At 35.8% G+C, this 57,671-nt stretch carries 63 protein-coding genes, 2 pseudogenes and 1 other annotated feature (2 of these 66 only partly in view); of the genes and pseudogenes, 13 read left to right on the top strand and 52 right to left on the bottom strand.

Features of this window, described 5'->3' with window-relative positions:
* The 12 genes from TY13_RS07925 to TY13_RS07980 all read right to left on the bottom strand — a co-directional run.
* A protein-coding gene (locus tag TY13_RS07925) for an acetate and sugar kinases/Hsc70/actin family protein (RefSeq protein ID WP_042473921.1) crosses the window boundary here: on the bottom strand, positions 1 to 2,051 show its 5' portion. The gene continues 595 nt to the left of window position 1, outside the view; only the first 2,051 of its 2,646 coding nucleotides appear in the window; its start codon is at positions 2,049 to 2,051; its stop codon lies off the left edge, out of view.
* 20 nt (positions 2,052 to 2,071) lie between these two features.
* On the bottom strand, positions 2,072 to 2,761 hold the full coding sequence (locus TY13_RS07930) for a hypothetical protein (RefSeq protein WP_042473922.1): 690 nt from the start codon (positions 2,759 to 2,761) through the stop codon (positions 2,072 to 2,074).
* Entirely contained in the window at positions 2,758 to 4,035 is a 1,278-nt protein-coding gene (locus TY13_RS07935; protein ID WP_052344268.1) for a hypothetical protein, read from the bottom strand. Before TY13_RS07935 ends, TY13_RS07930 begins: the two co-directional genes overlap by 4 nt.
* A 2-nt stretch (positions 4,036 to 4,037) precedes the next feature.
* A complete protein-coding gene (locus tag TY13_RS07940; protein ID WP_052344269.1) occupies positions 4,038 to 5,663 on the bottom strand; it encodes a serine/threonine protein phosphatase in 1,626 nt (541 codons plus the stop codon).
* 28 nt (positions 5,664 to 5,691) lie between these two features.
* Positions 5,692 to 6,531, bottom strand: coding sequence for a PP2C family protein-serine/threonine phosphatase (locus tag TY13_RS07945; protein ID WP_042473923.1), 840 nt, complete (start codon positions 6,529 to 6,531; stop codon positions 5,692 to 5,694).
* Positions 6,532 to 6,537: 6 nt separating this feature from the next.
* Positions 6,538 to 7,062 carry an FHA domain-containing protein gene (locus TY13_RS07950; protein WP_042473924.1) on the bottom strand — a complete coding sequence of 175 codons (525 nt, stop codon included), beginning with the start codon at positions 7,060 to 7,062 and terminating at the stop codon, positions 6,538 to 6,540.
* 24 nt (positions 7,063 to 7,086) lie between these two features.
* Positions 7,087 to 7,665 (bottom strand): FHA domain-containing protein, encoded by a 579-nt coding sequence (locus tag TY13_RS07955; RefSeq protein ID WP_042473925.1) that lies wholly within the window; start codon positions 7,663 to 7,665, stop codon positions 7,087 to 7,089.
* A 27-nt stretch (positions 7,666 to 7,692) separates the two neighbouring features.
* Positions 7,693 to 8,112, bottom strand: coding sequence for a DnaJ domain-containing protein (locus TY13_RS07960; RefSeq protein WP_042473927.1), 420 nt, complete (start codon positions 8,110 to 8,112; stop codon positions 7,693 to 7,695).
* A gap of 125 nt (positions 8,113 to 8,237) precedes the next feature.
* Positions 8,238 to 8,663, bottom strand: a complete 426-nt coding sequence (locus TY13_RS07965) for a hypothetical protein (protein WP_042473928.1) — start codon at positions 8,661 to 8,663, stop codon at positions 8,238 to 8,240.
* A 208-nt stretch (positions 8,664 to 8,871) separates the two neighbouring features.
* Positions 8,872 to 11,043, bottom strand: coding sequence for a transcriptional regulator (locus TY13_RS07970; RefSeq protein ID WP_042474297.1), 2,172 nt, complete (start codon positions 11,041 to 11,043; stop codon positions 8,872 to 8,874).
* 657 nt (positions 11,044 to 11,700) lie between these two features.
* The gene (locus TY13_RS07975; protein WP_042473931.1) at positions 11,701 to 12,216 is read right to left on the bottom strand and encodes a hypothetical protein; all 516 of its coding nucleotides are present in this window, start codon (positions 12,214 to 12,216) and stop codon (positions 11,701 to 11,703) included.
* 69 nt (positions 12,217 to 12,285) lie between these two features.
* Positions 12,286 to 13,164, bottom strand: coding sequence for a serine/threonine-protein kinase (locus TY13_RS07980; protein WP_042473933.1), 879 nt, complete (start codon positions 13,162 to 13,164; stop codon positions 12,286 to 12,288).
* Positions 13,165 to 13,322: 158 nt separating this feature from the next.
* On the opposite strand from TY13_RS07980, the gene TY13_RS07985 reads away from it, so the two are divergent.
* Positions 13,323 to 14,186 (top strand): helix-turn-helix domain-containing protein, encoded by an 864-nt coding sequence (locus tag TY13_RS07985; protein ID WP_042473938.1) that lies wholly within the window; start codon positions 13,323 to 13,325, stop codon positions 14,184 to 14,186.
* A gap of 83 nt (positions 14,187 to 14,269) precedes the next feature.
* Positions 14,270 to 14,443: a hypothetical protein gene (locus TY13_RS20655; protein ID WP_154661565.1), complete on the top strand. Its 174-nt coding sequence runs from the start codon at positions 14,270 to 14,272 to the stop codon at positions 14,441 to 14,443.
* A 171-nt stretch (positions 14,444 to 14,614) separates the two neighbouring features.
* Here the strand turns inward: TY13_RS20655 and TY13_RS07990 are convergent, their stop codons facing one another.
* From TY13_RS07990 to TY13_RS08005, 4 genes are all read right to left on the bottom strand, one after another.
* Positions 14,615 to 15,040 carry a universal stress protein gene (locus TY13_RS07990; RefSeq protein WP_042473941.1) on the bottom strand — a complete coding sequence of 142 codons (426 nt, stop codon included), beginning with the start codon at positions 15,038 to 15,040 and terminating at the stop codon, positions 14,615 to 14,617.
* A 222-nt stretch (positions 15,041 to 15,262) separates the two neighbouring features.
* Complete coding sequence (locus TY13_RS07995; protein ID WP_042473944.1) at positions 15,263 to 15,835, bottom strand: anthranilate synthase component II; 573 nt, start codon at positions 15,833 to 15,835, stop codon at positions 15,263 to 15,265.
* Positions 15,832 to 17,196, bottom strand: a complete 1,365-nt coding sequence (gene trpE, locus TY13_RS08000) for an anthranilate synthase component I (RefSeq protein WP_042473947.1) — start codon at positions 17,194 to 17,196, stop codon at positions 15,832 to 15,834. Before trpE ends, TY13_RS07995 begins: the two co-directional genes overlap by 4 nt.
* Positions 17,197 to 17,250: 54 nt before the next feature.
* Positions 17,251 to 17,454, bottom strand: a binding site (T-box leader).
* 41 nt (positions 17,455 to 17,495) lie between these two features.
* Positions 17,496 to 18,041, bottom strand: coding sequence for a biotin transporter BioY (locus TY13_RS08005; RefSeq protein WP_407637709.1), 546 nt, complete (start codon positions 18,039 to 18,041; stop codon positions 17,496 to 17,498).
* Between the two features lie 112 nt (positions 18,042 to 18,153).
* Between TY13_RS08005 and TY13_RS08010 the strand changes: the two genes are divergently transcribed.
* Positions 18,154 to 19,707 carry an amidohydrolase gene (locus TY13_RS08010; RefSeq protein ID WP_042473951.1) on the top strand — a complete coding sequence of 518 codons (1,554 nt, stop codon included), beginning with the start codon at positions 18,154 to 18,156 and terminating at the stop codon, positions 19,705 to 19,707.
* 65 nt (positions 19,708 to 19,772) lie between these two features.
* On the opposite strand, the gene phoU is transcribed toward TY13_RS08010, so the two are convergent.
* From phoU to TY13_RS08060, 10 genes are all read right to left on the bottom strand, one after another.
* Positions 19,773 to 20,432 (bottom strand): phosphate signaling complex protein PhoU, encoded by a 660-nt coding sequence (gene phoU / locus TY13_RS08015; protein WP_042474300.1) that lies wholly within the window; start codon positions 20,430 to 20,432, stop codon positions 19,773 to 19,775.
* A gap of 18 nt (positions 20,433 to 20,450) precedes the next feature.
* Complete coding sequence (pstB, locus tag TY13_RS08020) at positions 20,451 to 21,278, bottom strand: phosphate ABC transporter ATP-binding protein PstB (protein ID WP_042473954.1); 828 nt, start codon at positions 21,276 to 21,278, stop codon at positions 20,451 to 20,453.
* 12 nt (positions 21,279 to 21,290) lie between these two features.
* Positions 21,291 to 22,169, bottom strand: coding sequence for a phosphate ABC transporter permease PstA (pstA, locus tag TY13_RS08025; protein WP_042473956.1), 879 nt, complete (start codon positions 22,167 to 22,169; stop codon positions 21,291 to 21,293).
* Position 22,170: 1 nt separating this feature from the next.
* Entirely contained in the window at positions 22,171 to 23,112 is a 942-nt protein-coding gene (gene pstC / locus TY13_RS08030; RefSeq protein WP_042473959.1) for a phosphate ABC transporter permease subunit PstC, read from the bottom strand.
* A 93-nt stretch (positions 23,113 to 23,205) separates the two neighbouring features.
* Positions 23,206 to 24,180, bottom strand: a complete 975-nt coding sequence (locus TY13_RS08035; protein WP_042473962.1) for a PstS family phosphate ABC transporter substrate-binding protein — start codon at positions 24,178 to 24,180, stop codon at positions 23,206 to 23,208.
* 233 nt (positions 24,181 to 24,413) lie between these two features.
* Positions 24,414 to 25,376 (bottom strand): alpha/beta hydrolase, encoded by a 963-nt coding sequence (locus TY13_RS08040; protein ID WP_042473965.1) that lies wholly within the window; start codon positions 25,374 to 25,376, stop codon positions 24,414 to 24,416.
* Between the two features lie 13 nt (positions 25,377 to 25,389).
* Positions 25,390 to 25,803, bottom strand: a complete 414-nt coding sequence (locus TY13_RS08045) for a hypothetical protein (RefSeq protein ID WP_042473967.1) — start codon at positions 25,801 to 25,803, stop codon at positions 25,390 to 25,392.
* Positions 25,804 to 25,896: 93 nt separating this feature from the next.
* Positions 25,897 to 28,113 (bottom strand): peptidoglycan D,D-transpeptidase FtsI family protein, encoded by a 2,217-nt coding sequence (locus TY13_RS08050; RefSeq protein WP_042473968.1) that lies wholly within the window; start codon positions 28,111 to 28,113, stop codon positions 25,897 to 25,899.
* Positions 28,114 to 28,381: 268 nt separating this feature from the next.
* Entirely contained in the window at positions 28,382 to 28,777 is a 396-nt protein-coding gene (locus tag TY13_RS08055) for a VOC family protein (RefSeq protein ID WP_042473970.1), read from the bottom strand.
* Positions 28,778 to 28,878: 101 nt separating this feature from the next.
* Positions 28,879 to 30,150 carry an MFS transporter gene (locus TY13_RS08060; protein WP_042473972.1) on the bottom strand — a complete coding sequence of 424 codons (1,272 nt, stop codon included), beginning with the start codon at positions 30,148 to 30,150 and terminating at the stop codon, positions 28,879 to 28,881.
* Between the two features lie 93 nt (positions 30,151 to 30,243).
* Here TY13_RS08060 and TY13_RS08065 point away from each other — a divergent pair, with 93 nt between their 5' ends.
* Positions 30,244 to 30,852, top strand: a complete 609-nt coding sequence (locus tag TY13_RS08065; protein WP_042473974.1) for an FMN-binding negative transcriptional regulator — start codon at positions 30,244 to 30,246, stop codon at positions 30,850 to 30,852.
* A gap of 428 nt (positions 30,853 to 31,280) precedes the next feature.
* Here the strand turns inward: TY13_RS08065 and TY13_RS08070 are convergent, their stop codons facing one another.
* Together TY13_RS08070 and TY13_RS08075 are read right to left on the bottom strand one after the other, a co-directional pair.
* Complete coding sequence (locus TY13_RS08070; protein WP_042473976.1) at positions 31,281 to 31,886, bottom strand: superoxide dismutase; 606 nt, start codon at positions 31,884 to 31,886, stop codon at positions 31,281 to 31,283.
* 182 nt (positions 31,887 to 32,068) lie between these two features.
* Entirely contained in the window at positions 32,069 to 32,545 is a 477-nt protein-coding gene (locus tag TY13_RS08075) for a DUF456 domain-containing protein (protein ID WP_042473978.1), read from the bottom strand.
* A gap of 123 nt (positions 32,546 to 32,668) precedes the next feature.
* Between TY13_RS08075 and TY13_RS08080 the strand changes: the two genes are divergently transcribed.
* The gene (locus TY13_RS08080) at positions 32,669 to 33,181 is read left to right on the top strand and encodes a DUF1189 family protein (RefSeq protein WP_042473981.1); all 513 of its coding nucleotides are present in this window, start codon (positions 32,669 to 32,671) and stop codon (positions 33,179 to 33,181) included.
* 146 nt (positions 33,182 to 33,327) lie between these two features.
* Here TY13_RS08080 and TY13_RS08085 read toward each other — a convergent pair whose 3' ends face one another.
* Positions 33,328 to 34,044, bottom strand: a complete 717-nt coding sequence (locus TY13_RS08085) for a class I SAM-dependent methyltransferase (protein ID WP_042473984.1) — start codon at positions 34,042 to 34,044, stop codon at positions 33,328 to 33,330.
* 26 nt (positions 34,045 to 34,070) lie between these two features.
* Positions 34,071 to 35,006 (bottom strand): glutaminase A, encoded by a 936-nt coding sequence (glsA, locus tag TY13_RS08090; RefSeq protein ID WP_042473987.1) that lies wholly within the window; start codon positions 35,004 to 35,006, stop codon positions 34,071 to 34,073.
* Positions 35,007 to 35,108: 102 nt separating this feature from the next.
* Here glsA and TY13_RS08095 point away from each other — a divergent pair, with 102 nt between their 5' ends.
* The 3 genes from TY13_RS08095 (at position 35,109) to TY13_RS08105 (ending at position 37,336) form a co-directional block, all read left to right on the top strand.
* Positions 35,109 to 35,438, top strand: a complete 330-nt coding sequence (locus TY13_RS08095) for a hypothetical protein (protein ID WP_042473991.1) — start codon at positions 35,109 to 35,111, stop codon at positions 35,436 to 35,438.
* Between the two features lie 197 nt (positions 35,439 to 35,635).
* Positions 35,636 to 36,748, top strand: a complete 1,113-nt coding sequence (gene ispG, locus TY13_RS08100) for a flavodoxin-dependent (E)-4-hydroxy-3-methylbut-2-enyl-diphosphate synthase (RefSeq protein WP_195891682.1) — start codon at positions 35,636 to 35,638, stop codon at positions 36,746 to 36,748.
* A gap of 15 nt (positions 36,749 to 36,763) precedes the next feature.
* A complete protein-coding gene (locus tag TY13_RS08105; RefSeq protein WP_042474001.1) occupies positions 36,764 to 37,336 on the top strand; it encodes a 5' nucleotidase, NT5C type in 573 nt (190 codons plus the stop codon).
* A gap of 397 nt (positions 37,337 to 37,733) precedes the next feature.
* On the opposite strand, the gene TY13_RS08110 is transcribed toward TY13_RS08105, so the two are convergent.
* The 22 genes from TY13_RS08110 to TY13_RS08210 form a co-directional block, all read right to left on the bottom strand.
* Positions 37,734 to 38,156: an HIT family protein gene (locus TY13_RS08110; RefSeq protein WP_042474004.1), complete on the bottom strand. Its 423-nt coding sequence runs from the start codon at positions 38,154 to 38,156 to the stop codon at positions 37,734 to 37,736.
* A gap of 55 nt (positions 38,157 to 38,211) precedes the next feature.
* Positions 38,212 to 38,853: a hypothetical protein gene (locus tag TY13_RS08115; protein WP_042474007.1), complete on the bottom strand. Its 642-nt coding sequence runs from the start codon at positions 38,851 to 38,853 to the stop codon at positions 38,212 to 38,214.
* Positions 38,854 to 38,937: 84 nt separating this feature from the next.
* Positions 38,938 to 39,186 carry a DUF7660 family protein gene (locus TY13_RS08120; RefSeq protein ID WP_042474010.1) on the bottom strand — a complete coding sequence of 83 codons (249 nt, stop codon included), beginning with the start codon at positions 39,184 to 39,186 and terminating at the stop codon, positions 38,938 to 38,940.
* Positions 39,187 to 39,359: 173 nt separating this feature from the next.
* Positions 39,360 to 40,013, bottom strand: coding sequence for a hypothetical protein (locus TY13_RS08125; RefSeq protein ID WP_042474013.1), 654 nt, complete (start codon positions 40,011 to 40,013; stop codon positions 39,360 to 39,362).
* 78 nt (positions 40,014 to 40,091) lie between these two features.
* The gene (locus tag TY13_RS08130) at positions 40,092 to 40,733 is read right to left on the bottom strand and encodes a DUF1963 domain-containing protein (protein ID WP_042474302.1); all 642 of its coding nucleotides are present in this window, start codon (positions 40,731 to 40,733) and stop codon (positions 40,092 to 40,094) included.
* 250 nt (positions 40,734 to 40,983) lie between these two features.
* Positions 40,984 to 41,331, bottom strand: coding sequence for a hypothetical protein (locus TY13_RS08135; protein WP_042474015.1), 348 nt, complete (start codon positions 41,329 to 41,331; stop codon positions 40,984 to 40,986).
* Between the two features lie 468 nt (positions 41,332 to 41,799).
* Entirely contained in the window at positions 41,800 to 41,958 is a 159-nt protein-coding gene (locus TY13_RS20660) for a hypothetical protein (RefSeq protein WP_154661567.1), read from the bottom strand.
* Positions 41,959 to 42,076: 118 nt separating this feature from the next.
* The gene (locus TY13_RS08140; protein WP_042474018.1) at positions 42,077 to 42,502 is read right to left on the bottom strand and encodes a hypothetical protein; all 426 of its coding nucleotides are present in this window, start codon (positions 42,500 to 42,502) and stop codon (positions 42,077 to 42,079) included.
* Positions 42,503 to 43,023: 521 nt separating this feature from the next.
* Positions 43,024 to 43,929, bottom strand: coding sequence for a hypothetical protein (locus TY13_RS08145; protein WP_042474019.1), 906 nt, complete (start codon positions 43,927 to 43,929; stop codon positions 43,024 to 43,026).
* A 1-nt stretch (position 43,930) separates the two neighbouring features.
* Positions 43,931 to 44,374, bottom strand: a complete 444-nt coding sequence (locus TY13_RS08150; protein ID WP_042474023.1) for a hypothetical protein — start codon at positions 44,372 to 44,374, stop codon at positions 43,931 to 43,933.
* Positions 44,375 to 44,941: 567 nt separating this feature from the next.
* On the bottom strand, positions 44,942 to 45,808 hold the full coding sequence (locus tag TY13_RS08155; RefSeq protein WP_042474025.1) for a hypothetical protein: 867 nt from the start codon (positions 45,806 to 45,808) through the stop codon (positions 44,942 to 44,944).
* A 366-nt stretch (positions 45,809 to 46,174) separates the two neighbouring features.
* Entirely contained in the window at positions 46,175 to 46,462 is a 288-nt protein-coding gene (locus TY13_RS08160) for an RHS domain-containing protein (protein ID WP_052344270.1), read from the bottom strand.
* A 209-nt stretch (positions 46,463 to 46,671) separates the two neighbouring features.
* A complete protein-coding gene (locus tag TY13_RS08165) occupies positions 46,672 to 47,445 on the bottom strand; it encodes a macro domain-containing protein (protein ID WP_042474026.1) in 774 nt (257 codons plus the stop codon).
* 338 nt (positions 47,446 to 47,783) lie between these two features.
* On the bottom strand, positions 47,784 to 48,185 hold the full coding sequence (locus TY13_RS08170; protein ID WP_042474028.1) for an immunity 22 family protein: 402 nt from the start codon (positions 48,183 to 48,185) through the stop codon (positions 47,784 to 47,786).
* Positions 48,186 to 48,267: 82 nt separating this feature from the next.
* Positions 48,268 to 48,684 carry a hypothetical protein gene (locus tag TY13_RS08175; RefSeq protein ID WP_195891676.1) on the bottom strand — a complete coding sequence of 139 codons (417 nt, stop codon included), beginning with the start codon at positions 48,682 to 48,684 and terminating at the stop codon, positions 48,268 to 48,270.
* A gap of 38 nt (positions 48,685 to 48,722) precedes the next feature.
* Complete coding sequence (locus TY13_RS08180; RefSeq protein ID WP_154661568.1) at positions 48,723 to 49,583, bottom strand: hypothetical protein; 861 nt, start codon at positions 49,581 to 49,583, stop codon at positions 48,723 to 48,725.
* A 178-nt stretch (positions 49,584 to 49,761) separates the two neighbouring features.
* Positions 49,762 to 50,226, bottom strand: a complete 465-nt coding sequence (locus TY13_RS08185) for a hypothetical protein (RefSeq protein ID WP_042474033.1) — start codon at positions 50,224 to 50,226, stop codon at positions 49,762 to 49,764.
* Between the two features lie 186 nt (positions 50,227 to 50,412).
* Entirely contained in the window at positions 50,413 to 50,709 is a 297-nt protein-coding gene (locus TY13_RS21005; protein ID WP_230199408.1) for a hypothetical protein, read from the bottom strand.
* Positions 50,670 to 51,422, bottom strand: a complete 753-nt coding sequence (locus TY13_RS21130; RefSeq protein WP_052344271.1) for an RHS repeat domain-containing protein — start codon at positions 51,420 to 51,422, stop codon at positions 50,670 to 50,672. The genes TY13_RS21005 and TY13_RS21130 overlap by 40 nt, the downstream gene beginning before the upstream one ends.
* 226 nt (positions 51,423 to 51,648) lie before the next feature.
* Entirely contained in the window at positions 51,649 to 52,275 is a 627-nt protein-coding gene (locus TY13_RS08200) for an alpha/beta hydrolase (protein WP_042474035.1), read from the bottom strand.
* Positions 52,276 to 52,287: 12 nt separating this feature from the next.
* The gene (locus tag TY13_RS08205; protein ID WP_230199403.1) at positions 52,288 to 52,848 is read right to left on the bottom strand and encodes a DNA helicase; all 561 of its coding nucleotides are present in this window, start codon (positions 52,846 to 52,848) and stop codon (positions 52,288 to 52,290) included.
* A 19-nt stretch (positions 52,849 to 52,867) separates the two neighbouring features.
* Positions 52,868 to 53,554 carry a tetratricopeptide repeat protein gene (locus tag TY13_RS08210; RefSeq protein WP_042474038.1) on the bottom strand — a complete coding sequence of 229 codons (687 nt, stop codon included), beginning with the start codon at positions 53,552 to 53,554 and terminating at the stop codon, positions 52,868 to 52,870.
* 138 nt (positions 53,555 to 53,692) lie between these two features.
* Here TY13_RS08210 and TY13_RS08215 point away from each other — a divergent pair, with 138 nt between their 5' ends.
* From TY13_RS08215 to pgeF, 5 genes and pseudogenes are all read left to right on the top strand, one after another.
* Positions 53,693 to 55,084, top strand: a complete 1,392-nt coding sequence (locus TY13_RS08215; RefSeq protein ID WP_042474040.1) for an L-cystine transporter — start codon at positions 53,693 to 53,695, stop codon at positions 55,082 to 55,084.
* 356 nt (positions 55,085 to 55,440) lie between these two features.
* Positions 55,441 to 56,043, top strand: a complete 603-nt coding sequence (locus TY13_RS08220; protein WP_042474042.1) for a hypothetical protein — start codon at positions 55,441 to 55,443, stop codon at positions 56,041 to 56,043.
* Between the two features lie 218 nt (positions 56,044 to 56,261).
* Positions 56,262 to 56,636 (top strand): annotated as a pseudogene (locus TY13_RS21280) (PAS domain-containing protein); the annotation flags it as partial.
* Positions 56,637 to 56,840: 204 nt separating this feature from the next.
* A pseudogene (locus tag TY13_RS21285) lies at positions 56,841 to 57,173 on the top strand (methyl-accepting chemotaxis protein); the annotation flags it as partial.
* Positions 57,174 to 57,209: 36 nt separating this feature from the next.
* Positions 57,210 to 57,671, top strand: the 5' portion of a protein-coding gene (pgeF, locus tag TY13_RS08230) for a peptidoglycan editing factor PgeF (protein WP_042474046.1). Its footprint extends 288 nt past the window's final position; the window shows 462 of its 750 coding nt (coding positions 1-462); its start codon is at positions 57,210 to 57,212; the stop codon falls past the right edge of the window.

The raw sequence follows: 57,671 nt of genomic DNA on the forward strand, positions 1-57,671 counted from the left end.
GCCTCTCGGAAAGCATCAATTTTGCAGGATTGCCCTGTTAATTTAATAATGGAATATTCACTTAGCACGCCTGTTTCATAAAATTCCTCTAAAAACTTGCGTACAATATCATAAATATCTGCCTTAATTAAATGATTAATTTCCTTAATATTGAAATAAACGTTCGGGTAGTCGTATATATCTTGGAATTGTTCGTTTTCCTTTATTGATAAGCACCAGCGATCAACCGCCGTTACATTCAGGTCGCTATCCTGCTCTACATCTATCGTTGAGTGGAAGCGGCTTCTTAAAATACCTGTTCTGCGGAAAAATTCTTTTTTCATTTCTTCTGCCATTTCCCACAGGAAATAATAATTATTGCGTACACGTAAGTATTCATCACGCGTCCGATTTTCATATTCTTTAAAGCGAGTTGGAATAATGCGCTCCGCCTCTGTAAAGGCTTGCTCGAATTGGGTGTATACCGCTTCAACGCCTAATTCATCAACATAGCGATAAATATCCTTGCCAGGAATATCAATTAACGTATCAATATCGTAAGCTTGCTTGCCGCGATTATAATAATTGGCAAAAACGATTTTCATAAATTGGAAAATGCGGTAGGTAATATTGTTACCACCAAAATTGGTGTCACCATTTTCATAGGTTGTATGAATATCAATTTTGTAAGAGATACGCCCATCTATTATGCGAAACTGACAGGAGGAAAGGTCCGTTGTGCCACCACCGCAGTCAATCACTAATGCTTTATAGGTTTTGCCATCTAAAAAGCTGTTGTTTTCTATTTGATTAGCGATCGTGTTATAAAGAACGGCCATCCCTTCATCAAGCGCGTGGCTTGTTTCGATATGATACTCAGGTAAAATAGTTTGAAACATATCTAAAAATTGCGTTTTCAGCTTTACAGGACTGGAAATATGCAAGTGCTGAAAGCGGCATTTAAATTGATGCTCTGCCGTTCGTATTACATACAGAAGAAACTCTCTAAGCATTTGACTGCGTGGAACAACCGCTGTATTGCCGTTGACATCCATAATCTCTTCCGTTTTGTTATAATGATTGACCCAGCGCTTCATGCCTTGGAATTTGGACGCGAGCGTTGTGTAATTATTTTTTTTCATTACCTGTAAGGCATCATAGCCAAAACGATAATGAATATGCTCTGCCTCCGCGCAATCAGCTACGCTAATAATTGTCGGAACAACCGCTGTCCACTCTTGGTGCATTGTATCTGGGAAGGTGACAAAATTAATTTGATTCAATTGGATACGATTGTTCAATAAATCCTGCGAGCATGGTGATGTCACATAGTCATGCGCTAAATAAGCACCTGCTGTGGTATTCGTTGTGCCAAAATCAATCGCTAATATTGCATTTGTTGTTTCAAGTGGCTTTATTTCTAAATCTAGAACAGGCACTTTGTAGTAATGTAAATTTGTCGGTGGAAGAGGTGCCTCTTGGTAATAGGTTTTGTATAAATAATCCGAATCTTGCTTACGCAAAAAAATAAAGCTGTAGTTTTTATTTTTTGTATCCTGCATATTCATTGCTGCATCTGTTACGAAATAGTAGCGATTTGGGTGCTGCTTGTCCTTTTGTAGCGTTAAAATCGCACATAGCGCTAGCTGCTCATTCACTAACAGCACATTCGATTCCTCAACTAGTCCTCTTGTTTCCACAATGTATTGGTCTGTTGCATCAATTTTCATATCTTGATAAATGCTCATTTTGGCAGGAACTTTTATGTTGCCATTGTCAGCAAGCGGGGTTTTTAAATATGTTTGCATGGCAGCTTCAACCCGTTTAAAGCCTCCTTCTGCGTATTCCTCAATTAACAAATGCTCCTCAGCGCCACGATAGCGTAAAATCATTTGTACAAGCTGGTCTCTTGTTAATGTGTTGACAAGTCCTTTTACCAGCTTTTCCTTGTAGCAAATATTGCGTAGCTGAAAAGTCGTCATTTCCATTAATTCGGCACGGGTATAGGTCACTGTATAATGTTCTGTATAGCGACGGTTTATATGTAATTTATAGGAATAATTAGCGCTCATTTTGCCATCCTCCTTTGTATTTAATACAGCGCGATTTGATCAATTTTCATCGTTTCCTCAACGTCCACAATGCCAAAATGATGTGCCCAATAAATATCGAGCGTAAAGCCAATAGGCATAAATAAAGTTCGTATAAGCTTAATTTTTATTTCACGCTGCTGTGTTCGTTGCTGCCCAATATAAAGCAGCACCTCATCCCTTCCCTCTGACTTGATATATACTGCGCAATTGGGAAATAGCTTTTTCAATGTCTCCTTGAAGTTGTAAAGGATATCCCCCGTTTGATACATGTGAATCATATGGAATGCTACTATTTCCTGCTCCGCCTTCGTCAATTCTTGAATCTCCTGCTGGGCGGCTAGTCCAAATGTATTGGCAGTGAATTCCTGCAATAGGAAGCGAATAAAATATTCCTTGCGATTCATCCCTTGCATACGGTCAATATCCGCTAGAAAATGAATGACAATGTCTAGCAAATATTCTCTTATCTCCACATCCGCTTCATTATCAGGCTGAAATAGATAGTTAAAAATTTCGGCATAGCGATAATAAGGATTGATTTCCACTTTTGGCTCAATCATTGTCGTATTCAACACTTGCGGGCTAAGCTCCATATAAGGGGAGAAGCTCGTCGCTAATTTGAAATGAATATCACTTGGCTCAAGACCACGATTCTCAGCTTGAATAAGTAAATCCCAAATATAATTCATTGCCACACCCCTACACAGTTGTATTCAAAAAAATGGCGCTGCACTTCTGATACAACAAAGCTTAATAAATCATTCGCAATAAAATCCTGCTCCTTCAGTGCCTTAAATTGTAGTACCATCGTTTTTTTATGCTGAGGATTGCTAATGATTTCTGTTAGAAAGGGATTTACAGTATAGCTGTAGCTTCTTGCTGTCTCGTCCTCTACAATTTTAAAGTCGATGAAGGCTAGTCTATCCGTTAAATCAAAGGAATGAATTAATCGCATTAATTCTCCTGCTGTATAAACGGCTATAGGATAATTTGTTGTTAGTCTATGCATAAAGTTATCTTTAGGGCGATTGGAGAAGAGCTCATAAGGAAGCGCTCCAACTTTGTCCAGTTGTACATTTGTCACTTTAATAAGCTGCCAAATACCTGATACATCCTGCGGCGAGACCACAGTTATATCGTTTGCGGAGCGCTTTACATAACGAATACTCGTTTCATTGCCCTCTACTAAATAACCATGCTCAACTCCTAGCTTTCTTACTGAAAGGCTATGCTCAAAATTGATTTTATCGATTGCTGGAACTGGGAAACCTGCATTTTTCACCTCATGTCTCTCAATATTCCAGAGCGGTAGCATATTCAATTGTTTATATGGCTCGTATTCCTCTAAATCGATTGTGATATCAATAATTTCTGTGCCATCCTGTGGCAACGCTTGATTAATCATCCGAACGTCTAGAAATTTATGAATATAAGGATGATTGATTGTTTTCCAAGGAATGCCATTTATTTGGAATGTATTGTACAGCTTTTCAATCTCCTCTATATATGTTTGGTGCTTTGTTAAGTACAGCTTGACATTGATATCTCCCGCTGTCGTATGAAGCATGCCATGAAACTGCCTATTTTCTGATAGCAATTGCTGTATTTGTAAGGTGTCACATTGCAAAAATAGTGTAGACAATACGGCAGATTGCTGATTTTGCAACGCTTGCCCTAATTCCTCCATGGAAATGACTTGATGCTCAAGGTCTGCCGGAATTATTGGGAATAAATATTCATGAATTGGATCGAATTGTTCTTTAGTTGTAATCGTTCCATAAATATCAAGCTGCTGCTCAGATAGATTCAACTCATCCAATAAACGCCGCTCTAATTTATCATTCATTTGTTGTTGATAATCTATTAAATTAGCAAAAACACCGCTCATAATATCCTTTAACAATTGGCGTTGCTCCAAGTTTTCTATCTTTTTCAGACGTTCCAACATAAGCTCTTTCATCAACGTTATTTTCCTTCCTTAAACTTTTCACTTTCGAGACTTTGCTCTGAATTGTCTGTTTCATTATTTGGCGTTTCGACATCAGCAACAGGTGGTATTACTGGCAGCAATTTATCATTGGCATTCATAATTTTCCGCTCCAATCCTAGTACCTTTGCAATTAAGCCCGTTTCTTGATAAATCTCCTGTGCCACTGTATAGGATTCGATTGCCTTCGTGTACTCTTGCGTAGCATAGTGCCTATCTCCATTTTTCTCTAAACCCTCTGCACGTAGTTCTTGCTGTGCTTTCGTTAGCTCTGCTATTTTGCTTTCTGTTTCATCTATTTTTGTCTTAATTTGTGGCTCGCCTGTAAATGCAATGGCACGCGCTTTTGTTCTAGCCTTTTGGTAAATATCCAGTGCCCCATTGTAATCCTCCTCATTAAAAAGAGCGTCCCCCTCTTTGATTGACTCCACAATGTCCACAATCGAATCCATATTGGCTATGCGCGTTTCAATATCTTCTTTGCCAAAGTTTTGTAGCAGCTTCCCTTCTTTATTAGCTTTTTCATAGTGCTCCATTGCTTTGGAAAAATCACCAGCTTCTGCTGCCTCATCTCCTTGTATGATTAGCTGTGTAATACGTAGCTTCGTTGCCAGTAGATTTCTATGTATAGGGTCTTTCAATTTTTTGGCTACATTTCTTCCTTGGCTATATTCCATAACAGCCTCACTGTAATTGCCATCCTGAAAATAAAGGTTGCCGTTTTTCTCATACTCCTTCATATCAACTGTCAATTCTGCTATTTTTTTCACTTGCTTTGCTTGATAGAAGGCTGCACCTCCTCCAACTAATAGCAGTGTGATAAGCGATGCAACAAGCCATTTTATATATTTCATTTTTTTCTTATTAGATTCTTGATACACTTTATTAATAAAGACCGCAGCAATTGTGTAATTGTCTACAACCTTCCTTTGTCTGCTTAGCAATACTTCTTCCAGTACATCAACGTATTGTGTTGGTTCCTTCGCTAACTCCAGCGCATCAATCATTTCAACATCCTCTACATGCTTCCAAAAGCCTGCTGTACTTAACAGGAGGACGTCCCCCTCATGCAACTTCATTTTAGGTGAGATGTAGGGACTGAAGTTTGAGGGCTGCCCAAGATATGTTAATAAATTATCGCGTTCCTCATGCTGTCGTGTATCCACTACGCGTTGCTGCCTATCGAAAATTTCCTGTGCCAAGCTTTGGTCATGGCTTTTAAATATTGAAACGCCATTTCTAAAATGATACAGTCGGGCATTGCCTGCTACAGCACATCTAACTCTTCTATAATCTGAAACGACTACAACGATACTTGCCTTTAGCCGCACGCGTAGACTTTGTTTTTGCAATACTTTATGTGCCTGATTGATGTAGCTTTTTATACTGCGCTTTGATAGCGCAGGCTTTGCAATAAAGCTTTCTAATACCGCCTGTACGGCGATTTTGGCACTATCCACCTCCTGATCTGAATCAAGTCCTTTTACAGCTACCCAACAAGAAAAATCATCTAACGTTGTGTAGGCAAAATAATCTCTATTTTGCAAAAAGGAGCCTGCTTCAGATAAGAAGCTCGTCTGGAAATCGCTATTTTCCTTCCTCATATGCACCCTCCTTCTACAGCGTGATCTCTTACCATGTCTTTTCTAAAATAACGATTGTTGCATTATCCTGATTTTTCAAACGTTTTTTCTCAATTGCGTTTATCATATTTTGTGCAATATAATGTGGTGGGATTTTTTCCGATAGAAACTTTTCCATTTCTATTTCTGTCAACGAATCATATACCCCGTCGCTTAATAGACATACTTTATCTCCTCTAAGCAAAGGAATGGGGCTTTGTCCTATATCTATTTTTTTAAAGCCTTCATAGCCTAAGTAGTTTACTAACCTCTTTTTAAATGGATTTTCTTGTATTTCTAGCTGAGAAATCTTACCGTTCAAATACTGCTCTGTTAAAACTGTTTCAAAAATATGTTTTTCATTCACTTCTATAAATTCACCGTTGCGGTAAATAGTGACAATGCTATCGCCAACAGCACTCCAATGCAGCAAGCCGTGCTCATCAATAACTGCAGTTACAAGTGTTGTGCCACCATTTGAGCCGTTTAGGTTTTCCACGATAATTTGATTACTTTTTGTTGCAGCAGCAGTGAAATAATCATTTATTTGCTGGATATTTGTTAATTTTTTGAATTCCTCTATAAATGTCGTTACAGCTACAGTGCTTGCCATCCGTCCATTGGCCAATCCACTTATACCATCCGCTAATACCGCAATCGTTCCATAAGCCGTTTCCACTGTAGCAAAATAATCATCCTGCTCATCACGCATCCCTATCGTTTGACCATTGCCAAGCTCAATACGTTTATCAGCTATTTTATGTACTATTTGCCTTCTTATAGCAATAAGAATTACAAGCACCGCTAAAAACAGCATCGTTATTATGTATGGATGTAATAATATAGCCATTTGTTATCATTCCTCACTTTGATTATTTTCCCATTCAAAGTGCACACCACACAGAGGTAGGAACAAAAACATGCTTCTCCCTAATTGAATTACGTCGTATGCCGTTAATTCTGTTGGCGTATATACAGCCTCATTATTCAAATAAGCTAAACCTGAAGCATCTCCTGGAAGAAGAAAGAAATTTCTCTTTTTCGGATCATAAACAATTACTGCATGATTACGTTTGGCAATCGTATTATCTCCAATAATTCGAATATGCATATCCTCATCTCTACCGATAAAGTTTTTCTCAGATAATATGCGATAATCTCTTCCCATTTGCGGACCTTCAATACAAACTAACCATCCTGTTACTGGATCAATCCCATCCATTTCGCCAAGATACGGCATTGTTTTATCATCTACATCTGTTTGCGCTACTGGCGTTACTGTACGATGCTCCTGTTCTACTAGTACGTGGCAATACGGGCAAACATTTTTATGTCTTCTCGAACTAAACATATGACCGTTTGTGCATCTAATTAAACTCATTTGTCTATCTCCTATTCGCTGTTATTATTTCGCTATTATTTTTGTATTTGCTATATAAATAATGTCTCCATACCCAATAGCACATGGATTGTCCTGCTGTAATTTTTGAGTGATATGGCGATAAGGCTTGCGTATCCCAACACCATTAACAGAATCAACATCCTCGACATACCAGATGCCATCCACATAATTTAGTAAGGCATGCTCTGTATTAATTAGGGAAGCATACTCCGCAAAGCTTAAATCAATTTCCGGCTGATAATCGATTGTCTTTTTCCCAATAAGTAAGGATGTTTGGTTCATTAATGACCATTCCTGTATTTCTGTCCCTCGCTCATCTATTAACACAAGCTTTTCTATAGCTGTCTCTTGAGCTAGTGCTTGCTTTTTAGTAGATATATAGTTATAAGTAAGAAAAACTGCCCCACCTGCTACAATTACGATTATTGATACAATTTGCAAAGAGGGGTCGCGGCTTAAAGCGAATATATATAATAGTAAAAATGCACTAATACTTAGTAATAGGATGTCAATAATTTTTATCATGACATAGGCGTGCTGTCGTTTCTTATATGTATTTGTTAAATTCGTCCATTCATCCATTGCTAAGCTCCTTTCTCCATACATGTATTATTTCCGGAAAAACCGCTCAAATAACTCTGTTGTATCGAGTGGATTTTTTTTGTTTTGTAGGCTTTCTGAAACTTCTTTTGTTTTAGGATTGAAGCCAAAAAATTGCTCAAAGTTTTTTTGAATGTTGCCCATATTCAAATCGCTTTGTTGCCATTGCGTTTTTTGCGTAGTCGATTCGTTTGCTTGCTTGGAAAAGCCTTGATTGCCTTTTGTTAGCTTTGCATCGTACGCTTCCTTTAACGCTGGGTCTTTCAGTACTTTATAAGCCTCTTGAACTTCTAAAAATATTTTTTCTGATTCCTTGCTGCCTCCATTAACATCTGGATGGTGCTTTTTAGATAGTTTTCGATAAGCGAGCTTAATTTGTTCAGCTGTTGCATTTTTATCTAAACCTAATGTTTCGTAATGTGTAGCCATCTGTTCCTCCTCATTTTCATCACCGTTTATGCACATATGAAAAAGCTAGCATGCTAGAAAAATTTCTAACATGCTATCTTTTTTGGTTACAGCCTTAAGCGATAGAATGGAGCTTCAACTGTATGTTAGACAGCGTAGCCACCTTCGATTTTTGCCAAGTCTGTTTTGTCTTTTTTCTGCTTGATGAACAGGAAGAATTCACCAACACCTTCTGTATCACCATAGCGCTCTTGATAATCTACTACGAATGCATTCGGGAAGTGGATTTTTCGTACTACTTGATCAGCAGAAATAACTTCTAATGTCACTTTGCGGTAGCAATCAGCTTTTTCAGCAGGTACTAATGACCAAAGAGCTAGTTTCATCGTGTCATCTGCATTGTCACCATCTGTAGCCGTTAAAATTTTCCCTTTAATTTTTAATACTGAACCTACATCTGTAGAGCGTGCATTTGAATCGTTTGGTGTATCTGTTTCATATTCCACCGTCATAATGCTGTCTAAACCTAATTCAATTGCCTCTGATCCTTCAACCTTTAATACAAAACCCATTCTTTATTCCTCCTAAATATGTTTTTGTGGGCGTTTCTATCTTATGGCTCGGTATGTATAATCGAAATTATGTAGTAATTTCATCTTTATACTAGGTAATAAATCTTAATATTAGCTACTACCAATTCTCCATTTCAACGGATAGAAGCGCCCTTATATATGTTAAAAGATTTATGAAAAATAAATCTTCAACACCCAATTCACTTAATTATGCTTTGACAGCACTTGTTCCTTTTGTAATCGTAACTTCAAGATTTTTCACGTTACCGTTAAAGACAAGATCGATTTGACATAGACTTGTTTTCTCATCAATCACATAGCCTATATCATCCCCCTCTTGAATAATAGAGTTTACATAGCCTTTGTCATTAACCCATCTACTCTTCTGACTATTTGGATTATTACTAAAGAACTTAACGATATTGTCATGTTTGAAATCACCGGATTGGAATCGTAAAATTCGCTCGATATATGTGCTCACCTGCGTTTTATAAATAGAATCAAATCCATTATCATCCATCGCAAGACTTCTTGCTTTGTATACCGTAATCCGTCTAATATCTTTATTTTGAAGCTGCGCATTTTCTGAAGAAAACACAAAGCCAAAGCTTCTGCTGTTGATTGCATCTTTAATATTATTTGTAAATCCTGAAATTTCCTTCGCCATTGTTGTCACAGCTCGGAGTGCATGGTCACCAGCTTCAATATCAAATCGAACACCTGGGTAATTTCTTTGCACCAGCTTGAAGGATGCTTCTTTTAAATATTCTGGACATTGGTAAGCCGATACAATACCAGCCGCGACATAGCTTGCGCCTACATATACGCCCTCAATCCAAAGCTTCAAAATATCCTCTTTTTCCTTCGATAGCTGTGCACCATTTTCTGTCGCATACATGCGTGTATCAATAACGACACCCGATTTATCCTTAGGAATAATCGTGAAATTCGGCAAACACGGAATTGCAAATTCGCTATATTCTTTTCTTGTTAAAACTGTACATTTATCGATTAAGCGATCAATACCTGTTGTTGCAATCCCATTAAATGTTGTTTCAGGCTCCGCCATAAAGTTGAAGAAAACTTGAACTTTATGATCCTTTATTGTGTCTAGTAGCATAGACAGCGATTCCATCGTATTGCCCTCTTGCTTCGCCGTCTTTTCATTTCCTTTAAAGCGTGCTCTGCTTACTTTCGTGCTACCTGTTTCTTCAAGCTCAATACCTGGTACAATTCCATACCAAATCGTATCTGTGAAATCATTTTTTCCATTTACTGTATTCAAATAAGCACTTAGCCTTGGAACATTGTTACTTTTCACAAGCATATCTAGCTTCGTATTTGTAACAAGCAAAGATGGCTGCATTCCTCTATTTTTCGTTGTATATTGATCGAAGTACATCTTAACTCCAAGCAATTTCTCTACTAAAGGTTTAACTGTTTTTACAAACTCATCTTTTGCATCTTTATAAAACTCTAAATATGTGTTGTAGTTTTGCACTTCTGTTTCAATATCAAAGTCTGTTTTTATTGCTGGTAACGGCGCAAATGTGCGAACAACAAGATTCTTAACATAAGCAGATGGTGAATCAGTAATTGCTTGATAGTCTTCCTCAAACACTGTGCTTAGCCCGTACTCACCATTATCTTCAAGCAACATAACATCTGTGCCTGATGTTTGCGGAGCTTCAATGATTTTTAACTCTCCTGCCTCGCCAATTGTTAACGTACCAATTTGTAGCTTTTCTGCTTCGCCATTATCTTGACTGTTACCTAATAGCAATCTTGTTTTAATATCCTCAATTGCTAGCGGAAGCATCGCCATCACGTTGTTGTAATTTTTACTAGCGACTTCAAACAATATGTTTAGCTTGTCCCCTGTGTCTAGCTTTTTCGGGTCACCCTCGTCTAACTTGTCGTATTCATCATAAAGATAATGAATTTCCTTACGAACTTGTCGAATATCATCCATTACTTTTTTAGGGGAAATCATGTCTAATAAATTTTCAAACTTGAAATCCACATTCGTAATACCTTGGCTACGCTTCGTATCAATTAAGGTAAATAGCATTTTTAAAAAATCATTATTTTGATCAATCGCTATTTCAGAAATACAGTCCTCCTGAATGCCTTCTGGTTTTTTCAATGTGTACATGACCTTTTGATTAGCTGCATTGTAGAAAGAATAAACAGTAGGCGAGAATTTATCTAAAAATTCATCAAAGCTTTTTACAAGTAACTTTTGATTAATTTCTTTGATTTTCTCGTCACTTAAACTATCAATTCCTTTTACGTCTCCAACTAATGTAAGCAAATCAAGCTTTTCAGGGTTAATTTCTTCAAAAAGCATTGTCCGATTTGTTTGATTAATAATCTCCATTAGATTCGGCTGCTTCAATCGCAGCCTTCCCTCCTTTTATGTATCAACTAGCAACTCAACATAATTGTTGGTGCAATAAATATATCTATTACAATATATTTATATATAAATCCCAATAATTTGTATATACCAAAATAATATAACTAATTGCACATTTGTATACATATAATATAACTTTTACGTAATAAAATTATTTTTTCATCATTTTAATTATACGATTAAGGTTAATTCCCCTTAAAAAATATTTTATTTTTATCAATTAACCGAAATATATTTATTTAAAAATAAAGACAAGGGTTATCCAATTTTAAACATCTCTTTAGATGACTAGAAAATACTTGTTGTATAGCAGATTTAATTAGGCTTATAGGCCAAAATTATTATATTTATAAGAGATATGTTTATAATATTGTTAATTAAAATATATAAAATAATAAAAAATGGCAGTTAGGGGTTACTGATCAATGAGGGAAAAGTAGCATGAGGCAAACACTAAAAATAAGCTGAAGGATGATAGATAGAGCTTGAGGCAGAACAGATAAATCAGATGCTGCTATATGTTTGGCAAAATTCAAATAATCTTTCTACGTGAGGTATAAAAAAATTACAGCCATTCCATTGAAGAATGGCTGTAATTTTTATTTCGTGTAAATAGAATTAGTTAGATTCGAGATTATCGTATATCATTCTTTTTAAGAAATCTATTTTTCCAATATCCTTATTATTATTGTTATCTGCGCGATAACTATCCTTGGATGAAGACTCGTAAACACTTAAATACTGCTCTAGATTCAGTAAATAATACCTTACCTCGCCTAGTTGATGCATTTCTAAATTCTCTAACTGTACTCCTGCGAAACTTGGTAAAGTATCAATAATACCAAACTCAACTGATAATCCCTCTTTAGAGAATTCGTGTTCATGCAAATCAATCAAGCTATATTCCATTGACTTCATAATATTCACTATAGCATCCCAGTTATGTATATTTAATTCGGGTGGCACTTCCCATCCTCTTTTATCGCCAGGTATATGAATATCCAAGTCTTGTGCATCCCAACTCTTTCCTGTAGCAACCTCTAAACCAACTGACCCCATTAGCAATGGGATAATTTCAATATCATTTAATTTTTTTGCGATTTTTATAAATTCATTAAACTTTTGATTATCCATATAACCCTCCGATTTTTGTCAATCAACCATTTAGCTGAACAACTTCTTTTTTATACAATATTATAAATGTTAAATTTCACTTCTCCTTTTCAAGAGTCTTATTTTTTCATATAATAGAGCGATTTTTATAAATTTTAGTGAAAAACATCGCTTTTTTTGCTCTAATGCAAGTGCCCACATAATCATTCGACTAAGCAAATAATTAATATTAGAATTATAATCTCTTATATCTAATAGCCTATCATCTAATAAGCGTTCTGATATATCGTGAGGGGGATTTTTTGTGATGGCATAATAAATTGTCGCGCTAAGGCTGTATATATCTGTTTTAACATTTTGATTCGATTTATTTGAATAAAGCTCTAAAGGAGAATAGTTTTTGCTTGTTAAAATGGGTGTATCCTTAGTTACACGATAATCGATAGCCGAGCCAAAATCTATTAAACATGGCGTACCATCATTAGCGATTAATATATTGCTTGGCTTAATATCTCGATGGATTATCCCCTTTTGATGAACATTATTTAGTGTATTAATCAAAGTTAAAAAAATGGATACATATGTGGGATTCGTATTTTCTATTACATATTGATCTAAAGGTACGCCCTCAAAATACTCCATTGTGATATAAATTGTCCCATTCTCCTCAAAGTGTTCAATATATTTCGCCACATGCTGGCAATTTAAATTTTGCAAAATCGTTGCTTCCTGTATAAAGAGTTCCTTCAATTGATTAAATTTCGCTTTGTTGGAAGGAAGACGGCTTAATACCGTTTGATTATCTGTATCACGTATCGCTATTTCACTTGGATAAAATTCCTTTATAATAAAGAGCTCTTTCGTTATCATATTTTTTGCAAAATATACAACTGATAAATTACCTTTTTTTACAATATTTTTAATCTCGTATACTCCTTTTAGTAAAGTACATTCTTGTAAAGTAGGCATATATACCCTCAACCTCCCTTTATAATTACATATTTACATTAGTTTTACATAATAATCAATTATAATGAATAACTTATAATGAGCATTTTAACTACTAGACTCAACCATCATAAGTTATAATAATACATATGTATACTGAGGATAGGAGCAAATATATTATGAACCATATGATTTCACAAAAAATAAAGGAATTACGGAAAAAAAAGGGGTTTACACAAAAAGAGCTAGCAGAAGGTATCTGTACACAAGCGATGGTAAGTAACTTTGAAAAAGGAGAAATGATTCCTTCAAGCCCTACATTGTTTGCAATCGCCCAACGACTTGGGGTTGATATGAATTATTTCTTTAATATGTCTAGTACTGATAGCACTTCTTTTAAAACAACGGATGCACAAAATATTATTCGTAAACTTATTCACCAAAACGATTATGAATCTGCTTATTATATCGTGCAAAATGAGCTTGTACAGGAATCCTTACTCACAACTGAGCACCGCCAATTTTTATTATGGCATAAAGGGATTTGCCAATGGTTTTTACACCAACAACTCGATACAGCAATTCAAACATTAGAAGAAGCTTTACACGCTGACGACAAGCAAAGCACTGAGCGTGAAGTCGCGATTATGAATAGTATTGCGGTTGTTTATCTTGGGGCAGGTCAATTCGAGAAATCATTATCTTATTATGAAAAATGTTTATTGTTGCTTAAGAAACAATCATCCATTTCCTTTACAATACAAATTAGAGTATATCTAGGTGCCTCACGTGCGTTTCAACATTCTCACAAATTTAACGAAGCGCTTTTACTAGCTAAACAGGGCATTCAATTATGTACAGAAAATGAAACATTATATTTATTGGGAGATTTACTTTTCCAAGCATCACACTGTTTAATATCTTTGGAAGATAAACTTAACGCATCAATTTATTTAGAAAACGCAAAAACAATATATACTTTACAGAACAAATTTGATTACTTAAAAATAGTAGAAGATTTAAGAACAAATTATCTTAATTAGAAATTAAACTAATTGATATTTTTCACAACAAATGGTAAATTTAAATGAGTTATTACTTAATTTTCTAATAAAGGGTGATATTTATGAAGAAGAAATTAACTAATCTATTAATGGCACTTTGTTTGGTATTCCCTATAGGCATTAGTTTCACATCCACTAATGTAGCTGCTGAAGCACAAGATTTAACATCAGATAATCATTTAGTATTCTACGCTTCTGGTGAAGTTCCATCTATAAATATTCCACTTCGTCCATAATAAATAGGGGTAGTGCAAAATGACTTACAATTTTAAAAGCGCAAGAAATGCATTTTAAAAATGCTGATTTCTTACGCTTTTTCTATTTAATCTTACTTTCTTTTAAACCTATGGACAAATTGGAGGACAAATTCTAATTAATTATGCCCTTTTCCACACGTAATTGTTATATTAACCCCTTACAACAAGCACATCACATTTTGCGCTTCGTACGATACGTTCTGCATTTGAGCCGATAATCATTTTTTCAAATCGGTTTAAGCCTGTTGCGCTAATAATAACTAAGTCGATATCCTTTAGGTTTGTTAGAATCACCTTTGGAGATCCAAGCTCAACTACAGCATGAACAGTTGTTACTCCTGCTGCTATCGCTTCATCTTTTAACTGCTCCATTTGTTTTTCTCGTTCCTCTTTTACTTGCTCTGCATACGTTATATCGTACGCTTGTACTGAGCCAAAAGAGTACGTGTCGACTACACTTACAATATGTAAAATAGCCTCATTTTGTTTTGCTACCTTTATTGCGCGTTGTAGCGCTTGTAAAGATTGCTCAGAAAAATCAACGCCGACAGCGATTTGTTTATAGTAATTAGTCATGTTCAATTCCTCCTGTTTTCTTCTATTATAGCAAAGCATGGAACTGAATGAAAACGCATGAAATCAAAGTTTCATGCGTCTATTCATCTATCTTACGGGCAAATTCAAGCTGTTTGCGAGCGGATTTCAGTTACTTGCGAGCGAAAAGTGCGTTTTAACGAGCGAATTTCTCCTTCTTGTGAGCGAATCGTGACTTTTCACCTATAAAATCCAGCAACAGCTTCATTCCACTACATTCAAAAATGCCTCAATCATTGAGTTTCCAGCCTTTGTTCCGATAGATTCTGGGTGAAATTGCAAACCATAGAGCGGATAATGCTTATGTTGAATCGCCATAATTTCGCCATCATCTGCTGCGCTCGCTGTCACAATGAAATCATCGGGTAGTGTGTCATGTTCAATTACTAATGAGTGATAGCGCATCACTTCTTCATCGTTGGCCACATTTTGTAATAATCCTTGTTGCTGATGTGTTAGAGGGCTCATTTTGCCGTGAATAATGTTTGTTGCTCGCACGATATTCGCTCCAAATGCCTCGCCAATTGCTTGATGCCCTAAGCAAATTCCTAGTATCGGTACTTCTTGATAAAAGCTTTGAATAATTTCTATAATATTACCAGCCTCGCTCGGTACACCTGGCCCAGGCGAAATAATAATGGCTTTTGGCTGCAGTGCGCGAATTTCTTCGATTGATATTTTATCATTTCGCACAACTTGTACTTCCTGCCCAAATGCCGCAATTTGATGGTATAAATTATAAGTAAACGAATCGTAATTATCGATTAATAAAATCATTTTCGCACCTCCAATAACGCACGCGCTTTATTTAACGTTTCTTCATACTCCATGCGTGGAATGGAATCATATACAATGCCAGCCCCCGCTTGAACATAAGCCTTGCCATCTTTCACAATCATTGTGCGGATAGCTAACGTTAAATCCATGTTGCCAGAAGCGGAAATATAGCCCACTGCTCCTGCATAGATGCCACGCTTTTTTTGCTCAAGTGCATGAATAATTTGCATCGCGCGTATTTTTGGTGCGCCAGATACTGTACCTGCTGGTAGGCTTGATGCAAGTACATCTACAACATGTGCTCCTTGCTTTAGCTGCCCTGTTACTTCTGAGACGATATGCATAACATATTTATATTTTTCAATATGCATATAGCGATTAACTTTTACTGAGCCTACTTCACATACGCGTCCAATATCATTACGTCCTAAATCGACAAGCATGCGATGCTCAGCTAGCTCTTTCTCGTCATTCAGTAGCATTTGTGCTAGTCGCTCATCTTCCTCCACTGTAGCCCCGCGTGGTTTCGTGCCAGCTATTGGATTTGTTGTAACAACACCTGCCTGCACCTTGACTAAGCTTTCTGGCGAAGTGCCAAGCACAATGGCATCCCCAAAATTCATATAAAACATATATGGCGAAGGGTTTGTTGCACGTAGCTTGCGATATAATGCAAACGCGTCTCCCTCGAAATTGGCTTCAAATGTTTGTGACAGCACCACTTGAAAAATATCTCCACGCTGAATATGTTGCTGCGCGGTTTCCACCATATTTGTAAATTGCTCCTCGCTAATTGTCGCTGAAAAATGAATATCCACATCTGTATTGATTGTTTGTGTTACCTGTTGCTCGATTTGCTGCTCAAGCTGTGCAATTGCTTGCTGCATTTGCTCCTCAGTGCGCCCACCGAATAAATCGACAGCAACTAATGCCACTTTTTGCTCAATATGATCGATAACGATAAATGTGTCATAAAAATAAAGATGAACGTCAGGCATATGATAGACATCGTTCACGATTTGCCCAATATTTTCAAAATGAAAGGCTGTTTCATAGCTAAAATAACCGATTGCTCCACCAAAAAATGCAAATGGGTATGGCCCTTCATTTATTGGTAGCACCTCTTTTATACGCTCAGTCACAGCTATGCTTTTCGTTTCGCCATTAAAAGTTGAGAACTTGTCATCACCCATCAGCTCTCCTATTGGGTCAACAGCAATAAATGAATAACGCCCGCTTTCAGCATATTTGGCATTTGATTCAAACAGCATTTTATGTTGCCCTTGTAGGCATGAATAAATGCTGATTGGGGTATAAGTATCCCCCTGCAACGTTTTCATTACATAACTCATCTCTGTCATACTCTGCTCTCCTATCTCTGCTCTTCTTTTGTACACAAAAAGGCCCTCCGCACTGTAAAGGACGGAGAGCCGTGGTACCACCTTCATTGGCTAATTGCTTAGCCCACTCGAACTGCTTGTAACGTCAGCAACTACGGCAAGGCATTTCCTCCTCGCAGCTAGAAAATCCATTCACCTATGCTGAATGCTAGCTTGCACCAACCGCTAGCTCTCTTGTCAAACAAACATAGACTACTATTTTTTCATTATCGCTTTATGCTGTAATTGTAACGTGATTTTTCTTATAATTCAAACATTTTTTAATTTGTTAGTGCTATTAATTTCGCCTGCATTAAACGGTTGCGCACAAAAATACCTAGCCATGTAGCCAGTGCTGCTTTTATTAAACCCGGAATAATAAATGGTATCATTCCGCCTGCAAGTGCCGCTTCCCATGATAAATCTCCTGCAATTTTCAGCCAAATTGTTCCGAAAATAAGTGTTACAAACATGCCAATCACATTTGCAACTGCTGCTTGCACATACGTATATGAAGTTTTTTCTAAATATAAGCCCATTAAATACGCGGCTGGTAAAAATCCTACTAAATAGCCTCCTGTTGGGCCAATTAATTTTGCAACTCCCCCTGTAAATCCTGCAAAAACTGGCAAACCGGCTGCTCCTAATAATAAGTAAACTGTAACAGCTAATGTGCCAAGCCTTGGACCTAAAATTGTTGCAATAAGCCCTACCGCTAATGTTTGTCCTGTAAATGGTACGGGTGGTACAGGAAGCATTACTTGTGCAAGTACCGCAATAATTGCCGCACCGAATGCTGCTAATACATAATTTTTAACATTCATCATCTTTCCCCCAAGCTTTAGTAAACCTAATACAAATATAAGTTAACATAAAACATTATGCATATTCAATCATTTTTGTTATTATTTTTTTAGAATATGAGAGTGGGGGATGGCTATGAATTTATGGTATGGCGGAACGATTTATACGATGCAGCAGGAAGGACATGTTGTAGAAGCGATTTTAGAGCGTGATGGAATGATTATAGCTACTGGTGCATTTGCCGATTTACATGGGCAAGCACAGCACTTTATCGACCTTAAAGGAAATGTTTTATATCCAGGCTTTGTCGATAGTCATTTACATATTATCGGCTATGGGGAAAAGCTAAAAAATTTAGATGCAAGTAATATAGTATCTAAAGATGAATTGATGGCCGCACTGCAACAGCGAGCTACTGCATTGAAAGAGGATGATTGGCTTGTTGCGATTGGCTATAACGAAGGGGCAAGTGAACTACTAACCTTTCCTACTATTGAAGAATTAGATGCGTTAAACTGCCATGTTGTCATTAAACGTAGCTGCCACCATTTAATCATGGTCAATCATCTTGCGCTTGCCTATGCAAAAATTGATGAAACAACTGTAAGCCCAGCAGGTGGAGTGATTGAACACAAGGATAGGCAGCTAACAGGTATTTTAAAAGATAGCGCTTTATATTTAGTCATTAACCATATGCCAACAACTACGCAGGGCTATGTCGATGATGCACTACAAAAATCCGTTGCCTCGTTGCATTCTTTTGGCATTGTCGGTGGACATTCAGAGGATTTAAGTTATTATGGACACCCTTCTGTACCATTGCAAAGCTATGAGTATATTATTAAAAATAAAAATTTCAAGGCACATTTATTGCAGCATCATCAAGCGTGGGATGAGGTTCAGCAAATCGATTTTGCCCCATCTACTTGGCTGGAGCTTGGTGCGATGAAAATTTTTATCGATGGCGCATTTGGTGGTCGTACAGCAGCACTTTCTGCTCCATATGCGGATGACCCTAGCAATAGCGGCTTATTTATTCATTCTCATGAAGAGTTGGAACAGCTAGTTCGCAAAGCGCGTGCTGCGAAGGCAACAATTGCTGTTCATGTTATCGGTGATGCAGCAATCGCTACTATCGCCCGGTTACTTGAGCAGTATCCGCCATTAAAGGGGCAAAAGGACCGCATTATCCATTGCAGTTTAATTACTGCTGAGTTGCTTGAAAAACTAGCAAAACTACCGATTATTGTGGATGTACAGCCGCAATTTATTCAGTCAGATATGGGTATTTTAGAGGCGCGATTAGGCAAAGAACGCTTAGATTATGCACATCCAATTAAATCCTTGTTAACGCGTGGTATCGTATGTGCGGGAGGCTCTGATGCACCAATTGAGCATCCAAATCCACTGTATGGCATTTATGCTGCTATTACACGCAAAAGAATGGATGGAATGCAGGTTTTAAACGCGGCTGAGTGCATCTCACGCTATGAGGCTGTTGGTCTTTACACGACAGCACCAGCTAAAGTCATTGATAAAGCACATATTCGCGGACAAATCGCAGCAGGCTTTGAGGCCGACTTTACAATACTAGATGGTGATATATTCACACTAGATGTTGAGCAAATCCCCCATTTACAAGTGGTAGAAACCGTCGTACATGGAAAAACTGTTTACCAACAAAAATAGTGCAATTGGTTGGGCGAATGGGGACTTTAGATGCACAAAAAAGCGGGGAAACTGTCCCCGCTTTTTTAATTATTCAATTCATAATGCTGGCCTTTAACTAAATAGAATAAATGCTCTGCAATATTTGTTGCATGGTCTGCTGAGCGCTCTAAATAGCGGCTGATAAAGGATAAATACATAATTTGTGAAATGTTTTCAGGCTGCTTGCTTGATAATTGCATAAAGTTCGTGATTGCTTGACCGTACAAGCCATCAATTTGATCATCTAACTCAGCTATTTCCTTTGCCTGTGAGGCATTTTCATGAATGAATGCATCAACAATTTGGCGTAACATTGAAACTGTTTTCGCAGACATTTCTTGTAGTATTTCAATGTTTGTAATGAAGTCGTCTTTGCCAATGCGAATTGTATCTTTTGCGATATTCACTGCATAGTCACCTACGCGCTCCATATCGCTTGCCGCTTTAACAATTGTCATTAGGCGACGTAAATCTGTTGCAACAGGCTGCTGCTTAGCAATTAATAAAATAACACGGTCATTAATCATTTCCTCTAAACGATTAATATGAATGTCGTTATCGATCACTGACAATGCAGTATCAATATCTTTATTAACAAATGCTTTAAATGAAACTTCTAAAGCTACAATACTTCTATTACATAAATCTAATAGATCCTCTTGTACTGTTTTCATATCATGCTCAAAACGTTCACGTACTGCCATCATAATGTAAGCTCCCCCTTATCCGAAACGACCAGAAATATAATCTTCTGTGCGTCCATCTGCTGGTGTTGAGAAAATTTTATCCGTTTGATCAAATTCAATCACTTCACCATTTAGGAAAAATGCTGTTTTATCAGAAATACGTGCTGCTTGCTGCATATTATGTGTCACGATGATGATAGAATATTGTGCTTTTAACTCTTGTACAAGCTCCTCTACTTTTAACGTAGAAATTGGGTCAAGTGCTGATGTTGGCTCATCCATTAAAATTACATCAGGCTCAACAGCTAAACAACGAGCGATACAAATACGTTGCTGCTGACCACCAGATAAACCATAGGCATTTTGGTGAAGGCGATCCTTTACATCATCCCAAATCGCGGCGCCACGCAATGATTTTTCCACAATCTCGTCTAGTATTTTTTTATTTTTAATACCATGAACACGTGGTCCGTAGGCGATATTATCATAGATTGATTTCGGGAATGGGTTTGGCTTTTGGAACACCATACCAACTTGCGTACGTAATTCCTCTACTTCATAACCCGAGCCAAAAATATTGCGACCACGATAATTGATTTCACCAGAAGTTTTCACGATTGGCACAAGCTCAATCATACGATTCAATGTTTTCACATATGTCGATTTACCACAGCCAGAAGGTCCGATAATCGCCGTTACTTCATTCTCTTTTATATCAAGGTTAATATTTTTTAACGCATGGTGCTGACCATACCATAAATCGAAATTTTTTGTTTCAAATACTGTATTTTTACTATTTGCTTGCGCAGCTTGTACAGTTTCGTTGCTTTGTATCTTTTGCGCTTGCTCTTGAACTTGTATCATTATTTCCCTCCGTTAATAACGTTTTTGGAATTTATTACGAATATAAATGGCGATGGAATTCATAAATACTAGCAATGCCATTAACACGATAATTCCTGCTGCTGCAACATACTGGAATGCTTCTTGTGGACGTTTTGCCCAATCAAAAATTTGCATTGGCAACGCTGTAAATGTACTTAATAAATTCTCAGGCAAGAATTGTAGAATAACTGGAATACCAATAACTACTAATGGAGCAGTTTCACCAATTGCACGTGACAAGGCTAAAATACTCCCTGTTAAAATCCCCGGAATTGCTGCTGGTAAAACAACTTTCACAATCGTTTGCCATTTAGTAGCCCCCATACCGTATGAAGCTTCGCGTTGCTCCTGTGGTACAGCACGAATTGCTTCCTGTGCAGAAACAATTATAATCGGTAAAATTAATAAACTCATTGTAAAGCCTGCTGCTAAAATACTTTTCCCTAAATCTAATAAACGAACGAAAATTGTTAGCCCTAGCAAACCAAAAACGATTGAAGGTACACCTGCTAAGTTAGAAATATTAATACGAATAAAATCATTAAAGCGATTTTTTTTCGCATATTCCTCTAAATAAATGGCTGTACTTACACCTAAAATAATCGAAACTGGCGCTACAACAGCCATCAACCATAATGAACCGATTAAGGCAGCCTTAATCCCTGCTTTTTCAGGCATACGTGAGGCGAAATTCGTTAGGAAACCGAGGTTTAAATGACTTAAGCCTTGCGAAAAAATACGTACTAATAAAATTAATAATGTAACTAAGGCGAAAGCTGTTGCTAGAATAAAAATGGCTTTCCATATTTTATTCATTTTCAGACGTATATTCATACGTTTCATAACAGCAGTATCATTTAAATATTTCATTTTAATACTCCTCTCTGAAACGTTTTGAAATATATTGTGCTAGTAAGTTCATAATAAGTGTGAAAATAAATAATGTGAAACCGACTGCATAAATAGAATAATAAATTGTTGAGCCATATCCAGCATCACCTGTTGATACTTGTACGATATAGGCTGTCATCGTTTGAATAGAATCCGTTACAGCAAAATCAAATTTCGGTGTTGATCCACCCGCTAGAGAAACAATCATCGTTTCGCCGATTGCACGTGATATCGCCAAAACAACCGATGCAATAATACCTGATAACGCAGCAGGTAATACAACTTTAATTGCGACTTCAAATTTTGTCGCACCAAGTCCAAGTGCTCCTTCACGGATAGAATTTGGCACAGAGCTCATCGCATCCTCTGACAGCGATGCAATCATCGGCAAGACCATAATACCTACAACAATCCCTGGGCTAAGCGCATTGAATATTTTCAGCGACGGTATCAATTGCTGTAAAATCGGTGTAACAAATGTTAATGCAAAGAATCCATATACAATTGTTGGAACACCGGCAAGTACTTCTAAAATTGGCTTGACAATACGGCGCGTTCTATCAGATGCGTATTCACTTAAATAAATTGCCGCACCAAGTCCAAATGGTACTGCTACTAATACAGCGATGCCAGTAACTTTTAACGTTCCAAAAATGAGCGGTAATACACCATATAAAGGCTCTTTACCTGAGAATGGTAACCATTCTGTACCGAATAAATAATCTGTTATTGATACTCTCTGAAAAAACTCAAACGTTTCAAAAATAAGTGTGAAAACAATTCCAAAAGTTGTTAGTACTGATAATGTTGCTGCTACCAAAAGTAACTTTGGCATTGCTTTTTCTACTATTTTCTTACCCTTTCTTTCACGGGATTTCGCAATCATCTGTTGTACTGATTGCTCACTTGCTTTTCCGGTCATTTGTCGATAAACTCCTTTCCGTTTAAGGAAAGAATGTGTGCTTTACGCACACATTCTAAATGATTGCACCTAAATTTTGCAGTTAGTGCATTCTTATTTTAATGCTTCTAATGCAGCTAAACCTTTTGTATATTCTTCTGCTGGTAAACGTACATAGCCTGTTGCTTCAGCCATATCACCAGCATTTTCTAATGTGTAGCGTAGGAAATCGTAAGCTGCTTCGTTATTTTTCATTGCTTCGTTTTTCACGTAAACATATAGTGGACGTGATAATGGTGCATATTCACCAGATTCAATTGTTTCGCTATTTGGCTCTACGCCATTAATCGCTGCCGCTTGTAATTTACCTTCATTTGCTAAGTAGTATGCATAACCGAAGAATGCAATTGCATTTTTATCAGCTACTACACCTTGTACTAATACGTTGTCATCTTCAGATAATGTAGCAGATTTTACTAAATCTTCACCATCTAAAATAACTTCATCAAAGTAATCATAAGTACCTGAATCTGTACCTGGTGCGTAGAATACTACTTCTTCATCTGGCCAAGATGGGTCAATATCAGACCATTTTTTTGTTGTGCCATCTTCAACCCATAATTTTTTTAATTGATCTACTGTTAAGTCTTTTGCCCAAGTGTTTTCTGGGTGAATAACAACAGATAAACCGTCATATGCTAAAGCAAGCTCTGTATATTCAATACCTGCTGCTGCTAATTTCTCTACTTCTGTATCTTTAATTGGACGTGAAGCGTTTGAAAAGTCTGTCTCACCATTAATGAATTTTTCAAAACCTCCACCAGTACCAGAAACCCCTACAGATACTTGAACTTTTCCTTGTACTGCAGCGTACTCCTCTACAAGTGCCTCAGTAATTGGTGCAACTGTTGATGAACCGTCACCTACAACAGCTCCAGTTAATTGTGCTTCACCAGTTTCTGCCTTGTCCGTCTGGTTTGTGTTTGGTGTAGATTCTTTTGCGTTTTCTCCTTCTCCACCACCACAAGCTGCTAATAATAATGCTGCACTTAATACTGCTGCCTTGCTTACGTACTTCCATTTACTCATTTGTTTAGTCCTCCAATAACTTTCTTAGTCAGTAGTTGTTGTTGTTACAATCATTACTATAAAGGCTATTTGTTGAGTCAATTTAAATAGAATGTTAAGCATGTGTAAAGTAGTGTAGATGTTTTGTAAATGAAAAAGGCTTCACTATCCTAGACAATTTGGATAGTGGAGCCTTTTAGTTAGCTAACAGCGTTTCATATTAAATTTACAAAATTGTTTGAAAAAAACTAGGGTTATTGAACATATTTCCCAATAAATCCCCAAACTGTTTGCCAGTATATATCTGGTGCTACCTTTACAGCATCACCATGAGCAGCATTTTCAATAACTAACATTTCTTTTTCCACAGGTGCAGCATCATATACTTCTTGCAGCATTTCGAATGGTACAAATGTATCTGCATCCCCGTGAATAAATAGCGTTGGCGTTGTGCTTTTCTTAACCTGTTCTACTGCTGAAGCTTCATAAATACTGTAGCCAGCTCGTATTTTTGCCACCGTATTCGCTGCATATAATACAGGAAATTCCGGCAAGCCAAATAAATCATCTAGCTGATAAATAAAAACACCACTAACAGAGCTGTAGCCGCAATCCTCAACGATTACTTTAACATTGCTAGGTAAACTTTCACCTGATGTCATCATCGCTGTTGCGCCTCCCATTGAAACACCGAACACAACAATTTCAGCCTCAGGGTCCTTTGCGATTATTTCATCAATCCATTGCAGAACGTCCAATCGATCATGCCAGCCCATTCCAATATATTTCCCTTCACTTTCACCATGTCCGCGTAAATCTGGCGCTAACACATTATAATCTTGCTCGTAAAAATTGCGAATCCATCTTGTCATATTGGCTGATTGGCTCGTATAGCCATGTAATATGATGGCCCATTTATGATTATCAGACTGCGTATATGCATTTGCTTGCAATTTTAAACGCAGCTTATCATTTGATTCAATCATCCATTTGTCAGATTGAACACTAGCTTTAAAAGCATCATCTAGTCGAATTGACTCAGCCTCAGCATCTGCATCAATAAAAGGACTATCTTCTAAGTTCGGATTATCATCCATAAATTCCTTTTCGTCCTGTGCACTTAATGCATAATTATAAAAATAGTTCCCTACTGCAAAATAGGCGATAATCAGTAGTAAGATGACAATGACACTACTATATAGAAGTTTTCTCTTCAATATGAAATTCCCCCTATAATACTTTTTTTACACCTTTAATATGTATTAGTAATATATCACGCGTTTCTACCTTTGATGTTTGCTTTTTTGTTTTAGGCTGCGTAATATCCAGCTTAATTTTGGAAGCGTCTTTTGGGCTACTATAGCCATTAAATGAAGCATTATAAATAATTTCGCCAGTTGTTAATGTAACCGTCGCCTTTTTTGCCTCGATTAATTCTTTTAAAAATGGATATGTTGTTAAATTACGTTTGCGTGTAGCGATAGCTAAGCGTGGCTCTAAAAATAAAAATAGCCCCTCAAGTATGACAACGTATAATACTGTTGTCCCAATTAATAGAATAGGTGATACATTTAATCGATTCATCATAAATGCATTGCTAATAGCCCCTAAAAATACAATGATATGATATAAAGTTTTTCTCATAGTAAATTCCTTTCCTGCTTATTTATAAAGAAGCTGTCCAGAAAATAGTGCACTACTTTCCAGACAGCTAACAGTTACTCTTTTGTCACAGTATTATTCAGTTGCCGTTGTATGCTCCTCATCTTCATCAAGGCGCTCCTCAGAAAACGGCGGAAGAATTTTCTGTGTTGTTAAGTTTTCTTTCATTCCTTTTTCTTCATACTTTTTTTGCAATTCGAAGTAGTAATCAACCATTTCACGGGCAATTTCATTGTTTTGTGCTAAAGGCAAACTAAAATCTGTCGTCACCCATGGAATAACTACTGCATAGGCAATCTGTGGATTTTCAAACGGAGCAAAGCCAACATGTGTTAATGTAGTTGTATTTGTTCCGAATTTCTCACGCAACGGTCCGTAATAAACTACCTCCGCTGTTCCCGTCTTCCCAGCAGCAGTGTATGGTGCATCTTGGAATTGCCAACGAGCCGTACCATAGGAGCCAACGTAAACTTGGCGCATACCTTTCTTTACTTGCTCAATTTCAGCATCTGTATTTGAGATGCGATTTAAAATTTTCGGCTCAACCTCTTGCACAAGTGCACCTAAAGTTTCACCATCAGAAGAAGGCTTACGAATTTCCTTTAGCATACGAGGCTGTACACGGTAACCGCCATTTGCTATCGTTGAAATATATTGTGCTAGCTGTAATGGTGTGTACGTATCAAATTGTCCAATTGCTAAGTCCAAAATTTTACCTGGTGTATCCATTACACCTTGATAACCTGCAAATTCTCCTGGTAAATCAATGCCAGTTGGTACACCTAAGCCAAATTGCGAGTAACCATTGCGCATTCTTTGTAGTGTATCTTCTTTTATGCCGAATCCCATGTTATACGAATAGCTTCTTCCACCAATAGCCATTGCAATTTTAAACATATAAGAGTTCGACGAGCGTTCTAATGCCATTAGCTCATTCATTGAAATACGCCCTGTTCGGTTAAAAATAGAGCTTTTCGGATCTGTACCTGCTAGCTTAATTGGTTCATCTATCATTGTTGTATTTAAAGAAATAACATTTTCTGAGTAACCAGTTAAGACAGTGGCCCCTTTCACACTAGAGCCTGCCTCATACGCAGTTGTAAATGCACCATATGAATAATCAATAATATAGCTTTCTCCTGTTTCAGGATCTTTTTCGATTTTTTTACCAACAACGGATAAAAGCTCACCTGTATTTGGGTCCATTATGACAAGAAATGCACGATCTAATAGGCTTGAAGCACCCATCGCTTTTAATTCTAGCAATTTCTTTTCAACAACGCGCTCCCCCTCAGCTTGTAGCTCCATATCAAGTGTTGTAACTAAATCTTTACCTGGTTCACCTGGATATGTCGTCTGCATTTCAACGACTTGCCCTTTTTTATTCGTAATATTTTTAACAACTGATTTTTCACCTTGCAATATTTCTTCATATTGCGCTTCGAAATAACTTTCACCAACGCGATCATTACGTGAATAATCACGAGCTAAATAAAAATTAAGTTTATTTTTTGGTATCCCTTTGCTCGGTACAGTTGTACGACCTAAAAGCGCAAGCGGTGATAGTCTGACGCGCTTCCAATCCGTCGTTGTATTAACACCTGGTAAATCAGCTAAACGCTCTGAAACACGGGCAAATTCATCGTCCGTTACGCCTTCACTTTTAATAATTTGTGGTGATAAACTGTAGCCTGATACCATTTCTCTATAAATTGCTAATACTTCTAAATCAAAATCTGTCAGCTGCGCTAATTCTTCATCTGTTATACGCTCACGGATACGACGATCCATTTCAGCATTAACCTGCTTTTCATCAAGCGTCTCGTCGGAAGCACGATAAGCTGCTCTTTCTTTCTCTGTTACTTTCGCCAGCGCTTCTTCATTTTTTAATAAAATCCAAAAATCAAGTTTATCGCGATATGTCACACGGTTTGTTGGCTGTTCAATTAATTTAGCTAACTCAATTGCAATAGACAGCATTTCTTTTTGGGTCGTCGTTTGCATCTTTGTATATGTAATCGCATTTTCTGGCTGATTGTCTACTAAAATCCGCCCATATCGATCATAGATTCGCCCACGCGGTACACTCGTATTTACACGTACTTCCTCTGTTCTTTCAATTTCAAGTACGTAATCTTCCCCTTTGACAATTTGTAAATAGCCTAAGCGGAAAATAAGCGCTGAGAATAAAATGAAAATTGAAAAGAAAAGGACATTCATCCGAAATGTAAGATTCGCTCGCTGCTTTGCTTTGGGATTTTGATTATTCTTTGTTTTTTGTACTTTTCGCATATGAAACGCCTCCTTCCCTTTTACTCCATAACATCCAGTATACCATCTGTATGCGCTAGAAAAAAGATAAATACCGCTATTTTGTGACGATAACAACAGGAAAAAGTTGCAAGGGTAAGTTCATCCAAGCATGCTCTTTGGGCATTAACATATGAACGCAGTATAAAGTGGTGATTCACCAGTTTCATAGTAGGGTTTGCAATATAATAGCATAGCAAAAAACGCAAGAAACCAACTTGATGTTGACTTCTTGCGTTTTATTCACAACCTATTTAGCATTTTCATCAGGCTGATGTATACCAAATATATTGCCCTCTGTATCTATATAATATCCTTGCCATGCCATACCTGGCAGTGCGTGCTTCGCCTTCGCCACTTTACCGCCATTTGCTAAAATTTTTGATTCAGTCGCATTATAATCTGCCACACCCATTGTGCAAACATAGCCATTTACTGGCTGATTTACTTCAGGTTCAGCTCCTTGACGTTGCATCAATGCTCCGTTTATCCCAGGCTCATCCTCACTACCAGTCACTGCTCCGAAATAAGGCATCCCCGCATAATCGCTCCAATCCTGAAACGACCAGCCAAACACCTCACCATAAAACTTTTTCGCTCTTTCCATATCGCTAACGTGTATTTCAAAATGAATTAATCGCCCCATATTCCATTCCTCTTTTCAGATAAGTTTTATCTTGCATTAACAGACTAGATAATTTCACTTTATAGTATTTTGTACTTTAGTGCTATATTTTTATACAGCTTTTACAATGCTTTATTTGCTTTATATCCCCAAAGTACGATTGGTATTACTAGAAGTGCAAAGGACATCCCAATAAAGCCAAGTGTTGCATAGCTTGAAAAGGCAACGACAACACCTGAAACAACACTACCAAATGATCCACCTAAAGCTACCGCAACATCGACAGAGCCTTGTACCTTCGCGCGATTATGTATTGTTGTTGAGTCTATAATAATAGCTGTACCACTAATTAATCCAAAATTCCAGCCAAGACCTAGTAGCATAAGTGCAACCACTAGCCAAAATAATGAATCCCCTGGCGCAAAAGCAGCACATATTCCAGCTATAGCTAATGTAACACTAGCAGCTAGCGCCACAAAAACCCTTCCTACTTTATCTACTAATATACCTGTACCTAAAGAAGGTAAATACATAGCCGCTACGTGTAAGCCTATAACAATACCAACCGCATTTAAATGACTACCATGACCTTGCATATGTACTGGCGTCATCGTCATAATGGATGTCATAATTATTTGTGTTAATACTAAGACAATCGCTCCTACTATAATCCCAATTCGCATTAATTGCTGTTTATCTATCGTCGCTTCTAATTTTACTGTTCCGTTTGTCGTATTTTGCATAGCAATTGCCTTCGCTACAAGCAATGGATCTGGTCGTAAAAAAACGAATAGTACTGTACCAGCTAAAGCATAGGCAACTGCCGCTAAAATAAATGGTCCTACTAACGTAGGTAATGTAAAGGCTTCAGCCACTTTGCCCATCGTTGTCGCTAAGTTTGGCCCTGCTACTGCACCGAATGTCGTAGCAACAAGTGCAATGCTTGTCGCAGTTGCACGCTGCTTGTCAGTCGCTAAATCTGTTCCAGCATAGCGCGCTTGTAAATTTGTCGCTGTACCTGCACCATAAAGGAAGAGTGCAATAAACAATAGCGCAATATTATGTGTTGCTCCAGCTATTATGACGCCTAGCGCACCAATACTCCCTACAAAAAAACCAGAGGCTAAACCGTAACGCCTTCCATATTTTTGCGAAACTCGCCCCACTATATAAGCTGCAAATGCCGAGCCCAATGTAAATAGCGCCGCTGGTAAGCCTGTAACGCTATCTGTTCCTAGCATATCCTTGGCAAGTAATGCACCTACTGTAATACCTGCTGCTAATCCTGCACCCCCAAAAATTTGCGAGCATAAAATGACGATTAATGTTCGCTTATAAAGCTTTTGTTGCGCTGTCTTTGAATGAATATAAAGAGCTAATTTATCATCCGACATGAAACCACTCCCTTCCGGCACACTAAGTTAGTACTAATCTACATGTTGTGAGGGCGATTGTAAACACTTACAATGAAGTTAAGGAGGGATACAATGTACATTCCAAAATATTTTAAAGTAACGGATATACAGGAAATTAAGCAATTTATTCAGCAAAATGCCTTTGCAACAGTTGTGTCGACACACAAAAATAGACCAATTGCCGTACACATACCTTTACAGCTTATATCAAAGGATGATGGTGATTATTTAACTGGCCATGTTGCTTATGGCAATCCAATTTGGCGCACACTGCAAAATAATGACGAGATACTTGTTATGTTCCAAGGCCCACATGCTTATATTTCATCATCGTGGTACGAAAAAGAAAATGTACCAACATGGAATTATCAGGCGGTTCATATTTATGGACATGCTACAACTTTTGATGGCGAGGCATTGCAGCAAGATTTAACAAGCTTACTTGAAAAATACGAAGGGCACCGTGAGCGTCCCGTACTATGGGATACATTGTCCCCTGAATTATTGGAACAAGAGCTTAAGGGTATTGTCGGCATTCAAATTAAAATTGGAGAAATCCAAGCAGCCTATAAATTAAGCCAAAATCGCCATGCACATGATTACGAAGAAATTATCAAAAGGCTACAAGAAGAACCAGATACCAACTCACACGCAATCGCAGAAGTGATGAAAAATAAATAAGATTTACCTACAATCTCTGGGCGATATGATGGATTGCAGTGCTTGGAAAATAAAATTAGATAGAATAAACATTCGATAAAAATAGAGATTTTTGGGCGGGCGTGTCTCAAAATGAAATCTCAGGCACGCTTGTCATGGTTATTTAATAGGTTTCTTCGAGGTATGTAATTTATGTGTTTATCTGCGGTTTTTTCAAGTTATCTGCGCTTTTCTATGACTTATCTGCGCTTTCCCCGAGTTATCTGCGGTTTTCCATGATTTATCTGCGCTTTCTCCGAGTTATCTGCGATTTTCCATGATTTATCTGCGCTTTCTCCGAGTTATCTGCGCTTTTCTATGACTTTTTTGCAGTTCTCCTCTAAATGCAAAGGGCTACAAGAAAATGCAGATAAAAATCTGTTTTTCTTGTAGCCCTTTTGAAAATGCTATTATTTTGCAGCTTGGAATTTAGCTTCTACTACATCCCAGTTTACAACGTTCCAGAATGCACCGATGTAGTCTGGACGACGGTTTTGGTAGTTTAAGTAGTAAGCATGCTCCCAAACGTCTAAGCCTAAAACAGGAGTTTTGCCTTCCATTACAGGTGAATCTTGGTTTGGAGTAGATGTTACAGCAACGCCGTCTCCATCAACGATTAACCAAGCCCAGCCTGAGCCAAAGCGAGTTGTAGCTGCTTTTGCGAATTCTTCTTTGAATGCGTCAAAAGAACCGAATTTTGCATCGATTGCAGCTGCTACTTCACCAACTGGTGTATTTGAACCGCCTGGAGCGATTACTTCCCAGAATAATGTGTGGTTAGCATGTCCACCACCGTTGTTGCGTACAGCCGTTTGTTTGTCAGCTGGAAGTGCGTCTAAGTTTGCGATTAACTCATTTACATCTTTACCAGCAAATTCAGTGCCTTCTAGTGCAGCGTTTACATTTGTAATGTAAGTTTGGTGGTGTTTTGAATGGTGGATTTCCATTGTGCGTGCATCGATATGTGGTTCTAATGCATCATAAGCGTAAGATAATTTCGGTAATTCGTAAGCCATTATAAATTCCTCCTCAAAGTTGAAAAAATCATTCTTCATGTATTAGGTTATCAAAATTGGTACAGACCTTCAATGAAAAAAACTCCAGAACAAATATTTCGGTCTTTTGACGGAAATTTGTTCCACCCTAACAGGTAATAATTATTTCTACGACAAGTAACCGCAGAAGTAATTTCCCCACATTAAATAGCAAGAACAAAAATAATAATCATAATCGCTTGAACTACGCCCTTTGCAGCTACGGATGTTAAAAACCCTACAACTGAGCCTACTCCTGTACGAACAGCTTGCTTAAATGTCGTTTTTTCAACAAGTAATTCTCCAATGACCGCCCCTAAAAACGGACCAATTAATATACCTGCAAACGGAATTACAAACGGTCCAACAAGTAGCCCAATTGTGCTTCCCCACATACCTGCCTTTGAGCCTCCAAATTTTTTAACGCCAACCAGATTAGCCAGTGTATCAACAACAAACAATAGAACAACGAATAATACTTCAATTACCCAGAACCACCAAGGCAAGGCAAATGTGTAAAATAAGCCGTAGACGATAAAGCCCGCTGCAATAAATAATACAGACGGAATAATTGGATAAACTAGCCCAACGAAACTAATAACAAAACACGCAATAATTAATACCCATGCGACAATATCCATAAATTCCACTCCTTTTCTTAATTATTACGTACGTTCATAATCATCAAAAGTTTCAAAGTGGCACTTTCTATTTTTCGGAACATGCTTTTCGTGATACACTGACTGTTGGAGGAGAGAATACATATGAAATTAAAACATTCACAGCTTTTTCTTGATAGTTTGTATCAACCTAAAAAGCTTGCTGCATATAGAATTATGCCCATTGGAAAAGTGATTCAATACGTATTTTTGCTTATTACGGCGATGACTGTTTTTTCACTGGGGAAGTTTTTCAATACGGAAGTAAATCAAATTTTTGCTTATAAGGAAATAGAGGAATTTGCCAGCGATTTGAAATGGCTTGTATACATTATTTCTATCGTCTTTTTATTCGTCATGAACACACTTATTTTATTTGCTAAAATTAGCATTTATGCTTATGCTGGGCATCTATTCTTGAAGCCATTGAAGCGGCGCGGGGAATATCGACAAGTATGGCGCACCACTGCCTTCGCTATTACATGGGAAGTGATTTTATCTATTATTTTAAGCTTCTTTGCTATTCCGTCAACTGTTTCCATTTTACTATTTATCGTTGTCACAATGACTATGCTGTTAATAGCTTTAACAAAATACCCTAAAATGCCGCAAGCATAACCTAGAAAGGGATATCAGGAAAATTTTTATTTCCCTGATATCCCTTGGTGATTTCTTGTGAAGGCGTAAAAAGTATCATTTTAGAGCAAATAAAAAAGAAATCGTTTTAAGCTCGAAATGAATTCATTTGATAGAAAAAAACCAATTTACTTTACACTGTGAAAAATAAAAGATTTTGTTTCTGCAGTGGCTTGCTTAAACTTCCAATCTCCATAAGCTTGAATTTGTGAAAAACCTACTTGTTGTAATGATTCATGAATTACTTCTTGTGAGCGAAATTTTAATTGCATTTTTTCATGAACAAGTATTTCATTTGTACGTGCATTTTTCACAGTTTCATAAAACGTAAAAACATCTTCTATGAAGCCCTCATAGTCTGTCCAAATTTCAAGTGGCTCACCACTCACCTGATCCGTTGCAAAATCAGGTGTTAGATCTTTTTTCCACTGCTCCCACGCTTTTGCTAATGGATTACGGGTATCAAAAATAAAGTGTCCCCCAGATTTTAATGCTCTATGTGCATCTGAAATAACTTTATGCCAACTTTCCTCTGTAAGAAACACCTGTGCAACATTCGCTGTCATAATAACAGCTTCATACGCATTTGTTTCTAAATTTGTGCTATCCCCAACAGTCCAAGTCACTTCTCCTGAAACCTCTTTACTTCTCGCATATTCAATCGCTTCTTCGTTTGGATCAATAGCTGTAATATGATAGCCTGCTTTTGCAAAATGAGTTGTCAATCTCCCTGTTCCGCAACCTAAATCAGCAATTTTTTTAGCATTGATTTTCTTCAATAATTCTAAAAAAAACTCATCGTCTTTGCCCCAGCTATTAATTTGATCATACACTAGCGGAATCATTTATTTACCTACTTCCTAACTCGTTTTTAAAAAATACTTAAATTATAGCGCTGTGATAATGCCTCTAAAAACTTCATACCAGCTACACTATTTCCAACGGCATCAATGGCCGGGCCAAAAATTCCGATGCCTATCGTGCCTTGTAATTGTTCAATTTGTACATCCCTTGCCACACATAAAATGCCACCTGAAACACCGCTTTTCGCTGGTAAGCCAACAAATGCGGCAAATTTCCCAGATGCATTATACATACCGCAAGTAAGCATAAGCGCTTTAGCTATTTTCGCTATTTTAGCATCGAATATTTGCTGCTTTAATAATGGATGGTAGCCATCGTTTGCAATGACTAAGGCAATTGTTGCGAGTTGCTTGACATTAATTAATAAAGCGCACTGCTTTAAATATGCTTCTAAAGCGATTTCTACATCACCCTGCAAATAGCCATTTGCTTTTAAATAATAGGCAATCGCTCTATTACGATAAGCCGTTTCCCATTCAGAAGTAAATACTTCCTCACTAATTTCACATTGTTCGCCAGTAATTTTTTCAATAAAGTTCTGCAAATTGCTAACTTTTTCATCCACTTGATCACCAGGAAGCATTGATGAAATCGTAATAGCTCCTGCGTTAATCATTGGGTTAAAAGGTTTGCCTGGCTGATGACTTTCCAAACGAATAATCGAGTTGAAAGGATCACCCGTCGGCTCCACATCAACATATTGAAGCACGTGCTCGGTGCCGTATGTTTCACAAACAAAAATAAAACTAATGACCTTTGAAATACTTTGTAATGTGAAAAATTGTTGATAATCCCCTTCTTGAAATGTCGTACCATTGCCGTCAATTAATGATACTGCTAACAGTTTTGGGTCAACACTACTTAACGCTGGTATATATGTAGCAACATGCCCTTCTTTATAAAACGGCTGTGCCTCACGAATGAGCTGTTGTAATTGTTGCATCGTATATTTCCCTCCAAAAATTAATAAATAACTACTATCAAGAATAGAATACACCAATTAGACATTAAATAGTATCGCGACTCTATTTTTAGGAGGATTGTTATGCGTTACATTATTTTTACAATACTATTTTTTATTGTTGCTACAGTTGTCAAAATAGATTTACAGGAAGGAACGCTTCCTCTTGCTTCATTTTATGCTGAAGAAATTTGTGAGGAGCAAATTGAGTATGAGTGGCATAATGTCGTTGTTCGTGTGCAGCAAAGCGATACGATTTATAGCTTATTTGCTGCAAGTCCTACAAGCGCTCCATTTCCTGAACGCCTTGCCGAATTTTATAAGGCAAACCCGCATTTACAGCAGCAATCACTTGTACCAGGCGAATTAATCAAATTACCAATCCGCAAAGAAAAGGAAAATATGTGTCTTTAAAGCCCTCAGTTTCTAAAGTGCTGTAGTTAATTCTTGTCCTTGCTTATTTTCACTGCTAAAATAGTGACAGTGAGAGCATTTTTCTGAGCAATAATTTGAGAGCGCAACAACAAATCGGTGTGCTGCGTCATATTATAAAAGCTCGGAGGCAATTGTATGATTGTACAATTGATTTTTGTAAGCCCAAAAAGGAGAGAATTTACATGAGTGAAATCGTTCACCGTTCCAATACACGCCCTGTACGCGTAGGAAATTTAACAATTGGTGGTAGCAATGAATTATTCATCCAAAGTATGTGTACAACAAAAACACATGATGTGGAAGCAACAGTAGCAGAAATTTTGCGTTTAGAGGAAGCAGGCTGTCAACTTGTGCGTGTCGCTGTACCAGATGAGCGCGCGGCAGATGCCATCGCAGAAATCAAAAAGCGCATCCATATTCCACTTGTTGCAGATATTCATTTCGACTATAAGCTTGCATTGAAAGCAATTGAAAATGGTATTGATAAAGTTCGTATTAATCCAGGTAATATCGGTCGTCGAGAAAAAGTAGAGGCGGTCGTAAATGCAGCAAAGGCAAAAAATATTCCTATTCGTATCGGTGTAAATGCTGGTTCATTAGAGCGCCATATTTTAGAAAAATATGGCTATCCTACAGCAGATGGTATGGTTGAATCCGCACTACATCATATTAAAATATTAGAAGACTTAGATTTCCACGATATTATCGTCTCAATGAAGGCTTCTGACGTAAACTTGGCAATTGAAGCGTATGAAAAAGCATCGAAAGCCTTCGATTACCCATTACACCTTGGTATTACTGAGTCTGGTACATTGTTTGCAGGTACTGTAAAATCAGCGGCTGGTCTTGGCGCTATTTTATCTAAAGGCATCGGGAATACATTGCGTATTTCTCTTTCCGCTGACCCTGTGGAAGAAATTAAGGTTGCGCGTGAGCTATTAAAATCATTCGGCCTTGCTTCAAATATGGCAACACTTATTTCATGTCCAACATGCGGACGTATTGAAATTGACTTAATTTCGATTGCGAATGAAGTGGAAGAATATATTTCTAAGTTAAATGTTCCGTTAAAGGTTGCAGTGCTTGGCTGTGCGGTAAACGGTCCAGGTGAAGCGCGTGAGGCTGATATCGGCATTGCAGGCGCACGTGGCGAAGGTTTATTGTTCATGAAAGGCAAAACTGTACGTAAAGTACCTGAGGAAACAATGGTTGAGGAATTGAAAAAAGAAATCGATAAGCTTGCTGCTGAAATGGAAGAAAAGCGAGCTGCTGAAGAAGCTCGAGCTTAATAGGGTGTGATAGCAATGACGAAAAAACCTCGATTCGGCATCGATATTGACGGTACTGTTACTAGCCCGGCAACGCTAATACCGCATATAAATAAACAATACAACGTCAATATTACGCTTGACGATGTCGTAGAATATGACTTTTTAAGTGCATTTCCACATCCCGTTGACCGCGATGAATTTGCACATTGGTTTACAACGAATGAGCCACAGCTCTATGCAGCAAGCGAGCTAGCAGACAATGCAAAATCAATTTTAAGCGATTGGAAAAATCGCTATGAGTTATTTTATATTTCTGCACGTGGTGAAAACGTACTTGATATAACGAAAAATTGGTTCCATACACATGCCATTCCGTATGACCATATCGAATTAATCGGTAGCCATGATAAGCTGTCTACAGCAAAATATCACTCTGTTGATGCATTTTTCGAAGATAAGCACGACAATGCAGTGATGCTTGCAGAAGAATTAGATATTCCAGTTATTTTATTCGATACGCCTTATAATAGGCTAGCAACACCGAATAAAGTTATTCGCGTTAACAACTGGATTGAAGCGAACGACTGGATTTGCAGAAATTTTTAATGTTATGAAAAGCTGTCGGGCTAAAATTGCCCGACAGCTTTTCATACGTCTAGTATTCCCCGTATCCACCTGTCTACAAAGCTTTCAAATGTAATGCCGTATTGATTATAAATTTCGTGATAAACAAAATATACCCCGAGCTTATCTAGCAGCTCGTCATCAATGCGCATACACCCCTATCCTTTCTAACACTATCATACGCAGTGAAAACGGATTATATGAAAAACTAGCTGGATTAGCCTTAATCCGTTTTAATTATAGTTCTAAAGTAACAAATTACCCGATTAGCAGGTGAATTCGCCCGTTTCATAGCACGTTTCGCTCGAAAACTCCTTCAATTCGCCCGATAGTTTTAAAAAAGCTTGAGAAACTGAAGGATTCTCATGTTTTTAGGATTTTATACCAACTTATTAATCACTTCAATCATTTTTCTTCGTGTTTCATCTAATTTTTGTTCATCAATAGGAGCTTCTTCGCCTTCCATATAGAAATCTGCGAAATTTTGACCCTCATACCTTGGCACAACATGCATATGAAAATGCGTTAACTCGTCAAAAGTGCCACCATTTTGGCATATAGTTATGCCATCTGGATCAAACAATTTTTTAATAGCTCTTGTTATAATCTGCCCTGCTTGCATTACTGAGCATGCTGTATTTTCGTCAAGCTCATCTAAATATCGAAAATGCTTTTTAGGTAATATCAATACATGTCCTTCATTATATGGATTGTGATCTAAAATACAGCAAACCTCATCATTTTCAAACACTACATTCACAGCTATTTCTTTATTTGCTAAATTACAGCCTAAGCAAGTCATTTAACCCCACCCCCTATTAACTCGAGCGTAAAATTTTCCATCTAATTCTTTGAAATTATTTTTTTCTTTTCCACCACACAGATTCACAAATCATAATCTTTTCTAATTTGTCTTCATTATCATAAATAAAATTATAGCTCAATGGCGTTTCTACTAGAGAATTACAAGAAACTACTTGGTCTACCCTGTTAGAATCATAATAAATATAGTTCATTGCGGACCAATTTCTTTTTCCACCAATTCTTACCTCTACCCAATTATGCTCATCTAAAGGTTTAAAGACACTAATAGCTACTAATGTTGTAGGATGATCATTCTCTGGATACCATCTCGTTACATAGGAATTCACGCTTTTATCCGAATTCATAATATATATATGAGTCCCAACGCCTAATTTTATATCATTGTCAGCATATGGATGCTGCATAATAATGAGCTGATCTAATTCATTAAACCCAAAAGAGTGGATGGTTCTTTTACTAAACCTTGCATCTTCCGTTATGTTTTTCAAAATCCTTCCCTTTTTAAATTTATGTATCTCATGATAATAAGGAAGGTACGTATAATATTCATCAGTAGCATATTTCCAATAAGAAACCGCAGATAGCTTCGCAGTAATCATACCGTCTATATTCTGTTCCACCTCACTCCATTTGTCTAATAATTCTTGACGAATTTCAAGTACTGTTGAATTCATTCTATTCCCCCTATAATTGAATCTTGTCCAATATGCAACAGAACAATGGAAATTATAAACTGTTATACTTTTAGTATTAAATTCTTATTCATAAATCTTACCTACATACAACATTTTGGATAAGAAGTTCCAATTAATACTTATAGGTGCATCAGAGTGCCCATAAAACTCTTCCATATCTTCCATCCAACTTTCAATGGCTTGAAGATATAAATCTATAGATTTATTCTCCCATTCATCTCTATTCTTTTTATAATCATCTGATAATAAATTTACAAATTCTAAAAACTGTTCCTTGTTTGTTACATTTTCAATTTTGTCATACCAATCCATACAATTGCACACCTTTCGTGAATATCTAGTCTACTACCTTTTGAATATTTCAAGATTAAACCAGCTTGGTACTTTCTCGTTTTTTACTGCTTCCTACATTATTGTGCTTACATATCATCACTTAGTAATTAACGAATTCCTAAAAATTCTTTTGTGAAATATAGAATTGAAAATCACTTTTTCTTTAATTGCATATACTGTACATTAGCAATATTTTCATACCCTATTCTTCCTAGCCCACCCCTCATACCTATAATAAAATCTCCTTTATATATGACAAGTGAATTCGGTTCAAAGGTACTGAATGGGAAATTATTGAATATAATATTTTTTTTAAATGTTCCCCCTTCATTACATACTGTAAATAAATTCTCGCTTGATAGGACATACAAAATTTCATCAAGTATATAAAAATCAATTGGACACTCCTTTAATTCTAGGCACTCTTTAAAAGAGACGCTAATGCCATCGTATATTAATTTATACAAAATGCCTTCATTTAAATACATATGTTCTAATCCCTCTAGAAAATATATCTCCCCCTTATACTCAAATATTGATTTTACATTGCATTTTTTTAATAATACTTCCGTTAAATCATTATAAATGACTTTTAATTCTCCTCCCCATTCTCCATAATCTGTGCCTACTATTTTCAAATCAAGATATTCATATTGTATTTTATGTTTTTCACGATACCTAGAAATCACTAGTTCTCCATTTATTATTTCAACACAATAATGTTTTGAGTTGTTTATTATCTGTAACCATTTTTTACTACCTATATCAGGAATTATAGTTGCTATAAAATCATTCAAAAATGGCATAGTGTTATTTAATACCTCCATTATCTGTATACAGTTCTGGGCATAAAGGAATCCTAGCTTATGGTATTTTAAAGGCTATTATGTACATTGAGTAAAAAAAACACCTGTGTCATTTTGATTATCATTTTTATTTAAAAATAAATATCCAATCGAGTCACTTAGGCTAAAAATATCTTGAAACTCTTTTGGAAAATCACCACCATAAATTTGTAGACAAAATTGATAATCATCTAAACCTAAGTTTTCCATTTGTAACAGCGAGGGTTGGTTGCCAATTAACGAACCACAATAAAATTCTATATCATCAAAATCTTCATCCAATTCCTCTATACTCAAATTCAATTCATCTCCCAAAACGAACTTTTGTGCTGGAATGAGGAAATCTGATTCATTTCGAACTTCCCCTACTCCGTGTAATAAAACTCTTGTAAATCCTTGTTTAATGCTTTCTAGCTCTTCCTTATCTCCATGGAAAGTAATTAAATCTAAAAAGTAATCATCTCTTTTATACGTTGTAAAAACAGATAGGATATGTTCTTTTGGTAAGTTTAAATTTAGAGTATTATTAAGAAAATTCGTTGGTAAAGATAATACAAGTGTTAATTTATCTCCGTTTGGATTTAATGGCCAATCAATATTTTGAGGCAAGAAGCTATATCCGCCAATTCGTGGTACAATGGCTTCATTTTCAACATCTTTAAAAATAATTTCAACTGACATATTTTCAACTCCTATATTTTTTTGCACAAGATTATAGTGGAATAAATCATTCCGAAAAAGTTCTATTGCCTTTTCTTGTAATTCAATACCAATCCCTTCTAATTCTTCTAACCTACTATTTGTCATGCTGTTTTATAGGAAAGACTCGCCATGTTATGAAAAGTCAAGGCGAGTCCATTATCTATTTGTACATGGACTTCGTTTTTACTTTTCTAAACTGACGTCTACTTGTTTGAGTATGCTCCAGTCCTTACTCCCATCTTTTGCATGAATATTGCTCGTAAAAATTACCGATATTTTCCTTACTTAGTATTTTCATATCATAAAAAAGACTTTCAAGAATATCTTCAGCAATCTCTCCGTCTTCTGCACAACCAGTATTTTTTGCCAGAAGTTCTAACCCTACTTTTATTATATGCTCTCTGTTTGCCTCTGACAGAGTACTATCATTATAAACTTGAATTATTAATTTTTTTATTTGTTCTTTAGTCTTTTTATTTTCAATGTAATCTTCCTCTTCATTTTTGAATTGTTTACTGTAGTAGTTCTTTAAAGAATCTCTAATTTTGTCGATTTCACTTTGATAATCTATTTTCATAATTTAACGACACCCTCCCTTTTTATGAATAGTCTTGGCATTTTTAGGTATTTCACCTTGTATGAGAACCTCAGCATCTTTCTTTGCATATCTATATGCTGGATCTCTAAAACGCTTACCTGTTTGAGAATCAATCCTATTAGATACGTCAAAAACTTTGTGAGAGTCTAACCTATCGGAATCGATGATAATACAATCTGATTTCTACACCCTCCTAGTTGTCCACTAATTTGAATGGCTGCGAGCTGTGTCATATGCCTTATTGATTTCCGTTCTACATCAATGCCTACTCGTCATCTGTGCTAGATTGCCAAGTTCATCATAGCTGCTCGCATTTTGCCATTCTTTATTGACTTGTCTTAACAGGTCTCGCTCTAGCTTGACGAGCATGTGGAGATTTTCCGTTTCCACTAATAACCCATTTTTATCATAGCCAAATGTTTCCTATGTGTCATTGAAATAGTCTGCTCAAATCACATCATGAGGAATTTTTTCTACCAAGCCCACTGGATTGAGTTCATACACCCCTTCCATTTCATCAAAGCCGATTTCTTCCCCAATTTGTGCCTTTAAATCAAAACAAAAAACACATGTGCATGGAATAATACCATATACATGTGTTTTCACATTTCTCTTACAAATATAAACCTGTCTGTACTGTTAAAAAACTTTAGCGATTGATAAAATTAAACGGCATAGAATCTGCTAATCATATTTTTTCATACGCAAAATAAAATTTCATATTTCAATCATTTTTATTCATTTTTTCATCCGTTAATCTAATTGCATCTGGCAAAATAAGATTGTATTCTTGAGCTACAACTTCAATAACCTCATCATAGCATTCAAGAAAATAATGCTTAAATCCCTTTTCAACTAATGTCTTTTGCTGATTTAAAAAGTCAGAATCAATTACTTCACAAAAACACGTATCTAATAAATTTTCGTCAAAATAATCAAGGGCACAAATTCCAAACTTGACTACATTTTTAAAAATAATAGAAATATCAATGTAATGTTCTTCTGTGGAAATATTTGATGCCAACGTTGTTGCTAAATTTAACGACAATTCAACTTCTTTTGGATATCGATCCATAATGAACTTTTCTAAAACCAACGCATCTCTAGCATCTATTACACCAATTGCTGTATCTATAAATTTAGTTCTCATTAATATCCTCCATTTCTTTACCTAGAAGTTTGCTTTAACAAGGAGGATTATACCTATCTTACTTGGTTACCATTTTATCTACTTTATGAGGTCCTTCACAATTATCCATCATTTTATTTTGCATTGGATTTGTCCTATCGAATTTAATAGCTAAACTCCATATATCCCCATCTTCTAGTATCTCTGTAGTTGGATAATACTCTATCCCTTCAATATATTTATTTCTAAATTATAAGCCCTTCTATCACAACAGACAAAAGAGCTTTTCCAAGAGAAAAAATCGACTCAAAAGCTTTCTATGTATACTCTAACTTTTTTTATTCGTATATTTTTAACAGTCAAACAATTCATTAGCCAGTTGAGAAATTTTTTGAACAGCATCTTCAATACGATTTTGTTCATCCATTGAGTATTTATCTTCATTAAAATAAAAATAATTACTTATATCTATAAATGCTCATGCAAGTTTTTTGGGAACAACATCTAAATTCTTATATTTAACTATTAAAAACTGCGATAGTCTATTTCTCTTCAATTCTTATTTTTGCACCCAAAGAATTAAAATATTCAGCTAAAACTAAAGTATTTTCCCCATATCCCTCTGCTATTAGGAAAATATCTCCATTCAAGCGATTTCGTATCTCATCAAGTGATAATCCTGTTTCTTTTTTTAATGCTAGTATCACTTTTGATTTATTTTCACCTGGATCATCGAGATACACAAAATATTTTTTCACTTTTTCGATAGTTCGTTGCTTAATTGGAGCAAAATTCTCGTTTGATTTCACAATAGGAAGGAATTCGCATATATTCTCGATTTCTTCATCACTTAACTTAACTTTCCACTCCTTCTCCATTAACTCATAAAAATTTGATTGATATTCACCGCTTTTATAATATCTATCATCATGTTTGTTAAGCCAAACAGATAAAAAATAGTCGAATTTTTCTAGTGAATCCACTAGTAGTTTTGGGGAAAAATCTTCTCCAACATAATCGTAATAAATTGGAGTTTCTTCTTTACTTATGTCTGCTATCACTGGATTCCCACTCCAACTGGAAATAATGATCCAATTTTCACACCATTCCATTGTCTTTGAAATATCTATCCAACCTTTATCATCCCTAATGAACCTGTAACCTTCTAAAGCAACCATTAGATTTTCCATACCAAATATATAGAAATCGTTAGTCCAATTAAACATTATGTCATTAGATTTTGGTAAATCACAGTACCATTTCAAAAGTGCTTGGCTTAAAAGAGGAAGTTTAAAAATTTTTTCTAACTCCCGTTTGGTTTCTGTAGATGTTCCTAAACATTTGATCTTACTAGCATTTTCATGCTTAGAAATTGAACGAGCCAGGTACTTCATCGTTTTTTCAGCTCCCTCCATTGTTGCATCTATTTGGATATAGCTATAATACATATCATTTTAGCTCATTGACAGTATATGTTGATGCTATTAATTCAATATAACTATCATATCCTTTAACAATATAATGTTTCAAATTCAACCTATTTCTAGGGTCGTACCTCTTTATATTTCTCTGTAAATATTCTGAATCTATCACTTCATAAAACCCTGAATCTGGATGATAGAGCTTTTCTTCATCATTCTCCAAGTGATTTTCAATAGGTAATTTCTCAGAAATATAAAAATTATTATAATTGGATTCATCGAATTTTAATTTTATGCATTTAACTTCGGCTGCAATTGAAAAAATAATTTCTATGTTAACACATTTTTTATCTATGCTCTTTAATGGTATAGCACCAACCTCTATTCTCACGTCACCCGACTCTATATAAACCAACTCTAAATCAGTGGTAGATATTTTGAATATAAAATTTACTGGCTTTAAAGTGAACATATTAAAACCTCCCAATTTCTAGTTTAGAAAATTTGTAACACATCGTACTGCCATTGGTTGATGTCATTGCCTGGTAAGATACGTTCAATTTCTTTACCGAGTTCATTGTATTGCATCGCTGCTGTCCACTGCTTTTGTTCTTTTTAGGAAGCAGTTGGCTTTGTTATATGCCCCATTTGATTACGCGCAACATCAATGGCTGCCCCTAAAATTCTCTCAAACTCTTGAACAAGCTCATTGTGCTGCATCGAATCTGTCCACTTAGATTACACTGAGCGAGAAGCTATCATTTGCAAGACACCATCCATCTCATTACATGTGACATCAATTTGGGAATCAAAAAGCATGGCTCCTGTACAAAACAGAAACCATCACTTGGCTGTTTAATTTTTTTTGAGTTTGTCCTTAACTTGGGTATCATATTAAATTCGGTGGATTTATGCTACTATATCTAACGAGGAATATTAAAAATAGTAAAATACAAAAATAAGTTAGTTTTGTAACAAAAACGAAGAGAATTGCAATAAACACCTAGACCAAGTATTCATATTACCGCTCTGATATTCGTTAAATTAATGGGCGATATATATCTTTCCAGTGAGGAATCATTTCTTCTGAAAAAATATAAACAAAATCATTAGAAGTTAGGTTTCCTAAATTGTCTAATGCAATTCCAAACTTGAAATATATTTTATAATTTCTGTTTATAAAATACTCTTCATTTTTTAAACTATCCAATTTAGAACCGAATTTTGATAACAATTTATTATCAATAAAAACATCCTCTTTACAATTTAAGGCTAGTTGAATTAACTGTCCTTTTTCATTATACATTGCTTGACTATTCGCCCTATTTTCAGTAGTTATACCCTTTTTACTATTCTTGCTTATTTTTAAAGGAATTCCCCATATTTTTTCAATTTCACTCGGTTGCATGCCGAATTTCAATAACCCTACAGATTGATATGGAGTTATTTCATATTTTAAGTTTATTACCTGATTTTCAATACTTCTGAATTGAAAACCAAATTCTATATCTTTTTCATAAACTCTTTTTTGGTTATCTGAATAAATTGTTAATTGAACTCCATCATCAGGAAAGTCTAAACCGTAAATCGACATATTATATTGAGGAAATATATAGCATCCATCAATAAAATACGGATTTTCTTTGAATAAAAATTGCTTTGATTCATTCATTAAATCCACTTTTTGTTTATTCAAGAAAATAATCTTTGGATTGTTCACAGAAATACTTACTAAAACATCATCTACAAAATGAAATATAAAATCATCTTGATATTGAAAAAACTCTTTTCCTTTAACATTTTTCTTATCCACTTCACCTAAGATATTATTTAAGTCTGAAGATGTCATAGATAGTTTTACTTCGTTTATCCCAATTTTGGGTAATATGTTTAACTCTCTACTCATAATTTCTACCTCATCTACAATATTTTCTTGTTAATCTTTTTTGTTCTGCATTAGTTATATATCCATTGTCTCCTGCGTATTCCAACATTAAATTAAGAACCAAATTTTCGTTGTATGTCTCGTATATGTATTTCCATTAATCCCTCAAATTTCCTGTTATCAATTAATTCTTTTTGGTATGCTCTCCATTGACCTGATCTCCTATATTCTTTGCTCTAACACTAGCGTAAGGACCATCTTATTTTAAGTCAAAAATATCAATATAAATATTAGAGTCAATGACATATCCATAAAGCATAGGTTTCCCACCAGCAAGTCCAATTGGATCTACTTGCGTATAATTTGCGCTAGGTCATAGTAGTGGAATCAATTATAGTACAACACAATTTTTATATCCTCATACTGCCCTTGATAACAGAATGGAATAAAGTCTTGCTTACCTGTAAATTCTTTCACTCGTCCATAAATATCAACTGTAGCTGACCAAACCCTATTACCTTGTTCATCGTATGCTTCAACAGGCGTTCCAAGATAATCACTTATAATACTACTTGTAATCTTAGCTGAAGGGACAAACCCATAATTAAACACCCATGTGACTAGCTTATCTTCTATATCGATATCAGTCTGTTTAGAATTTTCACCAAATCCCAATATTTATCTGAATCATTCTGCTAAATATTGAGTTAATTGTCAATAAAATATCAATAAACAAGTGGCAATAAACCCTTATTTAACGGATTTATCACTACTTACTAATTTATCTAAAAGAACTTTTAATCAATTGAAGAGTATAAGGACTTGTTGTAAGTATAAATATCTATATTTTACCAGACTCTTTATTCACCAATTTTCGTTTCTTTTTACAATTCAAAAATACTACATTTTATTTTATAATAAATCAATTCCTCATTTATTATTTTTTCAATTTCTCCCCAGTCCCCTCCTGCTAATCCTGAGCCAATTTTAGGCATTTGTATAGATAATCTATTTTTTAATGAAAATCTTGCGACTTTTTTTAAGCATAAACGAAGTGCATCATAATCAATATAAGTTGTACTATCTTTATAATTTTTCCTTACACCTTTTTGTGCAAGCATATTTGCAATAAAAATAGTTTTCTGTTGCCCTACACATACAAACTGAACTTCTCCTAGCCTAAATGTTTCCTTGTCCTCAGACCATTTTAAATATTCTTTCTTTGCAAAGGGGAATTGCTTTGATAGGGATAGAACAAAACCTTTTCCCCATAATCCTAATATGTTAACAACATGAATGATTAGTGTATTTTCTTCTAAAGGAAGGGATGCATCACCTTTTAAGTAACTTATTTGAGGTTTGTTAGTATCAACTAAAATTGCCTCCTTCCACTTACTTTCAAATTCTACACTAGTAATAGGTGTACTATCGCTTAAATCTAAGCTATCGATATGTCCATCGTACAATAAAAATCCAATATTTTCGTTCCAATCTTTCAATGATGAAGAAATATACATATCGTTATTGATTATGTTAATTTGTCTAGTTGCAAATCCATTTTCAAATTCTGTAAATAATTGCCCGTTACCTTGTGCAAAATCAACATCATCACATTTATAATATAATAAACTATTATCAGGTTTTACATACTGTTCCACAGCTACTTACCACCCTTTTTGAAATATCCAAATCCGCTACTCCATCAATAATAAAAGTCAATCTGAAATATCAATTTCCACAAAATGAGATACATTATTTAGTTTTCTAGCATCATCATATATATTTGCAGCTAATTGGTCTTATCTGCCTTTATTGGATTAGGGAATATGTCAGTAAATCACCAAATAAATAAAATAGTGACACCCTCCTCCATCTAATAGGCCTAAACCTGTAAGCTTTTTAACCACCTATCCTGTATACTAATAAAAAAATAGATATAAAGAGTCTTATGACACTGTATACCTATGTTTTATATTTACCTAGCTATGAAATTAAATCAATGTAAATTAGTTCTAAATTCACCTATATAATGCAATTCATTATAAAGTTTATTTTTATCAGCTACTTCTATCTCTGGATCCATGTAATAAAACATAGCGTTAACATTTTCTAATCCTTTTTTAATACATACAGCCTGTATTTCTAACAGTGTTTCCTGTGATATCGATAACTCTTCCAACAAAACTCTGACATTTACCATATCATCTTCTTTGTAAACTCCAATATAGTCCTCATCATACCATTTTTCGTTTATATCCAGACAAAATTTACATACTTTGTAAAGGGGATCATCAATATCCATATCCGGATCATCATAGTCTAATTCAAAATATTTTTCAAAAGTTTCATCATCACTATTATTAATCCCTAACCAAACATGTACTTTAGACATATCCATTATTATTTACAACCCACTTTCATATATTTTCTATGGTGCTTTGCAATTATTATTCTTGCTTCCTTTTTGGAATTGGCTTCGTTTAAAGCCGAGACAATTGTCTATGAAAATTACTACTTGCTTTACTAAATTGACCTAGAAGACCTTTTAAACCAGTTGAATGTGGTCCAGAATGTACATTTCCCTTTCTAAACCTTCTATATGCTTTTTTTAGATTTAAACTTACTAACCTGCCTCCTACTATTGGTAAAATACTCTTCATTTTTAAACTATCCAATTTAGAACCGAATTTTGATGACAATTTATTATCAATACTCTTAGTAAAATCAAAGCGCAGTAGCTCCTCAGCAGCACTAAAATTAAAAATATAGCCAAACTCCAAATTTGATTTCAAATCATTTCTACAATAACCTGTTATTCTAACTGAATAATTACTCTTTGACACCTGCACACTGTTACAATTATCATAACTTTCATCTTTTATATCTTCGTAGTTCAAATAATAATTTTTAATACGTATAACCAAGTAACAATTTTTTAGTTATTGTTAAAATCCTCCAAGTCAGATAGTTTGATATCATAGCCTTTCTTAATAGGTAAAAATAAATATTTTAGAGTCTTATGATTCATGATATCTTTTATTTTGCCATCTCCAATACTTGTTGTTCCGATAATATGAACTTCTTGTAAGTTAGGTAATTGATGTAGGAAATCCAATGAAGGTATTTCACCACAACTTTCAATTATTATTTTTTCTATGCTAGAAACATTTCCAATTGAGTTCCAATCTTTAATATTTTTGCAATTTTGAAAACCTATTGAAGTTAATGATTTTCCTTCTTCAATCCACTTTAAAGAAGTCATTTTTGAATTATAACTAATTCCTAAGTGCTCTAAGAAAGGCATGTACTTAAGGGCTTCAAATTCAAATATTTTAGTTTTTACTAGCCCTATTCTTTTAGCATTTGTAAATATATTGAATTCTTTAGATGAAACGCCATTATAATTATCAATAAACAGGTACTCTATATTCTTATTTTGAAAAACTGAACTACAAGTTTTTTTATCATAATTTAAGTAAACACACCACAATGAATTTAACTCCGCAAAGGGAATTACTTCATCAGTCTTTCCCAGAAAATTAAAGTATTCTAATGAACTATAATTTTTTAATTCATTTAAGGATCTATAATCATAAGCGTTTAACCTAAGCCCTCTAATTTTTGAAATAGCATTAAGATTTTTTATATTTTCAAACTTGTGCTTTATACTATCATGTGAAACTGATACACTGTCTATTTCTTGCCTTTCTATCCCCTCGATATCAACTATCTCTATATCTGGATTTATGTTAATAAACCTAAATTTCCTATTGAAATAAACTTTGTCAAAAACCATAATAATCTCTCCCAGAACCCATTATTTTGAACTACCAGGACTTTTTATTTTATTTGCGAGATCTTCACCTGTATCTTCAAAGGCTTTAATTATATCTGCCTCTGTTTTGAAAAAGTCTGCTTCTTTACCATGTGAAACTACCAATATTTGCAAGGGTTTCAACTGTGATGATGTTAATTTACCTGTGCCTAAATGTTGTCTTAATTATCTCATTGACAGTATACGTTGATGCTATTAATTCAATATAGCTATCGTATCCTTTAACAATATAATGTTTCAAATTCAACCTATTTCTAGGGTCGTACTTCTTTATATTTCTCTGTAAATATTCTGAATCTATCACTTCATAAAATCCTGAATCTGGATGATAGAGCTTTTCTTCATCATTCTCCAAGTGATTTTCAATAGGCAATTTCTCAGAAATACAAAAATTATTATAATTGGATTCATCGAAATTTAATGTTATACATTTAACTTCAGCTACTATTGAAAAAATAATTTCTATGTTAACACATTTTTTATCTATGCTCTTTAATGGTATAGCACCAACCTCTATTCTCACGCCACCCGACTCTATATAAACCAACTCTAAATCAGTGGTAGATATTTTGAATATAAAATTTACTGGCTTTAAAGTGAACATATTAAAACCTCCCAATTTCTAGCCTAGACAATTTGTAACATTCTTAATAAGACCAGAACCATCTTTATTCTTTGTAATCGATATGGTTGTAGATGGAGGTCTATTTTTTATATCAGCAACGAGGTGACTAGGAACTTTATCATATGGAACAAAGATTGCGTAGTCTGGAAATTTACCTCCTTCAGCTCATGCAGCTAATCCTCTATTATTCAATGTTACTGATTTTCCTGTTAAAGGATCGGTTGTATACGAAATTAACAATTCATTAGGATTAATTTTACCAAGACTAATATCTTTGGCAACCTCAAGTATTGGTCTCTCAACAATTGAGTCAGCAGCTTGGGATCCAATTGTACTGAAATTAGGTGCTATCCTATTTTGACCAAAATGTAAGTCACTTGGAAACGAAGTTATTTCACCAAATTCAAAGGGGTTGAAACTACTTAAACCCAGTGGATCAACCGTAATATTTGAATTTCCCACATATCCATACAGCGTAGGATTCCACCCGCAAGTCCAATCGGATCAATTTGCGTATAATTCCCCTGCACTGGGTCATAGTATTGGAATCGATTATAATACAGCCCTATTTCGATATCCTCATATTGCCCCTGATAACGGAATGGGATAAAGTCTTTTTCACCGAATAAATCTTTCACTCGCCCATAAATATCAAGTGTTGCTGACCAAACCTTATTTCCTTGCTCATCATACGCTTCCAAAGGTGTGCCTAAATAGTCACTACTAATACTGTAACTACCTTCATCTGCAATTTTTGCAGAAGGAGTAAACGATTCTCCATCGTACACCCATGTGACAAGGCTTGTAGCTTGGTATTCAGTTAAGTCATACTCATGTAGGATTGTATGTCCATCCCACACGAATCTCGTTGTTTTCTCGTTAGAACTCTTTTCAATCCGTCTACCCAGTGAGTCATACTTGAAAGTAACTTCTGCTTTGTCTGGTCGAATGACTTTGGACATCATCCCATTGCCAAAGTATTCATACTGCCATGTATCCCCATTACTTTCAACTTTCTGAATCAGATTTCCTTCTTCATCATAGTCGAATTTTGCTTCTCTTGTTTCCAGTAATCGGCTACCAGCCCTATACACACGGTGGTTTTTTTCTTTTGTTTCATACAGATTCCCGACCTCATCCACTGTTTGGAGTAATTCAAAATTATCATTATACATGTAGAGTAGATTGTAATGGATTTTTCTATAAACAAAACCAAAGCAAAAAGGCGCAAGAAATCAGCATTTTAAAATGGATTTCTTGCGCCTATTAAGATTTTGAATAGAGCAACTTAATAAACATCAATATATAATTATTTTAATTTATTAAAAGAAGCTTTCGACTCCATGACATTGTCAAAAAGCTCTTTTAATATAAGCAATTTAATTTTTCTTAATTACCGCTTTATTTCCCTCTAAACCACTCCATTAAATCTTCCAGCTCTTCTGGTGTGACACCATGTCCATCCTCATATGTTTTAAATGTCACTTGTGCGCCGTATTCTTCAAAAAATGCCGCACTCTCCTCACCCCACGCAAGCGGGTAGACATAGTCATACTCTCCGTGTCCAATAAACATTCGAACATCGACCAGTGGTAGCTTACGATATTCCTCTACAACAAACTGTGGTATGAAGCCGCTTAGTGCGACAGCCCCATGCAATAGATTACCCATTACTACTGTTAGTGCTTGTGCAAGTGCTGCCCCTTGATTAAAGCCCATTACATATAATTGATCCTTCTTCAATGAATACTCCACTACAGCCTCTTCAATAAAAAGCTTCGTAAATTGGACAACTTGATCAAAAACAGCTTGGTTTGGCTTACCTTCTTCTTCAAATGTATAAAAAGCGTAGCCTGGTGGATGTGCAATTGGACCGCGCAGGCTAAATATATGACAATCAAAAGGCAGTTCATTCACTAGTTGCAATAAGTCCTGTTCATTGCTGCCTAATCCGTGTAATAAAAAAATTGCAGGATTTTCACCTGCTTCTTTCGGTGCTTGGTGTGTAAATATATAAGGTGATTTCATTACAGTTGCCTCCTATTCCATTAGTTCCATGCGATTAACAAATTGATCTGTATAATAAGCTACATAGCCTTCGATGACTCTTAATGTTTCCTCAAAATCACCATCTAACAGGACGTTCGCCTGTGGCTGTATCGTTAAATATGTTAAAAAATCAAAGCGCAATGAATGCTCTACAGATGCGTAGGCATAATCGTAAACAACCGCTTCCTCTGTAACGTTTAATGCCTTATATTGACTGTGGAACATCTTTGTATAGTCGTCCATTTTTTCCGATACAAATTGACGAATGCGCATTTGCTGTGCAAGCGATTCGCTTTCAATATAGGAAACGGTCGGCACTTGTCCTTGTCCATATGTATCGCGTAAAATTTTTACCCATGCCGCTTTATTTTCTACATAGTACGTGATGTTTAACATTAATCGATCAAAAAAATCTTGCTCGTCTGTAGCTGATTCCTTTTTCGTGGCAATATTTTGCTGAATGGTATTTTCAAATTGTGCAGCATCTGCTTTTTGTGTTAGCAAAAACATCAATTCTTCAATATAACTGTTTACTTCTTGCTGTGTACGCACATCTTACACTCCCTTTATCCTAAAAAATATATTCTCTCATATTTTCAAGTGTATTTTCAATTGCACTTCTCAATGATTTTTGCTCAGCACGACAGCATGCTAATGCCTCTTCTAGTGCAATCAATGCTTGCTCTAAAAATGCTTCTTGCTGCAAGCTTTTGTACAGCTCTGTTAAAATTAATGCACGATTCCAATGCCATCGTGCATTTTTATCATCTAATTCGATTGCTCGCTCTAAATATCCTAATATTTCAAATGGTATATGATCTAAACGCTGCATCGTTTGTGCCGCTAACCCATAGTATACAGCTTTATTCGGATTATATTTTACAGCTTGTAAAAAGCAATGCACACTTTCATCATAATGATGTGCAAATAAAAAAAGCTGTGCTTGTGTAAAAAATGACTGTGCCCGTTCTACACTTGATCCATTACGTGCTCGTTCTTCAAGCTGACGAGTACTTACTGCAAACTGCTCTTCCTCTTTAATTTCACGAATTGCAAAAACCTCGTCCTGCTCAGCATATGTTTCATCTACCCTCTCGGTAGTCTGTTCTTGTCGTTCTGTATAACAAGGAATATTCCCCAATTGATAGCGTTCATACAATGCGATAACTTGCTGTGCGAATGGAGAATCTGGCTCAGATTGCGCCCTTTGAAAACATGCGTGTATTTGTCCACTATAAAATAATTGCTCAAGCTTCAATACATTTCACTCCCTATCCTTTTAGTATACATGATTACGATTAAAACTTTTTAATAAAATTTAAATTCCTACTTGACTAATATGTTTTATAAGAATAGAATACACTATACAAACTATTTAACTAGGAGGATATGATTAATGGATTACATTGTATTACTAAATATTGCGGCACTCGTTGTCTTAATCGGTATTTTATATGTATTAAACAAAAAGCATGTTAAATTTTCAACACGTGTCTTTATTGCATTAGGCTTAGGTATTTTACTTGGAGCGGCCTTACATTTTATTTACGGCTCTGGTGCTGAAGCAGTGACAAACACTGTTCCTTGGTACAATATTATTGGCACAGGCTACGTAAAATTATTGCAAATGATTGCAATGCCACTTGTCTTTATTTCAATTTTAGTAGCATTTACAAAAATAAAGGTTGGTAAAAACTTCGGAAAAATGGCCGCGCTGATTTTGGCTATTTTAATCGGAACAACAGCAATCTCGGCAGCAATCGGCATTACGACAACTGCTATTTTCGATTTAGATGCAACACAAATTTTACAAGGTGATGCTGAGGTTGCACGTGGTGAAGCATTAGTCGAACGTTCTGAGTCATTAGCTGCGGCATCGTTACCACAGCAAATTGTTGAATTATTCCCAGCGAACCCGTTCGCTGATTTAACAGGCGCTCGTTCAACTTCAACGATTGCTGTTGTTATTTTCTCAGCATTTTTAGGCTTTGCATATTTATCTGTAGCACGTAAAGAGCAAGAAACTGCAGCAACAATAAAAAAAGGCATCGATGCTATTTATGCACTTATTATGGGTGTTGTACGTATTGTACTTCGCTTAACACCATACGGTATTTTAGCTATTATGGCACGCACTGTTGCTACGAGTGATTATGGGGCAATTTACAATTTAGGAAAATTCGTTATCGCATCATATGTAGCATTATTTATTGTGTTTATCGTCCATTTACTAATTATTACGTTTACTGGTTTAAATCCAGTCACATATGTGAAAAAAGCAGCTGAAACTTTATTATTCGCATTTACTTCACGTACAAGTGCAGGCGCTTTACCGTTAAATATTCAAACACAAACAACTCGCTTAGGTGTACCAGAAGGAATTGCTAACTTCTCTGCTTCTTTCGGATTGTCTATCGGACAAAACGGTTGTGCTGGAGTATATCCTGCGATGCTTGCTATTATGATTGCACCAACTGTAGGTATTAATCCACTAAGCCCTAGCTTTATTGCAACGGTGATTATCGTTGTCGCAATTAGCTCATTCGGTGTAGCTGGTGTTGGTGGCGGTGCTACATTCGCCGCTATTCTAGTACTTTCTGCCCTAGATTTACCAATTGCCCTTGCAGGTGTTTTAATTTCTGTTGAACCTTTAATTGATATGGGGCGTACAGCATTAAACGTAAGTGGCTCTATGACAGCGGGGGTAGCTACTGCTCGTGTAACGGGAGAACTAGATAAGCAAGTTTATGATACACCTTCAGCTTCAAAACAATTAATCGACGCTTAATTCATATTGAGGTTGTCTGAAAAGCAAGCTAGTTCAATGCTTTCAGGCAACCTTTTGCTGTTTGTGAGGTGAGAGTCTTACTTCCTGTTCAGACGGGATAAAGTGAACCTTCAATCAGTGGGGGTTTTCCTCATCCCCCACTGATTGGTAGTTTCACCAATCGGGTTTTTATAGGCTGTTTGCTCCCTACTTAAACATCACGATCTTATCTGATGTTTTGAAGTAGGGGTCTTACAGCCTGTTAATACAGGATAAACGTGTGACTCTTATACCAAATAAAGATAAAGATGTTGCATAAAAAAATGGAAGCGATACAATAGTGGTAAAGATTAGTAAATGGAGCGAGGTGAGCAAGGATGTTTGAGACAATCACAGCTGAAAAAAGTCTATTGTTCCTAGAAAATGATAGATTAGTAAATGAGTTCAAAGCTTTGGCAAGTAAATTACCACAGTATCACACAGTTCCACAACTAGGATTGATTAGCCCTGATGATGTTTGGATTACTGCTTTTAATATTTGGCTGCTCTTTCAACCAGATGAATATCTCATTTTAGAATCAGCGGAAAAAACACTCTATTATTCAAGCAATTTTATTATTTTAAACGAATTAAAAAATGATCACTATTTTAAATTCATTAAAACACATCCTGATATAGCTGACGAATTATTATTCATTACAGCGCTCTATCTTGCACAAGCATTAAACCAATGGCTAGAGGAAGCTTTAATAGCGGAAAGCCGAGAAGATATTATTATTCGTAATAGACGTCTCTCTTATTTCGAGGCCCATACAAATAGCGAAGAAGATGTGCGTAAATTTGTTGAAGATCAGGCCGCAATCGTAAAAATCATCATGCCTATTATTACGAAAGAAAATACGTTAGAATGTTTAATTAAAAATAGCTATGATGAAGCCTCAGCTCACTTCTATAAAAAAAATATTGTTGTGGAAAATTAGAATATACGAATCGAACTACATGGAATCAATTGTGATATTATGTAGTTTTTTAACTTGATTCAGCAGATGTTTGTACAGCCACTCAATCAAGTTAAACGGGGATACTTTCCATATAAAAAAAATTACTAGTCAGATGGAAATTTTTTAATTACACTTAATTATAAAGAAAGCTTCTATGTTTCACCTACCGTTAACTCAGGATAAAGAGGAGGCTATATATGACAAACATACAAATTGAGCAAGTGACAGATCAGCATGTTGTAAATTCTTTAGAAAAAAATCTAGCTATTATCCGTTTTAATTTAAATCATGATATTGAATATGTAAATGACCAATTCGCCAATATGCTTGGTTATAAAGCAACTGAATTAATCGGAGTAAATCATAGTAAATTATGCTTCCCTGAATTTTCGCAAAGTCCGGCATATAAAGATTTTTGGAGAAAGATTGAGCAAGGTATCTCCTATAAAAATAACGTAGCGCGAAAACACGCTTCTGGTGAGGAAGTTTGGTTAGAAGTAATATATATGCCTATTTTCTCTGAAAATAATCGACGAGTTATTGGTGTTAGTAAAATCGCCTTAAATATCACTGAGAGAACAAAGGTTATCAATTCTTTAGCAAATCAACTAAAAGTTATGTCTGAAGCGTTAAATGAAAAATCCCAAATTGGTCGCAATGATAGTATCACTCTTCTCCATAATATAGTGCATATTGAGGAAGAATCAACAATCAATCAACAAAATTTGCAATCTCTACAGCAAGAAGCGGAATCAATAACAAATGTCGTAAAAACAATCCGTGATATTGCAGCGCAAACAAATTTGCTAGCATTAAATGCTGCAATTGAAGCCGCGCGTGCTGGTGAGCATGGTAAGGGCTTCAATGTTGTTGCACAGGAAGTACGCAATCTCTCAACAAAAGTTTCACAATCAATCAGTGAAGTAAAAGATAATGTCGATCGCATTATTGATAAAATACATTCCGTAACAACTAGCATTGATGCTATAACGAAAAGTGTTCAAGGAAGCACGGAGCAAATCGAAAAAACGGTGGATCATTTTCAATTTATCGCTCAAACTGCTGAAACATTAGAGAAAAACACAAGCGAGTTTATTAAAAAAATTTAAAATAGCTACAACCCCAAAGAAAGGAGTTGCATGTCAATGGCTCAATTATACATCAACAACGAGCACTTTTTAGCAGGCATAACGATTAAAGGCGATGGCGAAGAATACAATAATATGGCATTTTACACATCTGAAAACCCACAGGCTGTTCTAAAAAATCGCCAGCAGCTAGCAAGCGAAATTGGCTATTCCTTGCAGGATTTTGTTTGTCCAGAGCAAACACATAGTGCAAACTTCCAAAAAATCACTAAACAGCATAAAGGAAATGGCGCAGAAAATCAGACCTCTGCCTTTCCTCAAACGGATGCTCTTTATACGTATGAGCAAGGAATCGTGCTATCAATCTTTACAGCAGATTGTGTACCTATCATTATAACAAATGCTGTGACTGGCCTTTGCGCTGTTATTCATAGCGGTTGGCAAGGAACGGTGAAAGAAATCACCTCCAAACTACTACAGCAATTAATAAAAGAAGGAAATCACCCTGCTGATTTGCAA

The organism is Bacillus ndiopicus, assembly GCF_000612805.1.
GTDB lineage: Bacteria > Bacillota > Bacilli > Bacillales_A > Planococcaceae > Metasolibacillus > Metasolibacillus ndiopicus.

Coding starts and splice junctions, on each gene's coding strand:
- TY13_RS08095 (WP_042473991.1), top strand. CDS start 35,109: ATGCGTTACATTATTTTTACAATACTATTTTTTATTGTTGCTACAGTT.
- TY13_RS08050 (WP_042473968.1), bottom strand. CDS start 28,113: ATGCGAAAAGTACAAAAAACAAAGAATAATCAAAATCCCAAAGCAAAG.
- TY13_RS07945 (WP_042473923.1), bottom strand. CDS start 6,531: ATGGCTATATTATTACATCCATACATAATAACGATGCTGTTTTTAGCG.
- TY13_RS07990 (WP_042473941.1), bottom strand. CDS start 15,040: ATGACTAATTACTATAAACAAATCGCTGTCGGCGTTGATTTTTCTGAG.
- TY13_RS07955 (WP_042473925.1), bottom strand. CDS start 7,665: ATGGATGAATGGACGAATTTAACAAATACATATAAGAAACGACAGCAC.
- TY13_RS08075 (WP_042473978.1), bottom strand. CDS start 32,545: ATGGATATTGTCGCATGGGTATTAATTATTGCGTGTTTTGTTATTAGT.
- TY13_RS08125 (WP_042474013.1), bottom strand. CDS start 40,013: ATGCCATTTTTGAATGATTTTATAGCAACTATAATTCCTGATATAGGT.
- TY13_RS08080 (WP_042473981.1), top strand. CDS start 32,669: ATGAAATTAAAACATTCACAGCTTTTTCTTGATAGTTTGTATCAACCT.
- TY13_RS08120 (WP_042474010.1), bottom strand. CDS start 39,186: ATGGATTGGTATGACAAAATTGAAAATGTAACAAACAAGGAACAGTTT.
- TY13_RS08135 (WP_042474015.1), bottom strand. CDS start 41,331: ATGAAAATAGATTATCAAAGTGAAATCGACAAAATTAGAGATTCTTTA.
- trpE (WP_042473947.1), bottom strand. CDS start 17,196: ATGACAGAGATGAGTTATGTAATGAAAACGTTGCAGGGGGATACTTAT.
- TY13_RS08045 (WP_042473967.1), bottom strand. CDS start 25,803: ATGAGAAAAACTTTATATCATATCATTGTATTTTTAGGGGCTATTAGC.
- TY13_RS08220 (WP_042474042.1), top strand. CDS start 55,441: ATGTTTGAGACAATCACAGCTGAAAAAAGTCTATTGTTCCTAGAAAAT.
- TY13_RS08005 (WP_407637709.1), bottom strand. CDS start 18,041: ATGATGAATGTTAAAAATTATGTATTAGCAGCATTCGGTGCGGCAATT.
- TY13_RS08215 (WP_042474040.1), top strand. CDS start 53,693: ATGGATTACATTGTATTACTAAATATTGCGGCACTCGTTGTCTTAATC.
- TY13_RS07960 (WP_042473927.1), bottom strand. CDS start 8,112: ATGGCTACACATTACGAAACATTAGGTTTAGATAAAAATGCAACAGCT.
- TY13_RS08115 (WP_042474007.1), bottom strand. CDS start 38,853: ATGAATTCAACAGTACTTGAAATTCGTCAAGAATTATTAGACAAATGG.
- TY13_RS08170 (WP_042474028.1), bottom strand. CDS start 48,185: ATGGATATGTCTAAAGTACATGTTTGGTTAGGGATTAATAATAGTGAT.
- TY13_RS07940 (WP_052344269.1), bottom strand. CDS start 5,663: ATGAGGAAGGAAAATAGCGATTTCCAGACGAGCTTCTTATCTGAAGCA.
- glsA (WP_042473987.1), bottom strand. CDS start 35,006: ATGCAACAATTACAACAGCTCATTCGTGAGGCACAGCCGTTTTATAAA.
- TY13_RS20655 (WP_154661565.1), top strand. CDS start 14,270: ATGAAGAAGAAATTAACTAATCTATTAATGGCACTTTGTTTGGTATTC.
- TY13_RS08180 (WP_154661568.1), bottom strand. CDS start 49,583: ATGGTTTTTGACAAAGTTTATTTCAATAGGAAATTTAGGTTTATTAAC.
- TY13_RS08145 (WP_042474019.1), bottom strand. CDS start 43,929: ATGTATTATAGCTATATCCAAATAGATGCAACAATGGAGGGAGCTGAA.
- TY13_RS08150 (WP_042474023.1), bottom strand. CDS start 44,374: ATGTTCACTTTAAAGCCAGTAAATTTTATATTCAAAATATCTACCACT.
- TY13_RS08140 (WP_042474018.1), bottom strand. CDS start 42,502: ATGAGAACTAAATTTATAGATACAGCAATTGGTGTAATAGATGCTAGA.
- TY13_RS08070 (WP_042473976.1), bottom strand. CDS start 31,886: ATGGCTTACGAATTACCGAAATTATCTTACGCTTATGATGCATTAGAA.
- TY13_RS08110 (WP_042474004.1), bottom strand. CDS start 38,156: ATGACTTGCTTAGGCTGTAATTTAGCAAATAAAGAAATAGCTGTGAAT.
- pstB (WP_042473954.1), bottom strand. CDS start 21,278: ATGATACAAGTTCAAGAGCAAGCGCAAAAGATACAAAGCAACGAAACT.
- TY13_RS08130 (WP_042474302.1), bottom strand. CDS start 40,733: ATGTCAGTTGAAATTATTTTTAAAGATGTTGAAAATGAAGCCATTGTA.
- TY13_RS07970 (WP_042474297.1), bottom strand. CDS start 11,043: ATGGAGATTATTAATCAAACAAATCGGACAATGCTTTTTGAAGAAATT.
- pstA (WP_042473956.1), bottom strand. CDS start 22,169: ATGAAATATTTAAATGATACTGCTGTTATGAAACGTATGAATATACGT.
- TY13_RS21130 (WP_052344271.1), bottom strand. CDS start 51,422: ATGTATAATGATAATTTTGAATTACTCCAAACAGTGGATGAGGTCGGG.
- TY13_RS08200 (WP_042474035.1), bottom strand. CDS start 52,275: ATGAAATCACCTTATATATTTACACACCAAGCACCGAAAGAAGCAGGT.
- TY13_RS07930 (WP_042473922.1), bottom strand. CDS start 2,761: ATGAATTATATTTGGGATTTACTTATTCAAGCTGAGAATCGTGGTCTT.
- TY13_RS08060 (WP_042473972.1), bottom strand. CDS start 30,150: ATGTCGGATGATAAATTAGCTCTTTATATTCATTCAAAGACAGCGCAA.
- TY13_RS08035 (WP_042473962.1), bottom strand. CDS start 24,180: ATGAGTAAATGGAAGTACGTAAGCAAGGCAGCAGTATTAAGTGCAGCA.
- TY13_RS08065 (WP_042473974.1), top strand. CDS start 30,244: ATGTACATTCCAAAATATTTTAAAGTAACGGATATACAGGAAATTAAG.
- phoU (WP_042474300.1), bottom strand. CDS start 20,432: ATGGCAGTACGTGAACGTTTTGAGCATGATATGAAAACAGTACAAGAG.
- TY13_RS08105 (WP_042474001.1), top strand. CDS start 36,764: ATGACGAAAAAACCTCGATTCGGCATCGATATTGACGGTACTGTTACT.
- TY13_RS08085 (WP_042473984.1), bottom strand. CDS start 34,044: ATGATTCCGCTAGTGTATGATCAAATTAATAGCTGGGGCAAAGACGAT.
- TY13_RS07950 (WP_042473924.1), bottom strand. CDS start 7,062: ATGAGTTTAATTAGATGCACAAACGGTCATATGTTTAGTTCGAGAAGA.
- TY13_RS08155 (WP_042474025.1), bottom strand. CDS start 45,808: ATGAGTAGAGAGTTAAACATATTACCCAAAATTGGGATAAACGAAGTA.
- TY13_RS07995 (WP_042473944.1), bottom strand. CDS start 15,835: ATGATTTTATTAATCGATAATTACGATTCGTTTACTTATAATTTATAC.
- TY13_RS07965 (WP_042473928.1), bottom strand. CDS start 8,663: ATGGGTTTTGTATTAAAGGTTGAAGGATCAGAGGCAATTGAATTAGGT.
- TY13_RS08185 (WP_042474033.1), bottom strand. CDS start 50,226: ATGTTCACTTTAAAGCCAGTAAATTTTATATTCAAAATATCTACCACT.
- pstC (WP_042473959.1), bottom strand. CDS start 23,112: ATGACCGGAAAAGCAAGTGAGCAATCAGTACAACAGATGATTGCGAAA.
- TY13_RS08055 (WP_042473970.1), bottom strand. CDS start 28,777: ATGGGGCGATTAATTCATTTTGAAATACACGTTAGCGATATGGAAAGA.
- TY13_RS08010 (WP_042473951.1), top strand. CDS start 18,154: ATGAATTTATGGTATGGCGGAACGATTTATACGATGCAGCAGGAAGGA.
- TY13_RS07985 (WP_042473938.1), top strand. CDS start 13,323: ATGAACCATATGATTTCACAAAAAATAAAGGAATTACGGAAAAAAAAG.
- TY13_RS07980 (WP_042473933.1), bottom strand. CDS start 13,164: ATGCCTACTTTACAAGAATGTACTTTACTAAAAGGAGTATACGAGATT.
- TY13_RS07975 (WP_042473931.1), bottom strand. CDS start 12,216: ATGGATAATCAAAAGTTTAATGAATTTATAAAAATCGCAAAAAAATTA.